The sequence below is a fragment of the Pseudomonas sp. TWR1-1-3 genome (assembly GCF_049896805.1).
Classification (GTDB): Bacteria; Pseudomonadota; Gammaproteobacteria; order Pseudomonadales; family Pseudomonadaceae; genus Aquipseudomonas; species Aquipseudomonas bubulae.
In genome coordinates this window covers 681060-738730 of sequence record NZ_JAFCUZ010000002.1, presented here as the reverse complement: position 1 = coordinate 738730, position 57671 = coordinate 681060, and the positions used below count along the sequence as shown (strand labels likewise).

Sequence of the window (57671 nt, the reverse complement as noted above, 5' to 3'; positions counted from 1 at the left end):
GGCGACCCGCACTTTCCAGGGCCTGCGCATTCATGTGAACAACGAACTGGGTGACCTTGAGGCTGGCCTTGAAGCTGCCCTTGAGTCCCTGGCTATCGGCGGCCGCTTGGTCGTTATCAGCTTCCACTCGCTGGAAGACCGCATCGTCAAACTGTTTATGCGCAAACTGGTCAAAGGCGAGCCCGACAACCTGCCGCGCGGCTTGCCCGTGCAGCACGTTGCCTTCGAACCGAAGATCAAGATTCATGGCAAGGCACAGACCGCGTCCGATGCCGAACTCAAAGCCAATCCGCGCTCGCGCAGCGCTGTCATGCGCGTCGCGGAGAAGCTTCGTTGAACAAGCTCTTCGCCAAACCACTTCCCGGCGGAAGTTTTTTCATGCTGCTGTTGTTTATTGGCGTGCTGGTTTCGGCTGTGGGCGTTTCGTATAGCGCCCACTGGAACCGCCAGTTGCTCAACACCCTGTACGGGGAGCTGAGCGTACGGGACAAGGCGCAGGCCGAATGGGGCCGCCTGATTCTCGAGCAGAGCACCTGGACTGCCCATAGCCGCATCGAAACCCTGGCCAGCGAACAACTGAAGATGCGCATTCCTGGCGCAGCAGAAGTTCGAATGGTGGCGCCATGATCAAACTCGAAGGCGCGCTCTATCCGTGGCGTTTTCGTGTGGTGCTGGCATTGCTGGCACTGCTGGTAGGTGCAATCGCGTGCCAGATCGTTTATCTGCAAGTTATCGACCATGACTTCCTCAAGGGCCAGGGCGATGCTCGCAGCTTGCGGCATATCCCTATCCCTGCACACCGTGGCCTGATTACCGACCGCAATGGCGAGCCTTTGGCCGTGAGCACGCCGGTGACCACCCTGTGGGCCAATGCCAAGGAAATGCAGGTTGCCAAAGACCGTTGGCCAGCCCTGGCACACGCGCTTGGGCAAGACCCCAAGGTGCTGACCGCACGCCTGGAACAGCAAGCCAACAAAGAATTTATCTATCTGGTGCGGGGCCTGACTCCCGAGCAGGGCCAGGTGGTGCTCGACCTCAAGGTGCCGGGTGTTTATGGCATTGAAGAGTTCCGTCGTTTCTACCCTGCGGGTGAGGTGACGGCGCATATGGTCGGCTTTACCGATATCGACGATAAAGGACGCGAAGGCGTCGAACTGGCCTATGACGAATGGCTGGCCGGGGTGCCGGGCAAGCGGCAAGTGATCAAGGACCGGCGCGGGCGTCTGATCAAAGACGTGCAAGTGACCAAAAACGCCAAGGCCGGCAAGACCTTGGCGTTGTCGATTGACCTGCGCCTGCAATACCTGGCCAACCGCGAACTGCGCAATGCGCTGGTCGAGAACGGCGCCAAGGCTGGCAGCCTGGTGATCATGGATGTGAAGACCGGCGAGATTCTGGCCATGGTCAACCAACCCACCTACAACCCGAATAACCGTCGCAACCTGCAACCGGCGATGATGCGTAACCGCGCCATGATCGACGTGTTCGAGCCGGGCTCGACGGTCAAACCGATCTCCATGAGTGCCGCCCTGGAAACCGGGCGCTGGAAACCCACCGACAAGGTTGAGGTGTACCCGGGCACCTTGCAGCTGGGCAAATACACCATTCGTGACGTATCGCGTACTGAAGGTCCGGTACTCGACCTGACCGGCATCCTGATTAACTCCAGTAACGTGGGGATGAGCAAGGTGGCCTTCGATATCGGCGGTGAAGCGATCTTCCGCCAGATGGCCAAGATGGGCCTGGGCCAGGACACCGGTCTGGGCTTCCCGGGCGAGCGTGTGGGCAACCTGCCCAACTACCGTGAATGGCGCAAGGCGGAAACCGCGACCCTGTCTTACGGCTACGGCGTGTCCGTGACCGCGATCCAGCTGGTGCATGCCTTCTCGGCCCTGGCCAACAACGGCAAGCTCGCTCCGCTGACCCTGCTCAAGACAGACAAGGACAAACCTGTTCAGGCCGCTCAGGTCATGCCGGAGCAAGTCGCCAAGACGCTGCAGGGAATGCTCCAGGAAGTAATCGAAAACCCGCGTGGTGTATGGCGTGCCAAGGTTCCGGCGTATCACGTCGGCGGCAAGTCGGGTACGGCGCGTAAAACCACTGGTGGTGGCGTAAAAGGCTACGCAGTGAACTCCTACCGTTCCCTGTTTGCCGGCTTTGGTCCCATGAGCGACCCGCGTTACGCGATCGTCGTGGTGATCGATGAGCCGAGCAAGGCGGGCTACTTCGGTGGTCTGGTTTCGGCACCGGTATTCAGCAAAGTCATGTCCGGCACGCTGCGTCTGATGAACGTGATCCCGGATAACCTGCCAACGGCAGCGGAGCAACAAGCAGCGGCAGCCGCTGCAGCAGCCAAAGGAGGGCGTGGCTAATGTCCCTGAGCCTGAACAAGATTTTCCCTCACGCCGGTCACGATCTGCTGATCCGTGAACTGACCCTCGACAGCCGCAATGTACGCGCAGGTGATCTGTTCCTTGCGGTGCCTGGCGGCAAGCTCGATGGTCGTGAACATATCGCTGACGCCCTTAAGCGCGGCGCTGCTGCCGTGGCCTATGAAGTGGACGGCGCTGATGTGCTGCCTATCTCTGCCGTGCCGCTAATTCCGGTCAAGGGCCTTGCGGCCCAGCTGTCGGATATCGCCGGGCGTTTTTATGGTGAGCCCAGCCGGCATCTGAATCTGGTAGGTGTCACTGGCACCAACGGCAAAACCAGCGTCACTCAGCTGGTGGCCCAGGCGCTTGACTTGCTGGGTCAGCACTGCGGCATCGTCGGCACCTTGGGCACCGGTTTTTATGGCGCGCTGCAAAGTGGTCGTCACACCACGCCAGACCCGATTGCCGTGCAGGCCATGCTGGCCGACCTGAAAAAGGCCGGGGCCAAAGCGGTAGCGATGGAGGTTTCTTCCCATGGCCTGGATCAGGGTCGCGTCAGTGCGTTGGCATTTGACGTCGCCGTGCTGACCAACCTGTCCCGCGACCATCTGGATTACCACGGCACGATGGAGGCTTACGCCGCCGCCAAGGCCAAGTTGTTTGCCTGGCCGGACCTGCGCTGCCGGGTGCTGAACCTGGACGATGAATTTGGCCGCCAACTGGCCGCTGAAAAGCATGAGTCGCGCCTGATCAGCTATAGCCTCGAAGACACCGGCGCCACCCTGTATTGCCGTGATGCGATCTTTGACGACGATGGCGTGCGCGCCACCGTCGTCACCGCACAAGGCGAGCATCTGTTGCGCAGCTCCCTGCTGGGGCGTTTCAACCTGAGCAACGTACTGGCTGCCGTTGGCGCCTTGCTTGGGCTGGACTACCCGCTGGACGAAATTCTCAAAGTGCTGCCCAAGCTGGAAGGCCCGGTCGGTCGCATGCAGCGTTTGGGTGGCGGCAACAAGCCGCTGGTGGTGGTCGACTACGCCCACACCCCGGATGCACTGGAAAAAGTACTGCTGGCCCTGCGCCCGCATGCCAAGGGTCAGTTGCTGTGCCTGTTTGGCTGCGGCGGCGACCGTGACCGCGGCAAGCGTCCGTTGATGGCGCAGGTGGTAGAGCGTTTGGCTGACGGTGTTCTGGTCACTGACGACAACCCGCGCACCGAAGCTGCAGGGCAGATCTTCGATGATATCCGTGGCGGTTTCGCTGCGCCGCAGAACGTCACCTTTGTCGCCGGTCGCGGCGATGCCATTGCCCGGATTATTGCCAATGCACAGGCAGAAGACGTGATCGTGCTGGCGGGTAAAGGTCATGAGGACTATCAGGAAATCAACGGCGAACGCCATGACTTCTCTGATCTGGTCGAAGCCGAAAAAGCCTTGAACACTTGGGAGGCTGCCCATGCTTAAGCCTCTGTTGCTCAGTGAAGTGGCTGCTGCCCTGCAGGGGCGAGTGGTTGAAGTCGACTGCCGTTTCAGTGGGGTCAGCATCGACAGCCGGGCGATCAGCAAGGGTCAGCTGTTTATTGCGCTGACCGGCCCGCGTTTCGATGGCCACGACTACCTCAATGAAGTGGCTGCCAAGGGCGCCGTTGCCGCGCTGGTTGAGCGCGAAGTGCCGGAGTCGGCGCTGCCACAACTGGTGGTCAAGGACACCCGCGAAGCTTTGGGTCGCCTGGGTGCGCTCAACCGTGCCGGCTACGACAAACCGGTGGCGGCGATTACCGGCTCAAGCGGCAAGACCACGGTCAAAGAAATGCTCGCCTGCATTCTGCGCACCCGTGGCCCGGTGCTGGCAACCAAAGGCAACCTGAACAACGATCTGGGCGTGCCGTTGACGCTGCTGGAACTGACAACTGAGCACACGGCTGCGGTTATTGAGCTGGGCGCTTCACGCCTCGGCGAAATTGCCTACACCGTGGCCATGACCCAGCCCCATGTCGCCGTGCTCAACAATGCCGGTACTGCCCACGTGGGCGAGTTCGGTGGCCCGGATAAAATCGTCGAAGCCAAGGGCGAAATCATCGAAGGGCTGAAGGCTGACGGAATCGCTGTCCTGAATCTGGATGACAAGGCATTCGCCATCTGGAATAACCGGGCAGCGGGGCGCAAGGTGCTGAGTTTTGCCTTGAACAACCCTCAAGCCGATTTTTATGCCAGCGATCTGAGCCGTGACGCTCGCGGTTGCCCGGGCTTCACCTTGCACAGCCCGCTGGGTAGCGAGCAGGTCCAACTTAACCTGTTGGGCACCCACAACGTGGCCAACGCACTGGCCGCTGCGGCAGCTGCTCACGCCCTCGGCGTGTCGCTGTTTGGTATCAAAACCGGCCTTGAAGCCGTGTTGCCGGTAAAAGGTCGCGCTGTCGCGCAATTGACCGCCGCAGGCCTGCGAATTATTGATGACACTTACAACGCAAACCCCACCTCAATGTGCGCTGCCGTTGATATACTCGCCGCCTTTTCCGGCCGCACCGTCCTGGTGCTCGGAGATATTGGCGAACTGGGTGAGTGGGCGGAGCAAGGACATCGTGAAGTAGGCGCTTATGCCGCCGACAAAGTTTCAGCGCTCTATGCGGTGGGACCCATGATGGCTCATGCCGTCACTGCTTTTGGACACCAGGCTCGTCACTTCGCCAATCAGGCTGACCTGATCAAGGCGCTTCGCGCTGAGCACGAAACAAACACCACTATTTTGATCAAGGGCTCGCGCAGCGCTGCGATGGAAAACGTCGTTGCGGCTTTGTGCGGTTCCAGCGGGGAGAAACATTAATGCTGCTGCTGCTAGCGGAGTATCTGCAACAGTTCCATAAAGGCTTCGCGGTCTTCCAGTACCTGTCCCTGCGCGGGATCCTCGGGGTGCTGACCGCGTTGACCTTGTCGCTGTGCCTGGGGCCGTGGATGATCCGCACCCTGCAAAACCGTCAGATCGGCCAGTCGGTACGTAATGACGGCCCACAATCGCACCTGTCCAAATCGGGCACTCCGACCATGGGCGGTGCGTTGATCCTGTCGGCCATCGCCATCAGCACCCTGTTGTGGGCTGACCTGAGCAACCGTTATGTGTGGGTCGTGCTGATCGTGACCCTGTTGTTCGGCGCCATCGGCTGGGTGGATGACTACCGCAAGGTAATCGAAAAAAACTCCCGTGGCTTGCCAAGCCGCTGGAAGTATTTCTGGCAGTCGGTGTTCGGTCTGGGCGCGGCGATCTTCTTGTACGTGACGGCGCCAAGCGCGGTGGAAACCACGCTGATCCTGCCCATCCTCAAGGACGCCAGCATTCCGCTGGGCATCGGCTTTGTTGTTCTCACCTACTTTGTGATCGTGGGTTCGAGCAATGCGGTCAACCTGACTGACGGCCTCGATGGCCTGGCGATCATGCCCACCGTGATGGTCGGCGGTGCGCTGGGTATCTTCTGCTACCTGTCGGGCAACGTGAAATTTGCCGACTACCTGCTGATCCCTTATGTACCGGGCGCGGGTGAGTTGATTGTGTTCTGCGGCGCATTGATTGGCGCCGGTCTCGGGTTCCTGTGGTTCAACACCTACCCGGCACAAGTCTTTATGGGTGATGTTGGCGCACTGGCGCTGGGCGCAGCTCTGGGCACTATCGCCGTGATCGTGCGCCAGGAAATCGTGTTGTTCATCATGGGCGGTGTGTTCGTGATGGAAACCCTGTCCGTGGTGATCCAGGTAGCGTCCTTCAAGTTGACCGGCAAGCGGGTGTTCCGCATGGCGCCGATTCATCACCACTTTGAACTCAAAGGCTGGCCTGAGCCACGTGTGATCGTCCGCTTCTGGATCATTACCGTGATTCTCGTACTGGTCGGCCTTGCCACACTGAAGCTGAGGTAGAACCTGTGTCTCTGATCGCTTCTGACCACTTCCGCATCGTTGTCGGCCTCGGCAAGAGCGGCATGTCCCTGGTGCGCTTCCTGGCGCAACGGGGCGTGTCGTTTGCCGTGGCAGATACGCGGGAAAACCCGCCGGAGCTTGCCACGCTGCGCCGTGACTACCCGCAAGTGGAAGTGCGTTGTGGCGAGCTGGATGTCGAATTCCTGTGCCGCGCCGACGAGCTTTACGTGAGCCCCGGCCTGGCCCTGGCGACTCCGGCGCTGCAAGCTGCTGCTGCCCGCGGCGTGAAACTGTCGGGCGACATCGACCTGTTCGCGCGTAACGCGAAAGCGCCTATCGTGGCAATCAGTGGTTCCAACGCCAAAAGCACCGTGACCACCCTGGTCGGTGAAATGGCTGCGGCAGCCGGCAAGCGCGTTGCGGTGGGTGGCAACCTTGGCACGCCGGCACTGGACCTGCTCTGCGATGATATCGAGCTGTACGTGATGGAGCTGTCGAGCTTCCAGCTGGAGACCACCAACCAGCTGGGTGCTGAAGTGGCCACAGTGCTCAATGTCAGCGAAGACCATATGGACCGCTACAGCGGCCTGCCTGCGTACCACCTGGCCAAGCACCGGATCTTCCGTGGCGCCCGGCAGGTGGTGGTCAATCGTCAGGATGCCCTGACCCGCCCGCTGATGAGCGAAGGTCAGCCGTGCTGGACTTTCGGCCTCAGCGCGCCGGACTTCAAGGCCTTCGGCCTGCGTGAAGAAAACGGCGAAAAATACCTCGCTTTCGAATTCCAGAACCTCATGCCCGTGCGCGAGCTGAAAGTGCGTGGCGCACATAATCAGGCCAATGCCCTGGCTGCCCTGGCGCTGGGTCACGCGGTTGGTCTGCCGTTCGACGCCATGCTCGCCAGCCTGCGCAATTTCACCGGTCTTGAGCATCGCTGTCAGTGGGTGCGCGAGCTGGATGGCGTGAGCTACTACAACGACTCCAAGGCCACCAACGTCGGCGCGGCACTGGCTGCTATCGAAGGGCTGGGGATGGACATGGATGGCAAGCTGATCCTTATCGCCGGCGGCGACGGCAAGGGCGCGGATTTCAGCGGCTTGCGTGATTCGGTTGCCAAGCACTGCCGCGCGGCAGTGTTGATAGGTCGTGATGCGGGGCTGATAGCCGACGCCCTTGGCGATGCCGTGCCGCAAGTGCGTGCCGGTTCGCTGGACGAAGCCATCGCACTGAGCCGCTCACTGGCGCAATCGGGTGATGCAGTCTTGCTGTCGCCAGCCTGCGCCAGTTTCGACATGTTCAAAAACTACGAAGAGCGCGGCCAGTTGTTCGCTCGCGCCGTGGAGGTGCTGGCATGATGTTCGGCATCCTCAAACCTTATCCTTCACCGCTGATTACGGGGCGTGGCATCGACCTCGACTTCCCGTTGCTCGCCGGTTGCCTGGCCTTGCTCGGTCTGGGGCTGGTGATGATCACTTCGGCTTCGTCCGAAGTGGCGGCGTTGCAGTCGGGCAACACCCTGTACCACATGATCCGCCACCTGTTTTACATCGTGCTCGGCCTGGGCGCATGCATCATGACCATGATGGTGCCGATCGCGACCTGGCAACGCATGGGCTTCATGTTGCTGATCGGTGCATTCGGTTTGCTGGTGGCCGTACTGATCCCGGGCATTGGCCGTGAGGTAAACGGCTCGATGCGCTGGATCGGTTTCAGCTTCTTCAACGTGCAGCCTTCGGAGATCGCCAAGGTCTTTGTGGTGATCTACCTGGCGGGCTACCTGGTGCGTCAGCAGAAGGAAGTGCGGGATAGCTGGATGGGCTTTTTCAAGCCATTTATCGTGCTGCTGCCAATGGCCGGCCTGCTGCTGATGGAGCCCGACTTCGGAGCCACGGTTGTGATGATGGGCGCCGCTGCTGCCATGCTGTTTCTCGGTGGTGTCGGCCTGTTCCGTTTCGCTCTGATGGTGGCGCTGGCTGTCGGCGCGGTGTTCGTGCTGGTACAGGCACAGCCTTACCGCATGGCGCGTTTGATTACCTTTACCGACCCGTGGTCCGACCAGTTCGGCTCCGGCTACCAGTTGACCCAGGCCCTGATCGCCTTCGGTCGCGGCGAGTGGTTTGGTGTCGGTCTGGGCAACAGTGTGCAGAAACAGTTCTACCTGCCTGAAGCACATACCGACTTCGTGTTTTCGGTACTGGCAGAAGAGCTGGGTGTTGTCGGCTCGCTGCTGACCGTGGCCCTGTTCGTATTTGTGTGTGTGCGCGGCATGTACATCGGCATGTGGGCCGAGCGCGCCAAACAGTATTTCTCGGCTTATATGGCCTATGGCTTGTCGTTCCTGTGGATCGGCCAGTTCCTGATCAATATCGGGGTAAACGTCGGCTTGCTGCCAACCAAGGGCCTGACCCTGCCGTTCCTCAGTTATGGCGGCAGCTCGCTGGTGATTTGCTGCGTGTGCATGGGACTGTTGCTGCGCATCGAGTGGGAGAGTCGAACCCACCTGGGCAGTGAAGAGACCGATTTCAAAGAAAGCGACTTTGCAGAGGAGCCGACCCATGGGCGCTAACGTGCTGATCATGGCGGGCGGCACCGGTGGCCACGTGTTCCCGGCGCTGGCTTGCGCCCGCGAATTCGAAGCCCGCGGCTACACCGTGCACTGGCTCGGTACGCCCCGTGGCATCGAGAATGAACTGGTCGAGCCTGCCGGTTTCAAACTGCACCTGATTAACGTGGCGGGCCTGCGTGGCAAGAGCAAGCTGTCGTTGCTCAAGGCCCCTTTTGTACTGCTCAAGGCGCTGTTTCAGGCGCGCAGGATCATTCGTCAACTCAAGCCGGTGTGTGTGCTGGGTTTTGGCGGTTACGTGACCGGGCCTGGCGGCCTGGCGGCGAAAACCTGCGGTGTACCGGTGATCATTCACGAGCAGAACGCGGTAGCCGGTACGGCCAACCGCCTGCTGGTGCCGATGACCAGTCGGGTGTGCGAAGCCTTTCCCGGCACCTTTGCAGCCTCGCAGACGCTGCGTAGCACCGGTAACCCGGTACGCCCCGAGCTGTTTACCCTGGCGCCTCGGGCTGCGCTCGAAGGGCGCAAGGCGCGCTTGCTGGTACTGGGCGGCAGCCTCGGCGCCGAGCCGTTGAACAAGTTGTTGCCTGAAGCGCTGGCCAAAGTCCCGGCTGACGTTCGCCCTGAAGTGTTTCACCAGGCCGGCAAGCAGCATGACCGGATTACCGCCGAGCGCTATGCCGCGGTCGGCGTCGAGGCTGACGTACAGCCTTTTATCAAGGATATGGCCCATGCCTATGGCTGGGCCGACCTGGTGGTTTGTCGCGCAGGCGCGCTGACCGTCAGTGAACTGGCTGCGGCCGGTCTGCCTTCGCTGCTGGTGCCATTGCCCCACGCGATCGATGACCATCAGAGCCGTAACGCCGACTTTTTGGCACGCGAGGGTGCAGCCTTCCTGATGCCGCAAGCGACAACTGGCGCAGCCGAACTGGCTGCACGCCTGACAGAGGTTTTGATGCAACCGGAACGACTCAACAGCATGGCGGCCAATGCCCGCCGCCTGGCCAAACCCGATGCGACCCGCAACGTTGTAGATATCTGCCTGGAGGTGGCCAATGGTTGAGAATCAAAAAGCTATGCCACAACCGGAAATGCGCCGTATCCGTCGCATCCACTTCGTCGGTATCGGCGGCGTGGGAATGTGCGGTATCGCCGAAGTGTTGCTGAACCTGGGCTATGAAGTGTCGGGCTCGGACCTGAACGCTTCGCCGGTGACCGAGCGGCTCGAGTCCTTCGGCGCACACATTTATATCGGCCACCGCGCCGAGAACGCCGCCAACGCCGATGTGCTGGTGGTATCGAGTGCCGTGAATACCTCCAACCCCGAGGTTGCGAGTGCACTTGAGCGCCGCATTCCGGTGGTGCCTCGTGCCGAGATGCTGGCCGAGCTGATGCGCTATCGCCACGGTATCGCTGTTGCCGGTACCCACGGCAAAACCACTACCACCAGCTTGCTGGCCTCGGTGTTCGCGGCCGGTGGCCTGGACCCGACGTTCGTGATCGGTGGCCGCCTGAATGCAGCCGGTACCAATGCACAACTGGGTACCAGCCGTTACCTGATTGCCGAAGCTGATGAAAGCGATGCCAGCTTCCTGCATCTGCAGCCGTTGGTGGCGGTGGTCACCAATATTGACGCCGACCATATGGCGACCTACGAAGGCGACTTCAACAAGCTGAAGAAGACCTTCGTCGAGTTCCTGCACAACCTGCCGTTCTACGGCTTGGCCGTGCTGTGCCTGGACGATCCGGTGGTGCGTGAAATCCTGCCGCTGGTCAAGCGTCCGACCGTGACCTACGGCTTCAGCGAAAACGCTGATGTACGCGCGATCAATGTGCGCCAGCAGGGCATGCAAACCTTCTTCACCGTGTTGCGCCCTGACCGCGAGCCGCTGGATGTGTCGGTGAACATGCCGGGCAACCACAACGTGCTCAATGCCCTGGCCACCATCTGCATAGCCTCTGATGAAGGCATCAGCGATGAAGCCATCGTTCAGGGCCTGTCGGGCTTTGAAGGGGTGGGGCGACGCTTCCAGGTTTATGGCGAGCTGCCAGTTGATGGCGGCAGCGTGATGCTGGTCGATGACTACGGTCACCACCCGACCGAAGTCGCCGCGGTGATCAAGGCCGTACGTGGTGGCTGGCCGGAACGTCGCCTGGTGATGGTGTACCAGCCGCACCGTTTCAGCCGCACCCGTGACCTGTACGACGATTTTGTCCAGGTACTGGCCGATGCCAACGTATTGCTGTTGATGGAAGTCTACCCGGCTGGCGAAGAGCCGATTCCCGGGGCTGACAGCCGCCAGCTGTGCCACAGCATCCGTCAGCGCGGCCAGCTGGACCCGATCTACATCGAGCGCGGCGTCGAGCTGGCGCCGATCGTCAAGCCGCTGCTGCGCGCTGGCGACATTCTGTTGTGCCAAGGGGCGGGCGATATCGGCCGTCTGGCACCGCAACTTATCAAGAGCCCGCTGTTCGCCGGCGCTGTTGCCGCTACCAGTGAAGGAAAGTTGAAATGACTGCTGCCTATGCCAATCTGTTCTCGACCATTGCCCCAGCCGATTTCGGCCGTGTGGCCGTGTTGTTCGGCGGCAAAAGCGCTGAGCGTGAAGTCTCGTTGAAGTCGGGCAATGCCGTGCTGGGCGCGCTGCAAAGCGCCGGTGTGGATGCCTTCGGTATCGATGTGGGCGATGACTTCATCACCCGTATCACCAGCGAAAAAATCGACCGCGCGTTCATCATCCTTCATGGTCGTGGCGGTGAAGACGGCAGCATGCAAGGCCTGCTGGAGTGCCTGGGCATTCCTTACACCGGCAGCGGCATCCTCGCGTCGGCCCTGGCCATGGACAAGCTGCGCACCAAACAGGTGTGGCACAGCCTGGGTATTCCAACGCCACGTCACGCAGTATTGAGCAGCGAAGCCGATTGTATTTCTGCGGCCAAGGAACTGAGCTTCCCTTTGATCGTCAAACCGGCTCATGAAGGTTCAAGTATCGGTATGGCCAAAGTGAGTAACGTGGACGAGTTGATCGTCGCGTGGGCCGATGCCAGCAAGTACGACTCGCAAGTGTTGGTTGAGCAGTGGATCACAGGTCCCGAGTTCACCATCGCCACCCTGCGTGACCAGGTGTTGCCACCGATTGCCCTGGGTACGCCCCACAGCTTTTACGACTACGACGCCAAGTACGTGGCCAACGATACCCAGTATCGGATCCCGTGCGGCCTCGACAGTGCCAAGGAACAGGAGCTCATGGACCTCACGGCGAAAGCCTGCGAGGCGATCGGCATTGCCGGTTGGGGGCGTCTGGACGTGATGCAGGACACCGCAGGCCAGTTCTGGCTGCTGGAAGTCAACACCGCGCCGGGCATGACCGATCACAGCCTGGTGCCGATGGCGGCCAAGGCGGCGGGTCTGGATTTCCAACAGCTGGTGCTGTCGATTCTGGCGGCAAGTTTAGAGGCGCGGGGTTAAGTCCATGCAAGGTGCATCGCTTCGTCATCAACCACCCGCTCCCGGCCGCAAGCCGGTGCCGCGTGGCGCCAGCCGGATGGTGGCGAAAGAGCCGATGTCGGTGCGTTTGCCAAAAGCCAATTTCGGCTTTTTGAAAGCGTTGTTCTGGCCGGTGCTGCTGGTGGCGTTGGGTTATGGCACCTATGAAGGTGCGCAGCGCCTGATGCCCTATGCCGACCGCCCGATCACCAATATCAACGTGCAGGGCGATTTGACCTATATCAGCCAGCAAGCCGTGCAGCAGCGCATTGCCCCTTATGTGGCAGCGAGCTTCTTTACGGTAGACCTGGAAGGCATGCGCACCGAGCTCGAGCAGATGCCCTGGATCGCCCACGCCGAAGTCCGTCGCGTGTGGCCCGACCAGGTGGTGATTCGCCTTGAAGAGCAACTGCCGGTTGCGCGTTGGGGGGATGAGGCACTGTTGAACAACCAGGGCCAGGCGTTCACCCCGCGTGAGCTGGCCAATTACGAACATTTGCCGCAGCTGTTTGGTCCACAACGGGCTCAGCAGCAGGTGATGCAGCAGTATCAGGTGTTGAGCCAGATGCTGCGTCCGATGGGCTTTTCCATAGCCCGGCTGGAGTTGCGTGAGCGCGGTAGCTGGTTCCTGACCACTGGAGCCGGTAGTGCAGGGCCCGGGATCGAGCTGTTGTTGGGGCGCGATCATCTGGTAGAAAAAATGCGTCGCTTCATAGCCATCTATGAAAAAACGCTGAAAGAACAGATTACAAACATAGCGCGCATCGATTTGCGTTATGCCAACGGATTGGCCGTCGGCTGGCGGGAACCTGTGGCACCCACGATAGCCCAACCCGCTGTCGCGAAGAATTAAGAAGAGGCAGGACCCATGGCAAATGTGCAAAGCGGCAAAATGATCGTCGGCCTCGATATCGGCACCTCCAAGGTGGTTGCGCTGGTAGGCGAGGTCGGTGAAGACGGCACGATCGAAATCGTCGGTATTGGCACGCACCCGTCCCGTGGCCTGAAGAAAGGCGTGGTGGTGAACATCGAGTCCACCGTGCAATCGATCCAGCGCGCCATCGAAGAAGCGCAGCTGATGGCCGGTTGCCGGATTCACTCGGCATTTGTCGGCGTGGCCGGCAATCACATCCGCAGCCTGAATTCCCACGGCATCGTGGCGATTCGTGATCGTGAAGTCAGCACCGCCGACCTTGAGCGCGTCCTCGACGCCGCCCAGGCTGTCGCGATCCCGGCTGACCAGCGTGTGCTGCACACCCTGGCGCAGGACTATGTGATCGATAACCAGGAAGGCGTACGTGAGCCACTGGGCATGTCGGGCGTACGTCTTGAAGCCAAGGTTCACGTCGTGACCTGCGCCGTGAATGCCGCGCAAAACATCGAGAAGTGTGTACGCCGCTGTGGCCTTGAGGTGGACGACATCATCCTTGAGCAGTTGGCATCGGCTTACTCGGTACTGACCGATGATGAAAAGGAACTGGGCGTTTGCCTGGTTGATATCGGCGGCGGCACCACCGACATCGCGATCTTCACCGAAGGCGCGATTCGCCATACGGCAGTGATACCGATTGCCGGTGACCAGGTGACCAACGACATCGCCATGGCGCTGCGTACACCAACGCAATATGCCGAAGAAATCAAGATTCGTTACGCCTGTGCACTGGCCAAACTGGCCGGTGCCGGCGAAACCATCAAGGTGCCAAGCGTGGGCGATCGCCCACCCCGTGAACTGTCCCGTCAGGCCCTGGCCGAAGTGGTCGAGCCGCGTTACGACGAGCTGTTCACCCTGATTCAGGCCGAGCTGCGTCGCAGCGGTTACGAAGACCTGATTCCGGCGGGCATCGTGTTGACCGGTGGTACTTCAAAGATGGAAGGCGCGGTCGAACTGGCCGAAGAGATCTTCCACATGCCGGTCCGTCTGGGTGTGCCGCACAGTTTCAAGGGCCTCACCGACGTTGTGCGCAATCCGATTTATTCCACCGCTGTGGGCTTGTTGTTGTACGGGCTGCAAAAGCAGTCAGACGGTATTTCGATATCGGGTATCAGCAACCGCGACAACTACAGCAGTGACGAACAAAAAGCCCCTGTGCTTGAGCGCCTCAAGCGCTGGGTACAGGGCAACTTTTAAAGCTTGAGCTGTAAACAGATTCAAAGCGGTAGAAGTAGGCGAAAAAAACTAGAGAAATGAAAGGAGAGGGACCATGTTCGAACTCGTAGACAACATCCCGCAAAGCCCGGTAATCAAAGTTATCGGTGTTGGTGGTGGCGGTGGCAATGCTGTTAACCACATGGTTAAGAGCAACATCGAAGGCGTGGAATTCATCTGCGCCAACACAGACGCACAAGCGCTCAAAAGCATTGGTGCGCGTACCATCCTGCAACTGGGCACTGGCGTGACCAAGGGCCTGGGTGCCGGCGCGAACCCTGAGGTCGGTCGTCAGGCTGCCCTGGAAGACCGCGAGCGTATTGCTGAAGTGTTGCAGGGCACCAACATGGTGTTCATCACCACGGGCATGGGCGGTGGTACCGGTACCGGTGCTGCGCCGATCATTGCCGAAGTGGCCAAGGAAATGGGCATCCTCACCGTTGCGGTGGTGACCCGTCCGTTCCCGTTCGAAGGTCGCAAGCGCATGCAGATCGCCGACGAAGGTATTCGTCTGCTGTCCGAAAGCGTCGATTCGTTGATTACGATTCCGAACGAAAAACTGCTCACCATCCTGGGTAAAGACGCAAGCCTGCTGTCTGCGTTCGCCAAGGCCGATGACGTACTGGCCGGTGCCGTTCGCGGTATCTCCGACATCATCAAGCGTCCGGGCATGATCAACGTCGACTTTGCCGACGTACGCACCGTGATGAGCGAAATGGGCATGGCGATGATGGGCACTGGCTGCGCCAGCGGTCCGAACCGTGCACGTGAGGCCACCGAAGCGGCCATTCGCAACCCGTTGCTCGAAGACGTGAACCTGGAAGGCGCTCGCGGCATCCTGGTAAACATCACCGCCGGCCCTGACCTGTCCCTGGGTGAGTACTCCGACGTGGGCAGCATCATCGAAGCCTTCGCTTCGGAACACGCAATGGTCAAGGTCGGTACTGTTATCGATCCGGACATGCGTGACGAGCTGCATGTCACCGTGGTTGCTACCGGTCTGGGTGCAAAAATCGAGAAGCCGGTCAAGGTTGTCGACAACACCCTGCAGGCTTCGTACGCAGCTTCGGCAGCACACAGCGCCCCTGTTCGTCAGGAAACCCGTACCGAGCGTCAGGAACAACCGGTGGTCAACTACCGTGATCTGGATCGCCCGACCGTGATGCGCAACCAGGCCCAGCAAGGCGCGACGACTGCTGCCAAGCTCAATCCGCAAGATGATCTGGATTACCTGGACATCCCGGCTTTCCTGCGTCGCCAGGCTGATTAATGAAATCAATCAGGGGTATTAAGGTGATTGGTGTTCAGCAAAGGCTCGGTCTGCTATTATCGCCAGCCTTTGTTGATACCAGTTCGCAATTTGCGCTGAAGCGGCCAATGCCATGATTAAACAACGCACCCTGAAAAATATTATCCGTGCCACAGGTGTCGGCCTGCACTCCGGTGAGAAGGTCTACCTGACCCTCAAGCCTGCGCCTGTGGACACCGGCATCGTGTTTTGTCGTGCAGACCTTGACCCTGTTGTGCAGATCCCTGCGCGCGCGGAAAACGTCGGCGAGACGACGATGTCGACCACGCTGGTCAACGGCGATGTAAAAGTAGACACGGTAGAGCACCTGCTCTCGGCCATGGCTGGCCTGGGGATCGATAACGCCTACGTCGAACTCTCCGCGTCTGAAGTCCCGATTATGGACGGTAGCGCCGGACCTTTCGTGTTCTTGATTCAATCTGCCGGCCTGGAAGAACAGGACGCGCCGAAGAAGTTCATCCGCATCCTGCGTGAAGTGACAGTGGAAGATGGCGACAAGCGCGCCACTTTCGTCCCTTTCGAAGGCTTCAAGGTGAGCTTCGAGATCGATTTCGATCACCCGGTTTTCCGTAACCGTACCCAAAGTGCAACCGTGGATTTTTCCAGCACTTCGTTTGTAAAAGAAGTCAGCCGCGCGCGTACCTTTGGTTTCATGAGTGATATCGAGTACCTGCGCAAGCACAACCTCGCACTCGGCGGTAGCGTGGAAAACGCCATCGTGGTCGACGCGGATGGTGTACTGAACGAAGACGGCCTTCGCTATGAAGACGAATTCGTGAAGCACAAGATCCTCGATGCAATTGGCGACCTTTACCTGTTGGGCAATAGCCTGATCGGTGAATTCAAGGGCTTCAAGTCTGGCCATGCACTGAACAACCAGCTGATTCGCAAGCTGCTTGAACAGACCGATGCGTGGGAAGTCGTGACCTTTGAAGATGCCAGCACTGCACCGATTTCGTATATGCGTCCGGTTGCGGCAGTTTAAGTAAAACTTCTTTCTCTAGTTTTTGAAGGCCACCCTCGGGTGGCCTTTTTTTATGTTTCGTTTTTAGGTTTCAGCGCATTCAGGCCGGTTTCATTGATATCCATCACCCGATTGCGCCCGCGTTTTTTGGCCTGATAAAGCGCTTTGTCGGCAGTGCTGAGCAGTTCTTCCCGGTCGTCGCCGGGTTTGGCGTAGCGGGTGCAGGCGCCCAGGCTCACAGTGAGTTTTTTGGTGGTGGGGTCGACCGGCTCCATTTGCTCAACCGCGGCGCGAATTTTTTCTGCCAGCAGGCGCGTGCCTGCCGCGTCGGTTTCGGTCAGTACTACCGCGAATTCTTCACCACCGTAGCGGGCCACCAGGTCGGCGGGGCGTCGCACATTGGCCTTGATGACCCGGGCGACCTGGCGCAGGGCCTCATCCCCTGCCTGATGACCATAAGCATCGTTGAAGGGCTTGAAGTGGTCGATATCAATCATGATCAGTGACAGCGGCGCGCCTGTACGTTGTGCGCGGCGCCATTCCAGATCCAGAGTCTTGTCCAGCATGCGCCGGTTGGCCAGTCCGGTCAGCGGGTCGGTGGCGGCCATGGCGGCGAGTTCGCCTTCGGCGCGCTGGCGCAGGCGCAATTCGCGTACCAGCAACCAGGTCAGCCACAGCAGGCCCAGGCACAGCAGCAGGGTTGCGCTGCCGATCAACAGGGCCGTGTGTCGCCAGTTGCTGAATATATGCTCGGTGGACAAAGCCACCACCACCAGCAAGGGTAACTCGCTGACCTGGGCGAAGTTGTAGAGGCGCTGCAGGTGATAGATACCGGACACGGCGGTAAAGCTGCCGTGGCGCTCGGTCAGAAAACGCAGGAAGATCGGCGTGTGCCCCAGGTCCTGGCCGGTATAGAACATGGTGGTGGCCGGGTACTGGATCAGCATGATGCCTTCGCTGCTGACCAGGCTGATATTGCCGGTGGGCCCCAGGTCCAGGCCGCGAAACAGGTTCTGAAAGTAGCTCATCTTCATCAGGGCCACGGCGACGCCGCCAAACCTGCCGTCCGGGGTAGTGATCCTGCGGCTGAGTACCAGGCTCCAGTCATTGGGGGCATCGCTGGCAGGCAAGGGGCGGCTGATAAAGATGCCTTCATTTTGCCCCTTGAGATGAACCTTGAACCAGGACTGTTGGCGAGCGTTGTTGAGCAGGGGCTCGACCGGGCGTGAGCCGGCAATCACCTTGCCGTCGGCATCCAGCACAAAAAAACCGGCATTGGACGGCGCCTCGGCCGCTCTGTCGAAAAGCAGGGGTTGTTGCGTCTGCGGCGAAAGCGAGGCCAGCGCCTGGCTTTGCACCAGGCTGACCAGGCTGTTGAGCGCCGAGTCATAGATGGAAATGGTATTGCGGATATCACGGCTGATCAACTGCACGATATTCAAGGCAGAGCGAGCCGCATCATCTTCGGTATTGCGGTATTCCCTGACCAGCAGGTAGCCGACGATGTTCACAATCGCAACCACCGACAGGGCGCTGGCCCAGACCAGCATGCGGCGGGTGATAACCGGTGTGCGCAGATGATATTTAATGGCTTGACCCTCTGAAGAAAAAACCATGTACAGCGGGCCTTTCATTCAAGGCTGGCACTCACTCAGGACAACTCTGCTGCACTGATTACGCAATTGCGCCCGGCCTTCTTGGCCTGATACAGGGCCTGATCGGCGCTGTTGATCAAGCCTGCTAGCTGGTCGCCCGGTTTAACCTGGCGGGTACTGACCCCCATGCTGGTGGTGAGCCGGCGATGGGAGGGCGTTAACGGTTCCAGTTGTTCGACGGCCTGGCGGATGCTCTGTGCCAGGTTGTACGCGCCACTGGCATCGGTATCGCTCAGCACCACTGCAAACTCTTCGCCACCATAACGGGCCGCCAGATCTGTGGAACGGTGCATGCACTGCTGGATAGTCCGTGCCACACGTTTCAAGGCCTCGTCACCGTCCTGATGGCCATAGGTGTCGTTGAAATTCTTGAAATGGTCAATGTCAAACATGATCAGCGACAGCGGCTTGCCTGAGCGCTGCGCCCGCCGCCATTCCTGTTCCAGGGTCTGGTCCAGCTTGCGGCGGTTGGCCAGCCCGGTCAGCGGGTCGGTGGTTGCCAGCGCTTCGAGCTGGCGCTCGGCGCGTTGACGCAAATGCAATTCACGGCCCAGCAACCAGGTGAGGACAAGCAGGGCGCTACATAACATGAGCGTACCGATACCGACCAAAATGGCGTTACGCCTCCAGGCGCTGAACACATCATCAGTGGCCAGTGAGACCACCACAATCAACGGCAGGTCACCGACCTCGGAGAAATTGTATAGCCGCTCTTCGCCATCAATGCTGGAGAGGGCGATAAAACTGCCTCTGTGTTCGTGCAGAAAACGGACAAACACGGGGTTGTTGCTCAGGTTGGTGTGCGCGTCGGCGGATGCCGGTTCCGGATGCTGGGTCAGTGGCGTGCCATCGGTACTGATCAGACGGATAAACCCATGGGGTTCCAGGTCGAGCCTCTGGAACAGGGTCTTGAAATAGTCCAGCTTCATCTGCGCCACCGCGACGCCGAGAAACCTGCCGTCTGGCCCGGAAATCCGCCGGCTGAAGCTGATGCAGCAAATGCCATCGTTTTCAGCTGAGTCAAAAGGGTGGGAGATAAACAGGTTGGGGCTGTTGGAGTCACGGTGCTCCACAAAACTTGGCCAGTGGCTGAAGTTTTCTTTGGGGCTGACTTCAGTGCGTGAGTCGGCGACCAGGTCGCCTTGGGCATTGAGCAGGTAAAAGCCGCCATTGGCCGGGGTCTGTTCGGCTTTATCGAACAACAGCATATGTTTCAGCGGCAGGGAGACACTGTTCAGGTCGCTGCGTTTTGATACGTCGATCAGTGCGTTGAGCGCTGAGTCGTAGAGATTTACCGTGTTTTGAACGTCACGCCCGACCAACTGCACGATATTGAGGGAAGTGCGGATGGCGGCCAGTTCTGCGGTGCGGTGTTCGCGTACCAGCAGGAAGCTGACGATGCTCAGAATGGCAATGATTGAAACGCTTGTGGCGCCGATCAGCAGGCGTAGGGTCAGCACGTTACTGCGCAAGATATGCTTGATGGCCATGCTCATTGTCGCCCTGGGTTCGGCCCCATAAAATGAACGCAATCATATGAAAAGGCCAGCTTTACGCTGGCCCTTTGTTCATGGATTAAAACACATCAATAGGATAGTCGATGATCACCCGATACTCATCCACATCGCTGTCCACGCTCTGGTAGGCCGTGTTGCCGCGGTTGGTGGCCCAGCGCAGGGTCACTGCCAGATCCTTGGCCTTGCCTTCCTGGATCACGTACTTGAGGCCCAGGTCGCGTTCCCAGTGATGGGCGTTCTTGCCTTCCGGGTTGTACCAGTTGCTGTAGCCGATGCTGTCGGGGGCGGCCTTGGTCAGGTCCAGCTCACCCCGTGAATACGACGCACTGGCGGTCAGGCCGGCGATACCGAGGCCGGCAAAGTCATACTCATATTGCAGCTTCCAGGAACGCTCGTTCGGGCCGTTGAAGTCCGAATATTGCTGCGAGTTGTCCAGGTAAACGCTGTCGCCCTGATAGATATAGTCGAAAGGCGTGTTGCCATTGACCCGCTGGTACACCGCGGTCACCTTGTGGCCGTCAATGCCGAGGGCCAGGTGCAGGCTGAAGGTGTTGTTGTCGATATCGCCCAGCAGGGCCTTGCCGGTGTCCTGGGTGTGATAGTAGTGCAGGCCGGGGTTGAGGGTGATGCCCTCGCTCAACTCCCAGGTGTAGTCAAAGTCGTAGTAGTACTGGTTCCAGATGTCCTGCAACTGGGCGGCGTAGAGGTTGCTGGTGATTTCTGGCACGCCGCTCCAGGACGCGCCGGCCCAGGTGATGTGCTTGCTGCTTTGATCGCCCAGGTCACCGTAGGTGGTGGTCAGGCGGCGCATGCCACTCTGGTTGTAAGGTTTTTCAAAACTGACCTGGCCGCCTTCGAACATCCAGCCTTCGAAGCTGGTGTTGGTCAGGCTGACACCGCGAAAGGTCTGCGGCAACATGCGGGTTTCACCGCCGGCTATTACCGGATTGGTGAGGAACATATCACCGGCTTTGAGCTCGGTATCGAAGGCGCGGATTTTCAGTGCGGCACCGGCAGACGAAAAGGCGGTAGGCGCTTTGCCGTTGCCATCACTGACTGGCAGGATGCTGCTGCCATCGGTGCCACCACCGCCATCGAGCTTGAGCCCGAGCAAGGCGTAGGCATCCAGGCCGAAGCCTACCGTACCCTGGGTGAAGCCCGACTCGAACTTGCCGACAAAACCCTGGCCCCATTCCTTGCTGTCATCAGCATGGGGGCTGCGGATATCGTGGTTCATATAGTAATTGCGGGCGTGGATCTTAAGGCTGGAACCTTCGATAAAACCGTCTTTGGTTGAGTCTTCGTCGGCGTGGGCGTAGGTGGGGATCGTTGCAGCCAGGGCAATGAATAACGGACTGAGTTTGTGTGAGTACTTCACCAGTTTGTTGCTCCTTGAAAGTGGCGGCAGTTTTTATTTTCTTTGCAAATTCTGTTCTTGTTCGAAGGGCTCCCAGTGTTGGCAGCGCTTTTTTTAAAACAAAAAAAAGCCGCTATGATAGCGGCTTTTGAAACAGTCAGTCACATGTGTGACAGATGACCGACTGGGTCGGGAAGTCTGCGAGTGAGCAATCAGCTGTCTTTGGCTTGATCGGAAACACTGGCTTTTGCCTGTGTAGGCTGCGGTTTTGCGTCGTTTTGATGGCGTGCTGTCAGCTCTGCCTGATGCTGTTCAAACGATGCCGCGCGGGCCGCATTTTGTGCGACGAATGCAGGGGACTCTTCCGCCATGGCCAAAGGCGACAACAACAAAGACGACAAAACGAAAACGCTAGCCATACCCATACTGCTGGACATTTCAAAGACCTTCTTGCTTAGCAAGTGCTGTGTGATGGGTTAAATCTATAGCGCCAGGCAGGGGCGAAAAAGCCTTGTTTTAGACAAGGACTTTTGCGTTTTGAGTAACAAATGCGAGGGCCGTGGACTAGAGCCTCGGCAGCTACAGGAAAACTGCAACTGTGGGAGCGAGCCTGCTCGCTCAGGTCGTTCGCGAGCAGGCTCGCTCCCACAATAGGGTTTGACCTGCAACAGAGTATCTACAGTGCTACAGGTCAAGCGGGCAGATCCAACCCGAATGTATTGCGCCCGCCGTCGCTGTGCACAAACACCTCGCCGCCATGCATCTGTGCAATCGCCTTGACGATGGCCAACCCCAGCCCGTGGTTGGCACCGCTGTTGTGGCGGGCCGCGTCCACCCGGTAGAAACGCTCGAACAAGCGCGGCAAGTGTTCTGCGGCAATCGGTAGGCCGGGGTTGCTGATGCTGATTATGGCCCGCCCGGAATTCTGCTCGATCGACACCTCGATCGCTTGCCCGGCTTCGGTGTGCTGCACGGCATTGTTCAGCAAGTTGATCAGCGCCCGGCGCAGGTGGGGTTTTTCGATATTGACCCGGGCATCGCCGCTGACCCGCACCACAACCCGGGCGTCTTCAAGAATAAACTCCAGATACTCCAGGGTGGTCGCCACTTCATCTGCCAGGGAGGCGCTCGACAGCTTGCTGGCCTTGCTGCCCTGATCGGCGCTGGCCAGGAACAGCATGTCGTTGATGATGCTGCGCAGGCGCTCAAGCTCTTCGAGGTTCGACTGCAGCACTTCAAAGTAATGCTCGGCCGAACGCCCCCGCGTCAGCGCCACCTGGGTCTGGCCAATCAGATTGGTCAGCGGCGAACGCAGTTCATGGGCCACATCCGCATTGAATGACTCCAGCCGGGTCCAGGCCTGCTCGACGCGGTCCAGGGTCGAATTGAAGGCACTGACCAGTTGGTCCAGCTCCGGAGCCAGCGGTGCCAGGTGCAAACGCCCCGACAGGCGCGGTGGAGCCAGCTTTTGCGCTTCTTCAGACAGCTTGATCAGCGGCTTGAGGCCGATGTGCGCCACCCAATAGCCGAGCAATGAGGCCAGCAGTACGCCAATCGTTGCCAGACTTATCAGGGCAAGCAGCAAGTGATGCTGGGTCTGGCGAAAGGTCTGGGTATCGATGGCAATCAAAAAGCGCAGCGCCGGGCGCTGCTCTTTGGCTGGAATTTCGCTGATCAATACTTTGAACGGGTAGGCCTGGCCGGGCAGGCGCAAATCCCGCACGCCCACGGGTCCTTGGGCAAATTTGCGCACGGCTGACTCGGGGTTGCCGTACTCATAGGCCGGGTCTGAACTGATCGCCCAAAACCGGATGCGTTTGTCCTCTTCGCTGAGCAGCTTGAGCTTGGTGCTCATCTTGGCCCAGTGCTCGGCGTTGCCGTAGCGGTTGATCGATGACTCAAGCACGCTGTAGCGGGCATCCAGCTCCGCTTCAGGCAGGCGGCCGATACTTTTGTCGACCTGCTGGTACAGCGCTCCACCAATCAGCACAAACACCAGCAACGCCACCAGGGCGAACATTGCGCTCAGGCGCATGGCGATGGAGTTCAGGACGGCGGGGCGCTTAAACACTGCGCCGCTCCAGCACGTAGCCCATGCCGCGAATGGTGTGCAGCAGCTTGTGTTCGAATGGCCCGTCGAGCTTGGCGCGCAAGCGCTTGATCGCCACTTCGACCACGTTGGCGTCACTGTCAAAGTTGATGTCCCAGACCATCTCGGCAATGGCGGTCTTGGACAGGATCTCGCCCTGACGACGGGCCAGCACGCTGAGCAATGAAAACTCCTTGGCGGTCAGGTCCAGGCGGGCTCCGGCGCGGCTGGCCTTGCGGCTGATCAGATCTATCCACAGGTCGTCGACGGTCACTTGCACCGGCTCGTGACCGCCGCTGCGGCGGGTCAGGGCTTGCAGGCGGGCCACCAGCTCCAGGAACGAGAACGGTTTGCCCAGGTAGTCGTCGGCGCCTTCGCGCAACCCGCGTATGCGGTCTTCCACCCGTTCGCGGGCGGTGAGCATGATCACCGGGGTTTGCTTGCGCGCGCGCAAGGCCCGCAGTACGCCAAAGCCATCGAGGCCAGGCAGCATCACATCGAGCACGATCACGGCGTAATCGCTCTCCATTGCCAGGTGCAGACCTTCGATGCCGTCGCGGGCCACATCCACTGTGTAACCCTGCTCGGTCAGGCCGCGGTGCAGGTAGTCGGCGGTTTTTTCTTCATCTTCAATAATCAGAACGCGCATGACCCGCCTCAGTGATTCGTCGCCAGCAAGCTGACGGGTTTGGAACGATGGAACAGTCGTTCAAGCCACAAGTATATGACCGGCGTGGTAAACAGCGTCAGCGCCTGGCTCACCAGCAGCCCGCCGACAACGGCAATCCCCAGTGGCTGGCGCAGTTCGGCGCCGGTGCCGTAGCCCAGCATCAGCGGCAGGGCGCCGAGCAGCGCGGCGAGGGTGGTCATGATGATCGGCCGAAACCGCGTGATACACGCCTGGTAGATAGCCTCTTCGGGGCTCAGGCCACGGGTGCGCTGGGCATCGAGGGCAAAGTCGATCATCAGGATGCCGTTTTTCTTGACGATACCGATCAGCAGCACCAATCCGATCAGCGCCATGATCGAGAAATCCTGGCCACATATCCACAGCATCAGCAGCGCGCCAAGCCCGGCCGAGGGCAGGGTGGAGATGATCGTCAGCGGGTGTACAAAGCTCTCGTACAGCACCCCCAGAATGATATACACCGCCACCAGCGCCGCGAGGATCAACCACGGCTGGCTGGCCAGCGAGCTTTGAAAGGCCTGGGCGGCGCCCTGGAAGTTGCCACTGATGGTGCCGGGCATGCCGATATCGTTTTTTGCCTGATCGAGCATCAGCACCGCATCGCCCAGGGCCACGCCGGGGGCGAGGTTGAACGACAGGTTGGCGGCCGGGAACATGCCGTCATGGCTGATGGACAACGGCCCGCTGATGGGCGCATCGACCCTGGCCACGGCCGACAGCGGCACCATTTCCCCGGTCAGCGGCGAGCGCAGGTAGAAGTAATTGAGGCTTTCGGCCTTGCCGCGCTGCTGCGCGTCGACTTCCAGAATCACGTTGTACTGGTTGGTCTCGGTCTGGAACTCATTGACCTGGCGCTGACCGAAGGCGTCGTACAGTGCTTCATCGACATCGGTGGCGGTCAGGCCAAAGCGCGCCGCCGCATTACGGTCAATGCTGATATGGGTGATGCTGCCGCCCAGTTGCAGGTCGTTGGACAGATCTCGAAAGGCCGGATTGGCGCGCAGTTTTTCGGTCAGGCGCTGGGTCCAGGTGGTGAGCGTCGGACCATCGTTGCTCTTGAGCACATATTGATACTGACTGCGACTGGGGCCCGAGCTGAGGTTGATATCCTGGCCGGCACGCAGGTACAGCACGATGCCAGGTACCTTGGCCAGTTGCGGGCGAATGCGGTCGATAAATTCGCTGGCCGACACGTCGCGCTGGCCGCGGTCCTTGAGGGCAATCCAGAAGCGGCCGTTGGCGATGGTCTGGTTGCTGCCGGTCACGCCCACGGCATGGGAGAACGCCTGCACGGCCGGGTCGTTGCCGATGATCTCGGCCAGCGCCAGATGCTTTTGCGTCATGTCCGGGAATGAAATGTCGGATGCCGCCTCGGTGGTGCCGAGTACAAAGCCGGTGTCCTGCACCGGAAAAAAGCCCTTGGGGATCAGCACATAGCCGGCGATAGCCATGGCCAGGGTCACGGCGAAAATCCCCAGCATCAATCGCTGATGCGCAAGGGCCCGCTTCAGGCCTTTTTCATAGAGGCCCAGCAGGCGCTCGCCAAAGCCCGGCCTGGCATCCGGCTTGTGTTCCGGTGTGCGCATAAACAGCGCGGCCAGTGTGGGCGCCAGGGTCAGCGATACCACCACGGAAATCATGATGGTCGAGGTCGCGGTCAGGGCGAACTCCTTGAACAACCGCCCGACCACCCCGCCCATAAACAGCAGCGGGATAAACGCGGCCACCAGTGAGACGCTGATGGATACCACGGTAAAGCCGATCTCGCTGGAGCCCTTGATCGCTGCGTCGCGCATGCTTTCTCCGGCTTCCAGATGGCGGTGGATGTTCTCCACCACCACAATCGCATCGTCCACCACAAAGCCCACCGCCACCACAATGGCCACCAGCGTCAGGTTGTTGAGGCTGAAGCCCAGCACATACATCAGCGCGAAACTGGCGATCAGCGACACGCCGAGTACCGCCGACACAATCAGCGTGGCCGACCACTGGCGCAAAAACAGCGCCATCACCGCAACCACCAGCAGCACGGCGATCAGCAGGGTGATTTCCACTTCATGCAGGGAGGCGCGAATGGTCTTGGTGCGATCGCTCAGCACCGTCACTTCGACCGAAGCCGGGAGCATGGCCTGCAGACCGGGCAGGGCGGCCTGGATGCGGTCTACCGTGTCGACGATATTGGCCCCCGGTTGGCGCGAAATCACCAGGTTGAGCCCCGGCTGGTGGCCCGACCAGGCCTGTACATAGTCGTTCTCGGAACCGTTGATAACCCGTGCCACATCCCGTAGCTGCACGGGGGCGCCATCCTTGTACGAGACGATCAATTGGCCGTATTCATCCGCGTCGAACAACTGGTCGTTGGTCGACAGCGTAGAAATGCTCGACGGGCCATACAACGCGCCCTTGGCCAGGTTGAGGCTGGTTTGCTGGATCGCCAGGCGGATATCGGCCAGGGTCAGGCCGATGGCCGCCAGCTTGTCGGCCGAGGCCTGGACGCGGATCGCCGGGCGTTGCTGACCGGTGATATTGATCAGGCCCACACCATCAATCTGGCTGATTTGCCGGGCCAGCAGGGTTTCGACGTAATCGCTCAGTTCAGTGCCGGGCATCTGCAGCGAACTGATGCTGAGGATCAGTACCGGGCTGTCGGCCGGGTTGACCTTCTTCCAGGTCGGCAGGGTCGGCATGTCCTTGGGCAGTTTGCCGGACGCGGTGTTGATCGCTGCCTGAACCTCTTGCGCGGCGGTGTCGATGCTTTTGTCGAGGGTGAATTGCAGGGTCAGGGTGGTCGAGCCCAGGGCGCTGCTGGAGGTCATCTGGGTCATGCCGGGGATGGCGCTGAATTGCACCTCCAGGGGCGTTGCCACCGAAGACGCCATGGTGTCCGGGCTGGCGCCGGGCAATTGCGCAGATACCTGGATGGTCGGGAATTCCGCCTCGGGCAAGGGCGCCACGGGCAACCGGGGAAAGGCAATCAGCCCCACCAGCACCAGGGCGAAGGTCAGCAATACCGTGGCGACCGGGTGATCGACACACCAGGCGGACACCGAGCGGCTGCGGGTCATGGCTGCACCCGGGCAGCCGTTGGCCCGCTCAGGACTTCAACCCGCGAGCCGGACTTGAGCCGCGACTGGCCATCGCTGACCAGTGTGTCGCCGGGGTTGACGCCGGTGATGATGCTCAGTTCGGTGTCCTGAAAAGTCAGCTGCACGGGAACGGTTTCGACCTTGTCGCCGCTGACCCGGTAGACGAAGTAATTATCCAGCCCGCGCTGCACCACTTGCGGTGGCACCACCAGCGCGTTGCGGTCCAGTCCGGTCTGGATCTCGACATTGACCAACTGGCCGGGCCACAAGCTTTGCGTGGAGTTGTCGAACTGAGCCTTGGCCTTGATTGTGCCGGTGGTTGCCGAGACCTGATTGTCGATCAGGCTAAGGCGGCCCTCGCCCAGTTGCGTGCCGCTGCTGCCGGTATTGCCGACAAAGGCTTTGACCCGGGCCGGTTGTTTGGCCGTGAGCAAGTCGTGGAGCAGGGGCAAGTGCTGCTGGGGCAGGGAAAACTCCACGGCAATGGGGGCGATCTGGGTCACGGAAAACAGCCCCTGGGCATCGCTGACCCTTAGAAAGTTACCCGCATCTACTGCGCGAATGCCCACGCGCCCGCTGACCGGGGACTGGATTTGCGTATAGGACAACTGCACCTGTGCCGCGGCAATCGCCGCCTGATCACCCTGGGCCGAAGCTTTGAGCTGATTGACCAGGGCTTGCTGCTGATCGAGGGTTTGCCGGGACACGCCATTGTCCACGCTCAACAACTGATAGCGCTTGAGGTCGGCCAATGCGACCTGCAGTTGCGCCTGGTTCTGTCCCAGTTGGGCCCTGGCCTGATCCAGGCTGGCCTTGATCGAGCGGTCATCGAGAGTAGCCAGCAGGTCGCCAGCCTTGACCGTCTGGCCTTCCTTGACCCGAATACCCGTGAGGATGCCGTCGATTTGCGGACGTATGATGACGCTGTGCAGCGACAGTACGGCGCCAATCCCGTTGATATAGCGCGGTACATCCTGTTGCAGGACTTGCACGACCCGCACCGGCACTGGCGCGCTACCTGCCGATTTGCCGGGCGCCGGGCGATTGAGCCACCAGACACTGCTACCCATCAGGGCAATCAGCAGCGTGCCCAGCAAGATTTTTTTGGTTTTATTGGGCATGCCGGATAGACGCCGTGTGCGTGGAATGGGGGCTTATAGAAAGGTTATAGCGTGTGGACCCGGTCATAACGGTGACGGCTAACTGACATTTGTGACAGCTTTAAGGTTTGTAGCAGCTGCCTCGTTCCTTCGGCAGCTGCTACGTCACGGGTTTTCACCGCGGCTTGGATTATTTTTACGACCAGCGAGTGCAACCTATACAGGGTGCGCAGGTATACTGGGCGGTCTTGCGCCATCCGGCCTGTTTATTTCCCGTATATCGGAGCTTTCATGACTTCTCCTACACCAACGACCGCTCCTGATGCCGTGAGCACCGAGAACCTCGATACCCCGGAAAAACCGGTCATTCCTGCGTTCACTTTTCCGTTCAAGCCATCGGAGTTTGCCAAGGCCAAGTCCCAGGGCAAGGCGTACTACCAAAAAAGCGGCCTCGGCGGTCATGATAAAACCCCTAACGCGCCCCCTCATGGCACCCGCAAAACCATGGGTAAACGCTAATTTTATGCCCTAAAAAGTGGCAATATGCCATTAGTGTTTGTTCAGGCCTGATTAACTCCTTTAGTCATGCGCCAGATCAGTATTTGCTTAATAGGTGCGCTTAGAGTCGACGACCCTGCCGACTCTTCTCTAATAATCCGAGCGCGCCCGTCATGAAAATCAATCTACCGATTACCGGCCGATCCGTTGATTTTGCCCCCGACGCCAACATCCTCTCCACCACTGATCTCGACAGCACCATCACCTACGCCAACCCTGACTTTATCGAGGTCAGCGGTTATGAACTGAGCGAGTTGCTGGGCACCCCGCACAACCTGCTGCGCCATCCCGACATGCCGCCCGCCGCTTTCAGCCATATGTGGCAGACCCTCAAGGCGGGGCGCTCGTGGATGGGGATGGTGAAAAACCGTTGCAGAAACGGTGATCACTATTGGGTCAGCGCCTATGTCACGCCGGTGATGAAAAATGGCGAGACCGTCGAGTACCAATCCGTACGGACCCACCCGACTCCTGAACGTGTCGCGGTCGCCGAGGCCCACTACGCCGCTCTCCGCTCGGGGCGCAAACCGCTGTTGCCGGCCGGCTTGCGCCTTGGCTTGGGGGGCAGGCTGGCATTGTTTGTCAGTGCCGTATTTGGCGCCGTTACAGCCGTGGGCACGCTGTGGCTGGCCAGCGTTGACGCACAGGCCGGGCTGTTGATCTGGCTGCTGGGCAGTCTGTTGAGTTCGCTGGCCATTGCCTGGTTACTGCGGCCTTTGCATGCATTGACCCGTCGCGCCAAAGGCGTTGGCGACAATCCGTTGAGCCAGCAGATTTATACCGGACGCCGTGATGAGTTCGGCCAGATCGAGTTTGCCCTGCATATGCTTGAGGCCCAGGTCGGCGCTGTGGTGGGGCGTATCGGTGATGCCTCGCAGCGATTGGCCGGGCACGCCAGCGAACTGGTTCAGCATCTGCAAAGCAGCCATGCCAGCACCTTGAATCAACAGTTGGAGACCGATCAGGTGGCCACTGCTATCAACGAAATGGCGGCGAGTGTGGCGCAGGTAGCGATCAACGCCCAGCAGGCGTCGCAAGCAGCCGATCGGGTGCAAAGTGAAACCCGTGAAGGCCATCAGCTGGTGACGCAAAGCCGCAGCACGGTGCAGCACCTGGCGACGGAGCTGGAGCGCGCCACCGAGGTGGTGCATCACCTGGAAAGTCACAGCAGCGATATTTCCTCGGTGCTGGAAGTGATCCGCAGTATTGCCGAACAAACCAATTTGCTGGCGCTCAACGCCGCTATCGAAGCGGCCCGCGCAGGTGATCAGGGCCGCGGCTTTGCCGTGGTGGCCGATGAGGTTCGTGGTCTGGCCCAGCGTACGAAGCAGTCGACCAGTGAAATCCAGGCCATGATCAGCGCCCTGCAAGAAGGTGCCCGGGCGGCGGTGCAGGTCATCCAGCAAAGCAGTGAATACGCTCAGAGCAGTGTCAATCAGACCCAACTGGCCAGTTGCGCGCTGGACGGGATCAGTGCACAAGTTCAGAGGATCACCGAGATGAGTGTGCAGATCGCCTCGGCGGTCGAAGAGCAAAGCGTGGTCAGTGAAGATATCAACCGCAATATCGCCGGGATTCGCAGTGCCTGTGACGTCACTGTGGATGCCGGGCAACAGAGCCATCGCCATTCAGGGGATGTCGCCGAGCTGGCCGCAGGTTTGCGCTCGCTTGCGCAAGAGTTCTGGCAAACCCGGCGCTAAAGCGCCTCGCGCCGGATCAGGGTCATGCCGTGCTTGTCGTACAGGCGCCGGGCGTTGTGGTTGTGCTCCATGACCTTGAGATCCAGGCAAGCCTCACGGCGCTGGCGGAAAACGGCAAAGACATGGTTGAGCAGTGCGCTGCCCAAGCCCCGGCCCCGGTGGTGCGGGTGTACCGCCAGATCCTTGAGGTAGGCGCTGGTCCAGGCCTGGGCAACCGCAACGGCCTGGCCCTCCAGGAGGATCACAAAACACAGTGCGGGATCGTACTCGGGGTCATGCTGCAGGCCGTGTTGCCAGTCCTGCAGGGTTTGCATGCTGCCGGTGCCGTCGGTATGGCTCAGGCTGATCAGGGCATGTACCGGTTGCAGCAGCTCCTCGGTGAGCGTTACCAGGGTGAAGCCCTGGGGCCAGTGGGCCGGTGGCAATGGCTGGCGCAAATCTTTGCGCAGCAACAGGCAATACTGGCTCATGCTACTCAGTAACCTTGCTCGGCAACCGTGCGCGCGGCGAGGATCAAGCACTGTGTAAGCTCCGGCGAAGAGAACTTGGTCAGCACCGCATTGGCCCCCGCCAGGCGCGCCTTTTCGCTGTTCATCGCACTGTTGAGCGAGGTGTGCAGCAGCACATACAGATGGGCAAAGTCCGGGGTGTCGCGCACGGTACGGGTAAAGGCGTAGCCATCCATTTCCGACATTTCGATATCCGACACCAGCACGTTGATCTGATCCGGCGTGCCTTGCAGCTCCAGTAACCGCTCGATGGCTTCCTTGGCGCTGCGTGCGGTGTGGCAATGCAGGCCCAGGTTGCGCAGGGTAATGACCGACTGTTGCAGGGCCACCTGACTGTCATCCACCACCAGAATGCGGGCATTGGCCAGCAGTTTTGACTCTTCTTTACTGAGGCTGTCGCTGGCGTCCTCGACCTTGGCCGGGGCGATGCCGTGGATCACTTTTTCGATATCCAGCACTTGCACCAGTACACCGTCGACCTGGGTCACACCGGTGATATACGAGCGCTTGCCAGAGCCGTAGGGCGGCGGACGGATATCGGTGCTCAGGCAGTGCACGATTTTGCTCACCGCCTGCACATGCAGCCCCTGTTTGGAGCGGCTGACATCGGTGACGATCAGGCAACCAGCATCCGGGTCGAGCAGCGGCTGCTCGCCGATGGCACGGCTCAGGTCGATTACCGACAGTGCCGCGCCGCGCAACACGGCGATGCCTTTAACATTGGGGTGGGACTCGGGCATTTTGGTCAGCGGCGGGCAGGGAATGATTTCACTGACCTTGAGCAGGTTGATCGCCAACAACTTGCCGCTGCGCAGAGTGAAGAGCAGAAGGGAGAGTGAGTCTGCGCGGGCATTGTTCGATGACATAAAAATCTTCTGTGCTGGGAGCGATACGGGGTTATCGACCTGAATGTTACGGGCTTTAACCGGCCGGCATAAATCCCCTTGTAGATACTCTGTTGCAGGTCAAGCCCTATTGTGGGAACGAGCCTGCTCGCGAACGACCTTCGCGAGCAGGCTCGCTCCCACAGTTGCAGTGTTCCTGCAGCTGTCGAGCCTGCGTTCCTCGGCAGCTGCTACGGGATCAGGGTTTCAGGCCCAACCGTTTGGCCATGCGGGCCAGGTTTGCCCGGTCAAGCCCCAGCTCCCGCGCCGCACTGGCCCAGTTGTGCTGATGGCGTTCCAGGCAGGTGCTGATCAGCTGGCGCTGGTAATTTTCAGTGGCCTGGCGCAAGTCGCCCACGGCATCCGGCAGGCTCTGGGGGGCGATCGGCGCAGCGCTGGCACCGGAGGTCGGCAAATCCAGATCCGCCGCCGTCAGGGTCAGGATGCGCGGCCGCGTGCTGCAATTACCCAAGGCTTTAAGGGCGCTGCGGCCAATCAGGTGTTCCAGTTCGCGCACATTGCCCGGCCAGGAATACTGCACCAGCGCCGCCTGCGCGTCGGGACTCAGGCGCAGGCTGCCCAGGCCCATGCGCGAGCGGTTTTGCTCCAGGAAAAAGCCGCTCAGCAGCAACACATCACGGCCGCGTTCGCGCAAGGCAGGCACCCTGAGCGGGTAAACGCTAAGGCGATGGTAAAAGTCGGCGCGGTAGCGACCGCTGCGCACTTCTTCGGCCAGGTCGCGGTTGGTGGCTGCGATCAGGCGTACGTCGACCCGATGCTCCTGATCCGAGCCCAGGCGTTGCAACTGCCCGCTTTGCAGCACCCGCAACAGCTTGGCCTGCACGGTCAGCGACAGCTCGCCCACTTCATCCAGAAACAACGTGCCACCGTTGGCAAGCTCGAACTTGCCGCGTCGGTCGTTGGTGGCACCGGTAAAGGCACCGCGCACATGGCCGAACAGTTCGCTTTCAACCAGCGTGTCGGGCAAGGCCGCGCAGTTAAGGCTGATCAACGGTTTGTCTGCCCGTGGCGAGGCTGCGTGAATGGCCTGGGCCACCAGCTCCTTGCCGACACCGGTTTCACCGGTTATCAGTACCGTCAGGTCGCTGCCGCCCACCAGGGCAATTTCTTCCAGCAAGCGTTTGTGCACCTTGCTCTGGCCAATCAGCTCCTTGTTGGGCGAGCCATTGGCTTGCCGATAGAGTTCGGCCTTGCGCTGCTCATCCTCGACCCGCAATGCCAGTCGTTCGATCCGTTGAGCCACATTGACCGTAGCGGCAGCCAGGCTGGCAAAGGCCTGCAGGTCATCCAGCGAGACCGGTTCGAAGCGTTTGGAATCCAGTGCGTCGAGGGTTAGCAGCCCCCATGGGCGCTCTTCGACAAACAGCGGGCAGCCCATGCAGTCGTGGACTTCCAGGTGTTCGGCCAGCCCGTCGACCAGGCCGTCGTAGGGGTCTGGCAGTTCGCAGTTGCTGGGGAAACGGGTGGGCCCTGGACTTGCGAGCAAAGCCTGAAAGCGCGGGTGCTCGCTGACTTTGAAGCGCCGCCCCAGGGTGTCCAGGCTCAAGCCATCAACAGCCAACGGCACCAGCCATTCGCCATCCAGTCGCAGCAGGGCTGCGGCATCGCAAGGCAGCAGGGTGCGCAGCGCGTGCAGCAAGCGGCGATAGCGTTCGCTCTCGGGCAGATCACGGGACAGATCGTCCACCAGCGGCAGCAGGGTGGTCAGTAGCAGTTTTGCAGTCATTTTGACCTCGCGTAGTCTTTATGACTATATATTAACTCGTGTCAAAATGACTATGTTTGTATTAACTTGCTGATTTTAAAGGGTTTAATTGTTGGCACGGAAACTGATAAGTAAAGGGTAATTGTTGAAGCCTACGTGCTCAGGAGTCACCCATATGCTTACTGCTCAGGATCGTGCCATCGTTAAATCTACCGTGCCACTGCTGGAAAGCGGCGGAGAAGGGCTGATTACACACTTCTATCGCATGATGCTTTCGGAATACCCGCAAGTGCGTTCGCTGTTCAACCCGGCCAACCAGGCCAGTGGCGACCAGCCGCGAGCACTGGCCAACGGCGTGCTGATGTATGCACGGCACATCGATCAGCTGGACCAGTTGGGCGATCTGGTGGCCCGGATCATCAACAAGCATGTTGCGTTGCAAATCCTCCCTGAGCACTACCCAATTGTTGGCAGCTGCCTGCTGCGGGCTATTGAAGAAGTGCTGGGCAGCGACATCGCGACCCCGCAAGTGCTCAGCGCCTGGGGAGCGGCCTACAACCAGTTGGCCGATATCCTGATCGGTGCCGAAGCTGCCATCTACGACGAAAAAGCTGCAGCACCCGGCGGCTGGCGCGGCGGGCGCGAGTTCAAACTGGCTGCCAAAATCCAGGAAAGTGCTGAAATCACTTCGTTTTACTTCCGCCCGGTAGACCAGCAACCGATCCTCGACTTTGCCCCGGGCCAGTATATCGGTCTGAAACTGATGATCGATGGCGAAGAAGTGCGTCGCAACTACTCACTGTCGGCGCTGGCTCAGGTCGGTCGCTACCGTATCAGCGTCAAGCGCGAGAAAGGTGGGGTGGTGTCAAACTTCCTGCACGATCGTCTGAATGTGGGCGATACCCTGGAACTGTTCCCGCCAGCGGGCGACTTCACCCTGGCCAATAGCGAAAAACCGCTGGTGCTGATCAGTGGCGGTGTGGGCATAACACCGACCCTGGCGATGCTTGAAGCGGCCCTGGCGACAAAACGCCCGATCCACTTTATCCACTGTGCCCGCAATGCCGATGTGCATGCCTTCCGCACATGGATCGATGAACTGGCAGACCAGCATCCGCAATTGAAGCGTTTCTACTGCTATGACGAGCAGGGCGAGTCTGCAGATCATGTAGGGCTTTTGACCGAAGAAGTACTGGCTCAGTGGTTACCGCAAGAGCGTGACCTGGATGCCTACTTCCTGGGGCCAAAAGGCTTTATGGGGGCGGTCAAGCGTCATCTCAAAGCCCTGGGTGTGCCGGAGCAGCAAAGCCGCTACGAGTTCTTCGGCCCGGCAGCCGAGCTGAAGTAGGGCGCGTGGCAGCTGCCGAGGAACGAAGGCTGCTACAAGAAGCAGGCAAGACCTTAATCCCCCATTAATCCCCTTGCGCCACTTTTCCTGCAACGTTCAGATACATCCAGGCCCGGGGTCTGGGTGTAAACTGTGCGGCTTACACATAATCAGGCAAAGGGACGCGGGATGACCAATGACATGTTGCAACTGGGCCGGGAGAAACGCTTCCTGGTCCTGCTCGGGGTGATCTGCCTGGCGCTGATCGGCGGCGCGCTGTACATGCAGATCGTGCTCGGCGAGGCACCTTGCCCGCTGTGTATCCTGCAACGCTATGCACTGCTGCTGATCGCGATCTTTGCCTTTATCGGTGCAGCCATGCCTGGCCGGCGCAGCCTCACCGTGTTTGAAGTGCTGGTGGTGCTCAGTGCCATCGGTGGTATTGCCGCCGCCGGGCGCCACGTCTATATCCTCGCTCACCCGGCCGTGAGCTGCGGTCTTGATGTGTTGCAGCCAATCGTCGATGGTCTGCCGCTGGCAGCCGTGTTCCCCCTGGGGTTTCAGGTCGACGGGTTTTGCTCCACCCCATACCCGCCGGTGCTTGGTCTGTCGCTGGCACAGTGGGCACTGGTGGCCTTTGTAATGACTGCGCTGCTGGTGCCACTGGGCATCTATCGCAACCGGAAACAATCGAGCTGAGCCAGCCACCAATTTTTGCTTGAGCAGCCTCGTGCTTCCTTCGGCAGTGCGGGGCGTTTTTTTGTCCCAGCGCAAATGTAAAGAAGGCGTGATCCTCACGTCGAAAAAGGCTGTGCGACACTGCGACATATTGTCACGCGCAGGGTGACGCAGGGCTGGTTTTGGTCTGACCAGTGGTCTTTTAAACGTATGACTTCGTGTAACCCAGCTGAGGCATTTTGACGCTGGCAAAGGGGTTGAAATCAGGGTTGCGAGACTCAACGCAAATCGGCTGTAGCCCTTTTTATTTGGGCGTTCAGGCGGGGTCAGGGGGGTGTGTTCATGCGCTAAAAAGGGGCATAAAAGTACAGGGCTAAAGACGTGCTACAACTCTGTTTCAAGGGGGGGCTTGAACGCTTGGCGTAATAATAGGCAGGGATTGTTACCGTACCCGATAAGAATTATTTCGGGATGAGACATGGTTTATAGAGAGCTACCTAACTACAATCGCCCGCACTGAACGTCCAGCCTGCTCATCCCTGAGCCCAAGCGGGAAGTTGAAGGCCGACTGGGTTGTTCAATACAGGCGTCCCATGCGACTCCCAGGTACTGGCAACCCTTCTAAGTTCCGCACCAAATGGAATTGGTCTGTGACAAGGCCATTGACCACGTATCGAATAAGAAATCACTGCTAACCCGGAATTTTGCCCGTTCGCCTGATGGTGATAGAGCAGGCTTTCATTCAATTCCGGAAAAGAGCCAACCCTTGGCAGGGCGAAGTGTTGGCGAAAAAAACCAACTGCATTGTGCAAGCTGTTTTAGAGGTCGTGAGATGACTAAAAAAAGGTACCCCAGACTCCTTGGCTTATTGCCACTTTTCGGCACGCTGCTGCTGGGAGGTTGCAACATGACATTGCTCGATCCGGTGGGGCAGGTCGGGATCGAAGAGCGGAATCTGATCATCACTGCAACACTGCTGATGCTTCTGGTCGTGGTGCCGGTCATCATTATGACCCTCGTCTTCGCGTGGAAATATCGCGCGTCGAACACCAGCGCTACCTATACACCTAAATGGTCGCACTCCACCAAGATCGAAGTCGTGATCTGGACTGTGCCAATTCTGATCATCATCGCCCTGGGCGTGATCACCTACAAGTCGACCCACGCGCTGGACCCTTATCGTCCGCTCGAGTCCGACGTCAAGCCGATTACCATCGAAGTGGTGGCAATGGACTGGAAGTGGATGTTCATCTATCCGGAACAGGGTATCGCTACCGTCAACAAGATCGTGTTCCCGGCCAACACCCCGGTCAATTTCCGTATCACCTCTGACACGGTCATGAACTCGTTCTTCATTCCAGGCCTGGGCGGTCAGATCTACGCCATGGCCGGGATGACGACCAAGCTGCACCTGATTGCCAACCGCAACGCTGAAATGGAAGGCATCTCTGCCAACTACAGCGGTGCCGGTTTCACGGGCATGAAATTCAAAGCGATCGCGACTACTCAGGCTGATTTCGATGCTTGGGTAAGTGAAGTCAAAGCATCACCTAAACAGCTTGACCAAGCTGAATACGAAGCCTTGAGCAAGCCAAGTCAGAACAACCCCGTTGAACTGTTCTCCTCGTACACACCGAACCTGTTTCAGAAAATCGTCGACAAGTACGAAGGTATGACGCCAGGCAAGCCGGTGAAGCACGAGAAGAAAGAAGTGGCCGGGACCGATGTGGTGGACATGAGTTCGCATTCAGCTGCCGGGGCAGAGGAGTAAACGATGTTTGGTAAATTAAGTTGGGAAGCGGTCCCGTTCCACGAGCCGATCGTGATGGTGACCATCGCCATGATCGCGCTGGGTGGTCTGGCACTGTTTGCAGCAATCACGTATTTCAAGAAGTGGACCTACCTGTGGACCGAATGGCTAACGTCAGTCGACCACAAGAAAATCGGCGTGATGTACATCATCGTCGCCATGGTCATGCTGCTGCGCGGCTTTGCCGACGCAATCATGATGCGTACCCAGCTGGCCATGGCCACCGAGGGTTCGCCTGGCTACCTGCCACCTGAACACTATGACCAGATCTTCACCGCTCACGGTGTGATCATGATCATCTTCATGGCGATGCCATTCTTCACCGGCCTGATGAACCTTGCAGTGCCGCTGCAGATCGGCGCCCGTGACGTGGCCTACCCGTTCCTCAACTCCCTGAGCTTCTGGCTGCTGGTGTCCGGCGTTGTGCTGGTCAACCTGTCGCTGGGCGTCGGCGAGTTCGCCAAGACCGGTTGGGTTGCCTATCCGCCGCTGTCGGGCTTGCAGTACAGTCCGGGCGTGGGGATGGATTACTACATCTGGGCTCTACAGCTATCGGGGTTAGGTACGACGTTAACCGGGGTTAACTTCCTGGCGACCGTACTGAAGATGCGTGCTCCAGGCATGAAACTGATGGACATGCCGATCTTCACCTGGACCTGCACCTGGGCAAACGTCCTGATCGTGGCTTCGTTCCCGATCCTGACCGCTACCCTGGCACTGCTGACACTTGACCGTTACATGGATTTCCACATTTTCACCAATGAACTTGGTGGCAATCCAATGATGTACGTCAACCTGTTCTGGGCGTGGGGTCACCCTGAGGTGTACATCCTCATTCTGCCGGCGTTCGGTATCTTCTCCGAAGTTATCTCCACGTTCACCGGCAAGCGTCTGTTCGGTCACCACTCGATGGTCTACGCCTCCGGCGCGATCTCGGTGCTGGGCTTCATGGTTTGGCTGCACCACTTCTTCACCATGGGTTCGGGTGCCAGCGTCAACGCCTTCTTCGGTCTGGCGACGATGCTGATTTCGATCCCGACGGGGGTGAAGCTATTCAACTGGCTGTTCACCATCTACCAGGGCCGTCTGCGCTTCACCAGCCAGGTTCTGTGGACCCTGGGCTTTATGGTGACCTTCGCCATCGGCGGCATGACTGGCGTACTGCTGGCCATCCCGGGTGCTGACTTCGTACTGCACAACAGCCTGTTCGTTATTGCTCACTTCCATAACGTGATCATCGGCGGCGCAGTATTCGGTTACATCGCAGGCTTCAGCTTCTACTTCCCGAAAGCGTTCGGCTTCAAGTTGAACGAAACCTGGGGCAAGCGCGCGTTCTGGTTCTGGATCGTCGGCTTCTTCATCGCCTTTATGCCGCTCTATGCACTGGGCTTCATGGGCATGACCCGTCGTCTGAATGCCAGCACCAACCCTGAGTGGGTGCCTTACCTGTACGTAGCCCTGTTCGGTGCAGTACTGATTGCCATGGGTATCGCCAGCCAGCTGATCCAGCTGTATGTCAGCGTCCGTGACCGCAACAAGCCAGAGAACGCCTGCGAATTCGGCGATCCATGGAATGCTCACACGCTGGAATGGTCGACTTCGTCGCCACCACCGTTCTACAACTTTGCTGTACTGCCAAAAGTCGACGGTATCGACCCGTTCACCGAAGCCAAGGAAAACGGCACTGCGTACCAGGTTCCGGCCAAGTACTCGCCTATCCACATGCCTAACAACACCGCTACCGGTGTGTACATGGGTGCTTTGCTGACCGTATTCGGTTTCGCGATGATCTGGCACATCTGGTGGCTGGCCATCGTGGGTCTGGTAGGTACGGTTGTTGTCTTCGTTGCTCACGCCGCCCGTGACGACCAAGGCTACATGGTGCCGGTCGAGACCATCGAGCGTATCGAGGCCGAGCAGCACAAGCGTCTGGTAGCCGCCAAAGCAATTCCGGCTACTCGTGTTGAAACCAAGTTGGAACAGGCTTAAACCATGTCGAACTTAGCGACCACTGCTGGACACGCTCATGGTCACGACCATGAGCATGAGGAACACCACGACGCGGGCGAGACAACCATTTTTGGTTTCTGGCTCTACCTGATGACCGACTGCATCTTGTTTGCATCGATCTTCGCGGTATACGCGGTATTGGTAAACAACGTTGCAGGTGGCCCGTCGGGCCACGACATCTTCGAACTGCCGTACGTACTGGGTGAAACTGCCCTGCTGCTGTTCAGTTCGATCACCTACGGCTTCGCCATGCTGGCGTTGTTCAAGGGCAAGAAACAGCAGGTGCTGTTCTGGCTGGCCATGACCTTCCTGCTCGGTGCAGGCTTCATCGCCATGGAAATCAACGAGTTCCACCTGTTGATCTCCGAGGGCTACGGCCCTAGCCGTTCGGGCTTCCTGTCTGGCTTCTTCACCCTGGTCGGTACCCACGGTCTGCACGTGACCAGCGGTCTGATCTGGATGGCGATCATGATGTACCAGGTGCAGAAAAACGGCCTGACCTCGACCAACAAGACCCGCCTGAGCTGCCTGAGCCTGTTCTGGCACTTCCTGGACGTGGTGTGGATCTGCGTATTCACCGTTGTTTACCTGATGGGGACTTTGTAATGGCTAACGCACATTCCGACGGCGCCAACCACGGCAGCGTGAAGTCCTACGCGATCGGCTTCATCCTGTCGGTGATCCTGACCGTTATTCCGTTCGGGCTGGTGATGTACCCATCGCTGCCCAAATTCACCACCCTGGCGATCGTACTGTTGTTCGCCGTGGTGCAAGTGGTTGTTCACCTGGTGTACTTCCTGCACCTGGACCGTTCGCCTGCACAACGCAACAACGTCACCGCGCTGGTATTTGCTGCGCTGGTAATTGTGCTGCTGGTGGGCTTGTCCCTGTGGATCATGTTCAGCATCCACACTGAAATGATGGCGAAGTGAGGTAAGACCCGATGTCCTTCAAGCACTTTATCCAAATCACCAAACCGGGGATCATTTTCGGTAACGTGCTTTCTGTGGCAGGCGGGTTCTTCCTGGCCTCGAAGGGGCATTTCGATCTTGCCCTGTTCCTGGCCGCGGTAATCGGCACCTCCCTGGTGGTAGCGTCCGGTTGTGTGTTCAACAACTGCATCGACCGCGACATTGACATCAAGATGGACCGCACCAAGAACCGCGTACTGGTTCAAGGCCTGATCTCCCTCAAGGTGGCGCTGGTTTACGCCACCCTGCTGGGGGGCGCCGGCCTGTACCTGTTGTATCGCGTAGCCAACCCGCTGGCAGCTCTGTTCGCCGCGATCGGTTTCGTGATCTACGTCGGTCTGTACAGCCTGTACTTCAAGCGCAAGTCGGTTCACGGCACGCTTATCGGCAGTCTGTCGGGTGCAATGCCTCCGGTCATCGGCTATGTAGCTGTGAGCAACAGCTTCGACATGGCTGCAATGACCTTGCTGGTGATGTTCAGCCTGTGGCAGATGCCGCATTCCTACGCCATCGCGATCTTCCGCTTCAACGATTACCTGGCTGCATCGATTCCGGTGTTGCCAGTGAAGCGCGGGATCAAGGTTGCCAAGAAGCACATCCTGCTCTACATCCTCGCGTTTCTGATCGCGACCCTGATGCTCACCCTCGGCGGTTACGCCGGCATGAGCTACATGGCCGTGGCTGCTGCGATGGGCATGTACTGGCTGTACATGGCGTGGACGGGCTACAAGGCCGTCGACGACAAGGTCTGGGCACGCAAGCTGTTCGTGTTCTCGATCTTCACCATCACCGCGCTGAGCGTCATGATGTCCCTGGATTTCAAAGCGCCTGCCGAGTTGTTACTGACTTACGCGCACTGATCTGTCCAGAGTGAAAAACCCCGCCTTCGAAAGAAGAGCGGGGTTTTTTTATGGCTTTTGTACAGGGTCGTTCGCTGTGTTGTGTGGCGTAATACCGTGAAAAACGGGCGGCGGGTTATGCGTTGTAGATGGGGTGAAACAGGGCAGCGGTGATAAACATAAACCAAGTAACTTTCGCAATTTCCTACGATGTGCGGATAACTCGCCTTATATTTTTTATTGTTTATCGGTGTTCGAATGTACCGGCCTGATTCAATAATTATTTAAGATGCAAGGAGGGTGCGGTGTTCCTGGTTTCCATAAAAAAAGCACTTGCTGTTGGTTTTCTTGTTTGTACTTTTGTCGAGCTCAGTGTTGCCAGGGATATCCCGGTTGGCATAGGTAAAAACCATGATTTCACGCTAACGTGCAAAGCGGGTAATTTTACAGGTGTTATTGAAGGGACAGCCGGTCGGCACTTTCAGACCGGTAAATGGGTACATACCAAGCGATACAAGATTACCCGTCTCAATGGCCAGAGTGGTGGTAACAAAGCCAACGTTAATCTGAGCGCCGGCAAAGCTCCGAACCTTGATCGTGGCAACATGGTGTACTCGCCGGACCGCATGATCCAGGACGGCAAATGGCACGATCTAAACCTTGTGCGTCAGAATCTGGCAGTGGGCAACGCCAGGGTCGAGGCTTTCTATGAATTTATTTTTGACAAGTCAGGCCCGGACCCGCGTTGCTGGACTGAAGCTATAAGGTTTTAAACCGGCTGCCTGAACCCTGTTTTAAATATGAGGGGTTTGCGCTCTTTCTTGTCGGTCGGCAGTCTGTAATAAAAAGAAGTTTATAGAGCAGAACTTGCTCATGATAAGCAGAGGTGCACGGAGTGGAAGTTGTGTAAGAAGCCCATGGCTTGCAGTTGATGCAGCTACTGCGGATGTTAAAAAATAATGGGTGTTTTGGCTGATGTGAAAATCATATCAATGAAAGGCGTTGGCAAGTGCTATTCACACAATGGAGCTTTGATTCCCGTAATCCGCAATGTCGACTTCGAACTTGGGGTTGGCGACACCTGTGCCATCATCGGCCCGTCTGGCTCCGGTAAAAGTACATTGCTCAATCTCATCGGCCTGCTGGATTTTGCCGACGAGGGTGAGTACCTGCTTATGGGGCTGCCCGTTTGTGCCATGCACAGTGATGAACTGGCAGCTCTTCGAAAGATGCAAATAGGTTTTGTCTTTCAGAACTTCAATTTGATCCCGCGCCTTAGCGTTATCAAAAACGTAGCCTTGCCGCTTCGTTATCGGGGCATCGACCGTAATCAGTCCATGGCTCAGGCGCTGCAGATGTTGCAGCGCGTGGGGATGGCTCAGCGGGCCCATTCTATGCCCGCCGACCTGTCCGGTGGGCAAAAGCAGCGCGTGGCTATTGCCCGTGCGCTGGTTGGGCAACCGTCGCTGATACTGGCCGATGAACCGACTGGCAGTCTCGACGGCCAGACCGCCAGTGCCATTCTGGAACTGCTGCTGTCGATCCAGCAGGAGCAGCGGGTCACCCTTGTGGTTGTTACCCATGACCATCAGGTTGCGCAACTTATGCACAGGCAGGTCATGGTGCACGGCGGCCGGGTTGAGGAGGTGCGCAAGTGCGAGCCCTGAGCACTTTGCTCCCCTCGGCACTGATACAGACACTAACCGAGGCTGTAGACAGCCTTCGTACACTGGGCAAACGTTCGGCCCTGGCGCTTCTGGGCATTGTGATCGGCAGCGCTTCAATCATTGCGGTCATTAATATCGGGCATAACGCACGGCATGATGTCGCCCTGATCTTTCAGGACATGGGCGTTGATAGCCTCTCGGTACTGCTCGCTGACAGGCCGGGCACTCAAGAGTCACGTCTCTCCTTTGACATTGAGGCACTCAACAAACTCGACCTGGCAGACCTGTTGATCGCACCTGCTGCGATCGTGTCGCTGGAGGCCGGGTTCAATCGCAAGACCGCCGATGTTCGTCTGGTCGGGACGCTGCCTTCGCTCTTTGGGGTAATGAAACTGTCGATGAGCGACGGGCGGTTTTTACACACCTTTGATCAGTCTGAAAATGCAGTGGTCCTCGGCCATAAGGTGGCCGTTTCGCTGAGCCAGGGGGGGACGCGGATTCGTGTGGGTGACTGGCTCAGGCTGAAGAATTACCTGTTCAAGGTTGTCGGTGTATTGCAGCCCAGACCCGAGTCGATGCTCAGTCCGATTTTCGTCGATGACTCGGTATTCGTACCGCTGCAGGGCCTTGCCCGTGTTGCCGCTGAGGCGAGGATCAATGACCTGATTGTGCGCATCCCGCCGCATAACAAAAGTGCCAGTGTTGTCCCAACGATGCAGGACAGGCTGACCCGGGCGTTCATGTCACGAACAATAGAGGTGATTACGCCCCAGCAAATGATTGAAGGCATGAACCGCCAGAGTCGCACGTTCCATTACCTTTTGATGGCCCTGGGCGGGATCACGCTGGTGGGAGGCGGTGTGGCGGTGATGAACATCATGTACATGAACGTTTATGAACGCCGCATCGAAATCGGACTGCGCATGGCTATTGGCGCCCGTCGCCATGACATCCGCAATCTGTTCCTGATTGAGGCAGTGGTGCTCAGCACTACCGGTGCTGTATTGGGGGCAGGCTTGGGGATGCTGCTGGCTTATGTCTATGCCCGGGTGTCGGGCTGGGCATTCGACATAGCCGCAAATGCCATCCCCCTGGGCGTGATCAGCACCGTTGCAGTGGGTGTGTTCTTTGGTTTGAAACCGGCCATCGCAGCCTCTCGCCTGCCCCCCGTGGAGGCCCTTCGTGATTATTAGACGCGCAGGGTTTATGGGCGCGGCATATGGCGTGTTGCTGCAGTCCGCGCTGGCGGTTGCACAACCAGGCTTGCCGAACCAAAACACGGCGCTGTTGAGCGAGCACGTTATCAACCTGTCGCTGGCCGAAGCCGTTGCACTGGGTATGCGCAGTAACTACAGCATTCGCAGCCTCAAGCTTCAACGCTTGCGCGAGAGGTTCGACCTGCGCGTGGCGCAAGACAGATTCAACCCGCAACTCAAGTTGAGCGCAACCCATATGCTTTCCAGAGGCAGTGCAGACCGGGGGCGGGCCAGTGAAGCCAAGCCCAGCGTCAGTGTGCTGGGCGAGTATGGAACCCGTCTGGAACTCGGCTGGAAGCAACAGCTCAATGCTTCAAAGAATACGGGGGAGCTGCAAAGTGAGGGTATGGAGCTGACGGTCATTCAACCGCTGCTCCGGGGCGCGGGCAAAGATGTCACGACTGCGCCTCTGCGCCTGGCCAGATTGACCGGGCAGATCAACCGGCTGACTGCCAAGGCCAGCGTGTCGCAGACCCTCTACGACATCATCTCGGCCTATCACGGCCTGCTCAAATCGCAGAGCCAGGCAGCCCTCGCCAGCAAGGCTTTGGCGCGGGCCGTTTCGTTGCTGGAGGTCAATACATTGCTGATTGCCTCGGGGCGTGTGGCCGAGTTTGAAACGGTCCAGATTGAAGCGGATATAGCGTCTCAGCAACTGGCGCTCGAAGAGGCCGGCAATCAGCTGGAAAGCAGCCGCTTATCGCTGCTCAAGCTATTGGCCCTCGACCTGTCGACGAGCATCCATGCCTCCGGAACTCTGGACGTTACCCGACCTGAAGTCGATCGGACCGCGGCGCTTGAACTGGCGCAGAGAAACCAGCCTCAGTTTTTGGCGACGCTGCTGCAGAGTGAAGTGGCCTCAATCAATCTGCTGGTTGCACAAGATCAGGCTCTTTGGGATCTGTCGTGGGTGGCAGGGGTCAATCAGTTACGCGAACAGGGTACCCGGGGTGGTGGCAGATCCTGGGACAGCTATACCGGCCTGAAGCTGGAAATCCCCATTGCAGATATGGCCCTGCGACAAGGCAAAGTACATGCGCGAACCCAGGTAGAGCAGCAAGCACTGATCCAGCAAGAGGCACGCATGGATCTTGAACGCCAGGTAACCGACTCGGTGCGGGGGTTGAACACCCAGTGGCGCCAGCTTGAAATCTCGCAGCGGCTCACGGACCTGTCCCGCCGCAAACTGGCCATCGAGACCGACAAATTGAATGTCGGGCGCTCGAGCAACTTCCAGATCATCAGCTTCGAGTCAGACCTGCGAGCGGCAGAGGAGGCGAATCTGAATGCGAGGATTTCATACCTGGATGCCAGGGCCCGACGCGATGTACTGCTGGGCGTGCTGCTGGAAAACTGGGAGATTTCTCTTGAGGATTTCTAAACCGTTCAGCGTCCTTATCCTTGTCCCGCTGCTTGCCGCAGGGTGGACCCTGTTCACTTCCTCAGTCCCTGAAGACACAGAGGTTTGGGTCGCCGTCAGCAGGCAGAAGCTGGAACATGAAATCGGCCTGGTGGGCAGGATAGAACCGGTTGAAACCAGCGTACTCAATGCCCCTTTTGAAGGGGTTTTGATGGCCCATGAGTTAAGCCCCGGCATGTCGGTCGAAGAGGGGCAGGCCCTTCTTTCTTTCGATACGGCGTTGCTTGAAATCAAGGTCAGGGATGCGCTGGCGAACAAGTTGAAGCAGCAGCAGGTAGTCGAAACGTTCAGAACCTGGACCAACGATCCGCAGGTGGTGCGGGCAAAGCGGTCACTCAGGGTGGCCGAGCTGGCCATGCAAAACCTTGAACTGGAGCTGTCGCAAGTCGAGGCGTTATATCAAAAAGGCATTGTTCCCCGTAATGAGCGCGACAGCTTGAAGCAACAGCGTGACCTGCAAGCGCTGGAGCTGGCGGCAGCTACTTCCGAACTCGACACTGTGCTGGCAACCGGCAGGGGGGAGGCCAGAACCATTGCCGAGATGGAGCTGCGCAACGCCAGTGTCATCCATGAACAGCTGAACGTATTGCTGGCGCACAAGACGCTCTACGCGCCGTACTCGGGTGTTGTGTTGTCACTGGGAGGCCCGCAGTCAACAGGGGGTGATGTCGTGACGTTGCACGAAGGTGCGCTTTTCAGCATGGGCCAGCAGATGATCAAACTGGCCAATATGAGCGGGCTCAAGGTCATCACCCAGGTGTCGGAGTCCGACGTCAGCAAGTTTTCTCTTAATCAGGAAGTCAGGATTACCGGAGAGGGTTTTTCGGCAGCCCTGAGTGGCTATATCAGTTCTATCAGTCAACTGGCCGTACAGGATCAAAATGAGGGCAGTGCAGCAAGGTTTCCGCTCACCATTACGGTTAACCAGCCTTCCGACGGTGATTTCAAGCGTGTGAGGCTGGGTATGAGCGCCCGGATGACCATCGTTACCTACCGCAACGACAACAGTTTCATCATCCCCCACGAAGCCGTCGAGAGGGACGGTGATACCCTGTCTGTCGAGTATCGCGACGGGCTGGACGCCCCGGTTGAGCGTCGAGCCATCACCATAGGCCAGTCCACTGTGGATGGGCTTGAAGTGTTCGGTGTGGAGTCCGGTTTCGTCCGGGTCAAGTGATTGGCTGCAACCCTCTGGAGAGCGGGCTGCCCGCGATACAGGCTGCGAAGCAAAGCCGGCCCCCATAGTGATTGTCAGGCCGTGCGCATTTTGGCCGTCGGCAACACCGGCAGTACATTGGCAAGACCGGCTGCGATCCCGTACGGCCGCAATACGCTGATCAACAACCCGCTCGCCAGCAGATAACCCCCGGAACAGATGACCAGCGACCAGCGCAGGGCATTGATGCCCATTAGCGGGGTCAGGTGATCACTCAGCACACCCACGGCCAATGGGCCGAAACCTGCACCGATGGCCATGATCCCGAAGTTGTAGAGGGCGATCATGGTTGCGCGGCGCTCAGGCGCCACCAGTTGGGCAATGGCGGTGTAGCTCGGTGCCATCCACCACATGCCGAACACCGACATGCCAAACATGAACACCGTTGCCTGGGGCACTTGCAGTGCACCCAGCGTCCAGGGATGACCGGCCGGGTACAGCGCGAAGGCAATCGACATCGGCAAGGCTAGCAGTGCCCCGACGATCGGCACGCCCAATTGCCAGCGGCTGTCGCGTTGGGCCAGGCAGGCGCTCAACCAGCCGCTGGACAGAGAGCCGATAATGGCCCCCGGCCCGGCCGCCAGGCCCATGATGATGCCTGCGTCCTTGAGCGTCAGCCCGTGGCTGCGTACCAGAAATGCAGTGCTCCAGATACTGAACGCATAACTGGCAAACGCCAGCAGCGCCCCGGCCAGGGCAATACGTACAAAGGTTTTCGACGCCCAGGCCACGCGCATCACTTGCATCACGCTTTCATGGGGCACGGCTGGGCGCGACTCACGGGCTTTCTCCCATAAGCCGCGCAATGGTTCGGCAGCCGTAAACCGCAGCAATACAGCGGCAGCGATACCAGGCAGCGCCATCCAGATAAAGGCTTCGCGCCAGCCGTGGTAGTACGCGATATAGGCGCCCAGGCTCATGCCCAGCAAGGCGCCGATGGGCGCTCCGAGCATAAATACGCTGATGGCCTTGGAGCGCTGATGGGGCGGGTAGAGGTCGGCGATCATCGACATCGATGCTGCGCCGCTGCCCGACTCGCCCACTGCCACGCCGATGCGTGCCAGGGCCAGGGTCCAGAAGTTACTGGCAAAGCCGCAAAGCATGGCCATCACGCTCCAGAACGCACAGCACCAGCCGATCAGGTTGCGCCGATGGCCACGGTCGGCAAAGCGCCCCAACGGGATCGCAAACAGGCAGTAGACCAGAGCAAAGGCCAGACCTGTAAGCAGGCCGATCTGGGTATCGGAAACGTGAAATTCGGCCTTGATCGGTTCAATCACAACGCCCATGACCTGACGGTCGATCAGGCTGACCGCCGAAATCAGGAACAACACAAACAAGGTGTAATGACGGCGAAATCCGGAGATTTGGTTATTCATCATTTCAATCCCATCGAGCAGTGTTCATCGGTTGAGTGGCTTACAGCGGTGCGCGTCGATCAGCCCAGGGGCTTGCCTGTTCGAGTTGCCCGGCCAATTGGAACAACAGGTCTTCGCGGCACCAGCCTGCACTGAACATCATGCCGATGGGCAAGCCGCTGCTGCTGGTGCCCAGCGGCACCGACATGGACGGCTGGCCACTGACATTGGCCAGTACGCTGTAGCCGATGCTGCCGATGATGCCCTGGATGTAGTGCGGGTAATCCTGATCCAGACTGGCCACTTTCAGTTCGGGAGTGATCTGCGAGGTGACCGGACTGAGCAGCAGGTCATAGTCGTCGAACAGGTGTTCCATGCGGCTGCCGATCAATTCGAAACTGCGTCGGGCACGGTACAGGTTTTCGGCGGTGGCCGAAGTGGCATTGTTGACCAGATAACGGCTGACGGGCTCCAGCTCGTCAGCGTGCAACGGGCGGCCGAGGACGGTTTCGCGGTCACGCACGGCGGCCAGCAGTGCGGCTGCACCCACGGCGCCGTGAGCGCCGTATACCTGCTGCGGGTCGACGGGCAGGGTCACCGGGTCTACCCGATGTCCGAGGCCCAACAGCAGATCAACAGTAGTGTTCAAAACGCTGCGGATATCGGCGTCCAGTTCCAGGCCGGTCATGGCCTGATCGACCACGCCGATGCGCAACGAACCGGGGCTGCGTCGCACTGCCTCGCTGTAGCTTATAGCCTGTGGCGCGAGCCAGTAGGGACTGCCTTTTTCATGACCGTGGCTGACGTCCAGCAACAGTGCCGAGTCGCGCACGCTGCGTGATACCACATGACCGCAACTGGCACCGAACCAGCCTTCGAAGGTGTCCGGGCCCTGAGGGGTGCGATAGCGCGTGGGCTTGAGGCCAAACAGGCCGCAATACGACGCCGGGATGCGAATCGAGCCGCCACCGTCGGTGGCGTGGGCCACGGGCACGATGCCTGCGGCCACGGCTGCCGCCGCACCGCCGGATGAGCCGCCTGCGCTGTGGGCCAGGCTCCAAGGGTTGCGCGTCTGGCCCCACAGTGAGGATTCGGTGGTGGTGGTCAGGCCGTACTCGGGACTGGTGGTCTTGCCGAAGATCAGCATCCCCGCGGCCTCGTAGCGCTGCACGATGGTGCTGTTGCGCGTTGCCGGCGGCGTGTCGGCCAGCATTCTTGAGCCGTTGGTGGTCAGGGTGCCAGTCAGGTAAGTGTTCAAGTCCTTGAGCAGCATCGGCACCCCGGCCAATGCTCCCAGCAGCTCGCTGCCGGCGTGGTGACGGGCCCTGAGCACGCTGTTGGCATGCTCGTCGTGGCGCATGTTGACCGCATTGACCAGCGGGTTTACCGCATCGCAGCGCGCCTGGGCGGCGCTGAGCAGCATCCGGGGGGTCAGTTCGCCGGTTTTGACCGCAGCGGCCATGGCTGTGGCGTCCAGCGCCAGATAGTCGCCGGTGGACAGTTGATAACGTTCATCGCTCATGTTCTACGACCTCGCATTAGCACCTGGGCCTGCGCTGCAAAGGGCCAGGTGACGGGTATATACGGCTGGGGGCTGGCGCTTTAAAACAGGAAGTTCAGCGATTCCTGGAGCAACAGGGCATCGGAATGGATCGGCGTGAATACCGGGTTCTTGGTGTAGGTCAGACCGCTGATCAAATACACGCCGGGGATCAGGCGGGCCGCATAGGAAGCGGTTACCGCCAGGGTGTAGGGCGCCGCTTCCATGCCATAGCTCCTGGTCACGTCGCGCAGATCCTTGCTGTAGTAGCTCTTGGTCAGGCCTACGGCGGCCATGTCGGCAGGGCGGCTGGCGAACGGGCCGACATTGAAGGCACTGACCTGGAATGCCTTGTTGATGGCGTTGACCGAGTCAGGCGAGTAATCGAGTTTGCTGTCCAGATACCAGCCGCGGGCATCGCCGTAGGGCTTGGTCACCTGCACCGTCTCGGCCAGGTATACGCCGTAGTTGTTGTCCGACTTTTCACCGGTGGTGAACTCGGTGTAATGGCTGGTGTTGTACATGGCCCCTGCGCGCAGCCACATGGCGTTGGAACTGGCCGACGGCGCCTGCTTGTAGCCGAACTCATTGATCAGCATGGCGCGGGCATCCGGCACCTTGAGGCGCAATCCGCTGGGGTTGAGGTCGACATCCTTCTGGATGCCTTCGGGGCTGACGCTGCGGGTCAGCGCGGTGCTGTTGTAGAAGCGCAGCGACGGGTCACGCACGATCACGTTGACGGTTGGGGTCGGCTCGGTAGCCGACATGCCGACCTGAAATGGCACCACGCTGCTTGGCCCCAGGGCGGCGGTCGAGGCACTGCCCCCCAGCGCCATGCCATAGAACAGGCGCACGCCGGGTATGAAGCCGTATTCCAGTTCCAGCTGGTGATTGAAAAAGGACTGGTTGATGGCAAATACCGAGACGGTTTTGACCCGCGGGTTGGCCGGGGTGTAGGTCGAGTCCACCCAGTTGCCGGCCAGTGTCAGCTGCGCGTCATTGGCAAAACCGATGCGGGTCAGATCGTATGTCAGGTACAGGTTGAGCGACGTGTTGTAGCTGGGGTTCTGGCCGTTATACACCTGCTTTTTCGCGTTGTTGCCCAATACGTCATAGGTGTAACCGTTATACGAGGTGGCGGTAAAACCGATGCCATGCTCGGCCAGCTCCTTGCGCAGCCCCCACAGGTCAGGCTTGATCCGCGCGCAAATAGGCACGTTCTTGAATGCCAGTTCGGCGCGGGTCAGCAGCTTTTCATACTGGGCACATTCGGGGGCAGCGGACGTGTCGGCTGCCAGCGCATGCTGGGTAAAAGCGAAGGCGGCAAGGCTGACGGCTAACGGATACTTTGCGTAAAACATAGTGAGAGTTTCCCATCCTTAACGTTTTGTTTTCAGGACGACGCCAAGTGCTTTGGTGGTCAGCAGTAGTACTGCATATCCGTGACCAGCGAATGGGGCCAGCGGGGACTATCGATAGGGCCAGGGGCTGGTAGTGCGACTACCGTGCGGGAGCCGGGGTTGTGGGAGCCGGGCTTGCCCGCGATGGGGGCACTGCGGTGGGCCAGATGCACCGTGTTGCCTGCATCGCGGGCAAGCCCGCTCCCACAGGAAGAGATGGCCCTGGGGTTGTGGGAGCCGGGCTTGCCCGCGATGGGATCACTGCGGTTTGCCAGATGCAGCGCGTTGCCTGCATCGCGAGCAAGCCCGCTCCCATAGGGAGAGATGGCCCTGGGGTTGTGGGAGCTGGGCTTGGCCGCGATGGGAGCACTGCGGTTTGCCAGATGCAGCGCGTTGCCTGCATCGCGAGCAAGCCCGCTCCCACAGGAAGAGATGGCCCTGGGGTTGTGGGAGCTGGGCTTGGCCGCGATGGGGGCATTGCGGTTTGCCAGATGCACCGTGTTGCCTGCATCGCGAGCAAGCCCGCTCCCACAGGGAGAGATGGCCCTGGGGTTGTGGGAGCCGGGCTTGGCCGCGATGGGGGCACTGCGGTGGGCCAGATGCAGCGCGTTGCCTGCATCGCGAGCAAGCCCGCTCCCATAGGGAGAGATGGCCCTGGGGTTGTGGGAGCCGGGCTTGCCCGCGATGGGATCACTGCGGTTTGCCAGATGCACCGTGTTGCCTGCATCGCGAGCAAGCTCGCTCCCACAGGGATAGATGGCCCTGGGGTTGTGGGAGCCGGGCTTGGCCGCGATGGGGGCACTGCGGTGGGCCAGATGCACCGTGTTGCCTGCATCGCGAGCAAGTCCGCTCCCACAGGGGCAACGCAGGCGCTGTTGTGGGGCAAATGGCTCAGCCGCGCACAACTGCAGGTCGTTTCGCGTGGGCGTTGATCACCAGTCCCAGCTCGCGAATGCCGGGAGCAATCAGCTCCTGGGCGATGGAGCCAAAGCCCAGGCGCAGGCAAGGCCGGGGCAGGGTGTCGGGCTCGACGCAAAACGCACTGCTCGGGTCAAACAGCACGCCCTTGGCCAACCCTGCGTAATACAAGCTCAGCAAGTCGTGCTCGCCGGCCAGCTTGAGCCATAGCGTGGCACCGCCGCTGGGCATGACAAAATCCGCATCCGGCAGCACTTCACGCAATGCGGTGGCCATTGCCCCGGCCCGCAGTTGCAGTTTTTCCCGGGCCTGTTGCAGCAACCGATCGTAGTGGCCTTGTTGAATAAACAGCGCGGCGGTGATCTGGTTGTTGCCCGGGATCTGGCGGATCATCAGCCGTTGCAGCTGGCGCAGTTGCTCGATCACCGGTGCCGGGGCAACGATGTAACCGATGCCCAGCCCCGGGGACAGCAACTTTGACAAACTGCTGAGGTAGATCACTCGCTCCGCCGGGTCGGTGGCCTTGAGCGCTGGCAGGGCGCGGCCGTCGTATTCGGTCTCGGGGTCATCATCGTCTTCGAAGATCACCTGATCGTGCATCTGCGCATGTTCAAGCAAGGCCTGGCGCCGGCCCAGGCTCATGGTCACACCGGTCGGGCACTGGTAGCCGGGTGTGCAATACAGATAGTCGCAGGCTGCCAGTGCCGGGGATATCTGCAATCCGTGTTCGTCGATGGGCAGCGAGACCATGTGCGCGCCATCGTGGGCAAAGGCATTGCGCGGATCGCGAAAGCCCGGTTCCTCGACCCCGACTACGCTGCCGGGGCGGGCAAACAGACGCGCGAGCAGGTAAAAACTTTGCTGGCGGCCCAGGGTCAACAACACTTGATCATGGGTGGCGGCAATTCCGCGGCGCGGCAACACGCGGCGGATCAGTTGATCGATCAGCTGGCTGGCGCCGACGTTCTCGCCTTCCTGCCACCAACGATCCACGGCCTTCAATTCCAGTGCCTGACGGCTGCACTGGCGCCACTGGGTGAGCGGGAATTGCCGGGGATCGAACTGGCCGTAGATAAAGGGGTAGCGCACTTCGCGCCAGGTGGGCGGGCGGTCCATAAACGCCAGCGGGTTGCGCGCCAGGTGCATGCGCGAGGCCCAGTCAGGTGGTTGCGCAGCCTGTTCGGGCAGAGGCCGGGTGGTCTGTGTCGGAGTGATGGCGCCGCATACAAAAAAACCGTCACGGGGCCGCGAATCGACATAACCCTCGGCTACCAGGCGTTCGTAGACCAGTACTGCGGTATTGCGCGAAACCCCGGTCAGCATGGCCAGATCACGGCTCGACGGCAGCCGTGTACCGCCAGGCAAACGCCCGTCGAGCATGGCCGTGACAAACGCGGTGCACAGCTGCACCTGCAGCGGCTCATCGTGCCTGCGCACTTTGGGCAGCAACTGGCGCCACATCAAATCGTGCTGACTGGAGCGCATGGTCTATCCGGAAATCAGGTCGGGGAGCGCCACCCTAACCCAAGACTCTTTTGCAGGGCTATGTAGTCCTTGATCAACTGACCGTCACTGTGAACCCGGTCCTGTTCGGCGCGGTAGCGGGTGCGTTCGGCGTCCAGCCAGTCGAGCACGCTGCTGGTACCGGCGCGGTATCGCTGTTCGGTGAGGGTGGATGCGCGTACGGCGCTGGTTTCGACCCGGCCCAGGGTGCCCCTGCGCTGGCGTTCGTTACCGTAGCGGGCCAGTGCCACATCGGCATCGCGCAGGGCACCGAGCACGCTGCTGCGGTACCTGGCCAGGGCCTCGTCGCGTCCGGCTTCGGCCTGTTTGACCTGGGCCTGCACGCGGCCAAAGTCCAGCCAGTTCCACTGCAGATAGGGGACACCCAGGGCGCTGAGGTTGTCCTTGCGCAACAGATGGCCCGGCGCGCTGGCGCTGAAACTCAGGGAGCCGAACAGGCTGACCCTGGGAAATGCCGCCGCCTTGTGTTCTCCGATCTGCGCGGTGCTGGAAGCCAGCCGGCGTTCTGCAGCGCGGATGTCGGGGCGCTGTTGCAGCAACTGCGCCGGGTCACCGATATTGACCATGGCGGGCAGTGCCGGCAGCGCGGCTTCGGTGCCCAAACGGGTGTCCAGGGCGCCGGGCTCGAGACCGCTGAGCAAGGCCAGTTCGTCGAGGGATTCAATCACTTCCAGCTCCAGGGCGATGGACGCGGCACGGGTGGTTTCGACCTGGGTGGCGATGCGTTCACGGTCCAGTTCCGAGGCGGTTCCCTGGGCCAGGCGCTGCCCGGTAAAGTCCAGCAACTGGCGCTCAAGCTGTTCGGACTGGCGGGCGATGCGCAGCCGCTGTTGCTGGTCGCGCAGGCCGATATAGGCCTGGCCCACTTCAGCGGCCAGTTGCACATGAGCGTCGGCCAGATCCGCCTGTACGGCATCGGCTTCGGCACTGGCTGCTTCTACCGCGCGGCGGCTGGCGCCGAAAATATCCAGCTCCCAGCTGGCATCAAAACCGCTCAGGTACAGGTGGGTGGCGTCGGTCTGGCTGTCACCCGAGCCGGTGTAAAGCGCCGCTGCCGTGGCCGAGCTTTTGGGCATCTGGTTGCTGCGTTTTTCCGCCAGTCCGGCGCGGGCCTGGCGTAACCGCGCGGCGGCCGCTTGCAGGTCGGGGCTGTGGCCCAGTGCACTGTCGATCAACTGGTTGAGCACCGGGTCATTGAGGTCGCGCCACCATTCGGCAACCTGTGCTGTTTGCGCCTGGGTGCCAGCCACCTGACGGGCAAAGTCCCTGTCTTGCAGGTGGCTGTCGGGTGCCGCGTGATAGTCCGGGCCCAAGGTGCAGCCCACCAGCAACAACGGACCCAACAGGCTCAAGGGTTTGCAAGCGATCATGGTCAGTGTCCTGTGTTCAATGGCGTACCGGCAGGCGGTTTTTTTAGAAAGAGGGCGAGGGGCAGACACAAAAGCAAGGCGATGCCGAGCACGTAGAAGGTTTCGCTGTAGGTCAGCACTTGCGCCTGAACCTGGATCTGCCCGGCCAGTTGACCCAGTGCCTGGAGCTGGGCATGGGCGAGATCGCCGTGATCAGCGAAAAAGCCCTGAGCGGACGCTGCAAGCTGAGTGTGAGCTTCGACCGACTGTACGCTTACGGCATCGCGCAAGGTGGCGTCATGGAAGCTGCTGCGCCGTTCGATAAACGTCCCCAGCAGCGCCAGCCCCACCGAGCCGCCGAGGTTGCGCGCCATGTTGTAGATACCCGCAGCCTCACCCGCCTCGTGGGCCGGCACGCAGCTCATGGAGGCCTGATTGAGCGGCATCATCGCCATTACCTGGCCCAGGCCCAGCAGCAGTTGGGTGCGAGTGAAATTCTCGCCCACGCTGTCGGCGGTCAGCCCCATGGCCAACAGGCAACTGCTGGCCAGGCAACCGAGGCCAAGCATGACCATGATGCGGGTATCCACGCGGCCAAGCAGGCGCGGCAAAACAGGCATCATCAAAAACGCCGGCAAACCCGACATCAGCATCACCGCTCCGGATTGCTGAGCGTTGAAACCGGCAATATTGCTCAGAAATTGCGGCAGTACAAAGGCCACGCAATACAGTCCGCAGCCCACCACAAATACAATCGCGATCACGCTGGCAAAGCGCGGATTGAGCAGGAGTTTCAAACGCACAATCGGCGTCTTCGACAGCCTCTGGGCAATCAGCAGCAAGGCGATCCCGGACACCGCCAGCAGGCTCAGGCCGATGATGTGCGAAGACTCGAACCAGCGCTCGCGATTGCCTTCTTCGAGTACCACGGTCATGGCGCTAAGGCCCACGGTCAGGCCGATAATCCCCAGCCAGTCGGCCTTGATAAACGCTTGCCAGTTGCTCGGGCTTTTTTTCAGACCCTGACTGAGCATCACCAGCAGCAAGGCGCACACCGGAATGTTCAGAAAGAAACACCAGCGCCAGCTGAAATTTTCGGTCAGGGTGCCGCCCAATACCGGGCCCAGCAGTGGCCCGAGCAGTACGATCAGGCCGAACATTGTCATGCCGATGGGCATTTGATGGCGCGGTAAGCGGGTGGCCACCAACACCTGCGCCGTGGGAATCATGGCCCCCCCCGGCAAAGCCCTGGCCGAGCCGGCCAATGACCATCTGCGGCAAGGTTTCGCTAATGCCGCACAGGATCGAAAACAGACTGAACAGAATCGCGTTGCCGATCAGGAAATTGCGCAGCCCGAACACCCGTGTCAACCAGGCGGTTAACGGGATCATGACAATTTCAGCCATCAGGTAGCCGGTCGAGATCCATGTGCCTTCGGTGCCAGAGGCGCCAATCTGGCCCTGAATCTGAGGCAGGGCGGCGTTGGTGATGGAGATGTCCAGCGTGGCCATCAACGCGCCCAATGCGCCAGCAAAGACCACAATCCAGTCGCTGGTACTGGCGTTTGCCCGGGGCGGTTGCAGCGCTGCGGATGCAGCAACAGCACTAGCCACGATGGGTGTCGACGTCGACAGTGGCCGACAGCCCCGGCATCCACTCAATGCCTTTATCGGCAGAGGGGTTCAGGCGAATGCGCACCGGCACCCGCTGTACGATCTTGGTGAAGTTGCCGGTGGCGTTGTTGGACGGCAGCAGGGCGAACTGTGAGCCGGTACCGGGCGACAGGCTTTCAACCACACCCTCAAATTTTATCCCCGGCCAGGCATCGATATGCACCGCCACGGTCTGGCCGGGGTGCATGCGCTCGATCTGGGTTTCCTTGAAGTTGGCGGTCAGGTAGACCTCATCGAGGGGCACTATGGTCATCAGGCGCGTTCCGGGTTGCAGGTATTGGCCCACCCGCACCGAGCGGCTGCCGACGCGGCCGGCCAGGGAGCTGTAAACCACGGTGTCCTGTTCATCAAGCTTGCTTTGGCGGGTGCTGGCCTGGGCGCTGGCCAGTTGTGCACGGGCTTGTTCAATGGCGGCGCGCTGGGTGTGCAATTGGCGCTGGGCAACGTTCAGTGCCGCCGCCTGGGCAGCCCGCCTTGCGCTGGCCTGACGCAGGGCGTTGCGCAGCTCGGCCATGCGCTCCTGCGTCTCGGCGCCACTTTCGGCCAGGGGCGCGTAGCGTTTGACCTGTGCGGCGGCGTACTGCTCGTTGGCGCTTTCACCATCCAGCTGCGCCTGCACCTGAGCAATGGACGCGCCCTGCTGCTCAAGCTCGGCTTCGCCCCGGGCAATATCGGCCTCGGCTGCGCGAATGGCCGCTTCGGATTTTTCCCGCGCAGCCTGATAAGTCCGCACATCGAGGCGCACCAGCGGCTGGCCGACGCTGACGGTCTGGTTGTCGCTGACATACACCTCGCTCACCGTGCCTGCGATCTTGGCGGCTACGCTCAGGCTGTCGGCCTGCAGGTAGGCGTCGTTGGTGCTTTCGATAAAACGCCCCACATTCCACCAGTGTGCACCCCATATGGCAGCACCCAGCAGCGCGCCCAGGCCGAGAGCACCCAGCGCCAGGGTTTTACCAGGCTGGCGTTTGGGCCTGATCTTGATCGATGGGTCTAGGGCCTGATGTGCGGTCATGGTGTTCTCAATTGTTATCGGTTGTAACAATTATTACGATCGGTAAAATTATGTCAATCGATATAAATTCAGGCACACTCCCGTCTT

At 59.7% G+C, this 57671-nt stretch carries 47 protein-coding genes and 2 pseudogenes (1 of these 49 only partly in view); 30 read left to right on the top strand and 19 right to left on the bottom strand.

Annotated features, from left to right (window positions below):
* From rsmH to lpxC, 15 genes are all read left to right on the top strand, one after another.
* Nucleotides 1-337 carry the end of a 16S rRNA (cytosine(1402)-N(4))-methyltransferase RsmH gene (gene rsmH / locus ACP7BE_RS10885; protein WP_165446504.1) on the top strand. Its footprint begins 611 nt before the window's first position, so 337 of the gene's 948 nt are visible here — the last part of the coding sequence; the start codon falls outside the window, past its left edge; its stop codon occupies nt 335-337.
* Nucleotides 334-627 (top strand): cell division protein FtsL, encoded by a 294-nt coding sequence (gene ftsL, locus ACP7BE_RS10880; RefSeq protein WP_019823808.1) that lies wholly within the window; start codon nt 334-336, stop codon nt 625-627. Before rsmH ends, ftsL begins: the two co-directional genes overlap by 4 nt.
* Nucleotides 624-2372: a peptidoglycan D,D-transpeptidase FtsI family protein gene (locus ACP7BE_RS10875; RefSeq protein WP_095018295.1), complete on the top strand. Its 1749-nt coding sequence runs from the start codon at nt 624-626 to the stop codon at nt 2370-2372. Before ftsL ends, ACP7BE_RS10875 begins: the two co-directional genes overlap by 4 nt.
* The gene (locus tag ACP7BE_RS10870) at nt 2372-3835 is read left to right on the top strand and encodes a UDP-N-acetylmuramoyl-L-alanyl-D-glutamate--2,6-diaminopimelate ligase (protein WP_095001539.1); all 1464 of its coding nucleotides are present in this window, start codon (nt 2372-2374) and stop codon (nt 3833-3835) included. Before ACP7BE_RS10875 ends, ACP7BE_RS10870 begins: the two co-directional genes overlap by 1 nt.
* Nucleotides 3828-5195 carry a UDP-N-acetylmuramoyl-tripeptide--D-alanyl-D-alanine ligase gene (locus ACP7BE_RS10865; protein ID WP_095024045.1) on the top strand — a complete coding sequence of 456 codons (1368 nt, stop codon included), beginning with the start codon at nt 3828-3830 and terminating at the stop codon, nt 5193-5195. Before ACP7BE_RS10870 ends, ACP7BE_RS10865 begins: the two co-directional genes overlap by 8 nt.
* Entirely contained in the window at nt 5195-6277 is a 1083-nt protein-coding gene (mraY, locus tag ACP7BE_RS10860; protein ID WP_095001537.1) for a phospho-N-acetylmuramoyl-pentapeptide-transferase, read from the top strand. The genes ACP7BE_RS10865 and mraY overlap by 1 nt, the downstream gene beginning before the upstream one ends.
* Before the next feature lie 5 nt (nt 6278-6282).
* Nucleotides 6283-7629: a UDP-N-acetylmuramoyl-L-alanine--D-glutamate ligase gene (gene murD / locus ACP7BE_RS10855; RefSeq protein WP_426105813.1), complete on the top strand. Its 1347-nt coding sequence runs from the start codon at nt 6283-6285 to the stop codon at nt 7627-7629.
* Nucleotides 7626-8840 (top strand): putative lipid II flippase FtsW, encoded by a 1215-nt coding sequence (gene ftsW, locus ACP7BE_RS10850; protein ID WP_095001535.1) that lies wholly within the window; start codon nt 7626-7628, stop codon nt 8838-8840. The genes murD and ftsW overlap by 4 nt, the downstream gene beginning before the upstream one ends.
* Nucleotides 8830-9900 carry an undecaprenyldiphospho-muramoylpentapeptide beta-N-acetylglucosaminyltransferase gene (murG, locus tag ACP7BE_RS10845; protein ID WP_095001534.1) on the top strand — a complete coding sequence of 357 codons (1071 nt, stop codon included), beginning with the start codon at nt 8830-8832 and terminating at the stop codon, nt 9898-9900. Before ftsW ends, murG begins: the two co-directional genes overlap by 11 nt.
* Complete coding sequence (gene murC / locus ACP7BE_RS10840; protein ID WP_095001533.1) at nt 9893-11353, top strand: UDP-N-acetylmuramate--L-alanine ligase; 1461 nt, start codon at nt 9893-9895, stop codon at nt 11351-11353. Before murG ends, murC begins: the two co-directional genes overlap by 8 nt.
* Nucleotides 11350-12306: a D-alanine--D-alanine ligase gene (locus tag ACP7BE_RS10835; protein ID WP_088379010.1), complete on the top strand. Its 957-nt coding sequence runs from the start codon at nt 11350-11352 to the stop codon at nt 12304-12306. The genes murC and ACP7BE_RS10835 overlap by 4 nt, the downstream gene beginning before the upstream one ends.
* A gap of 4 nt (nt 12307-12310) precedes the next feature.
* Nucleotides 12311-13177: a cell division protein FtsQ/DivIB gene (locus ACP7BE_RS10830; protein ID WP_095001532.1), complete on the top strand. Its 867-nt coding sequence runs from the start codon at nt 12311-12313 to the stop codon at nt 13175-13177.
* Nucleotides 13178-13192: 15 nt separating this feature from the next.
* Nucleotides 13193-14452, top strand: coding sequence for a cell division protein FtsA (ftsA, locus tag ACP7BE_RS10825; RefSeq protein ID WP_016779533.1), 1260 nt, complete (start codon nt 13193-13195; stop codon nt 14450-14452).
* Nucleotides 14453-14525: 73 nt separating this feature from the next.
* Nucleotides 14526-15740 carry a cell division protein FtsZ gene (ftsZ, locus tag ACP7BE_RS10820; protein ID WP_095001531.1) on the top strand — a complete coding sequence of 405 codons (1215 nt, stop codon included), beginning with the start codon at nt 14526-14528 and terminating at the stop codon, nt 15738-15740.
* Nucleotides 15741-15852: 112 nt separating this feature from the next.
* Nucleotides 15853-16764, top strand: coding sequence for a UDP-3-O-acyl-N-acetylglucosamine deacetylase (lpxC, locus tag ACP7BE_RS10815; RefSeq protein ID WP_019823785.1), 912 nt, complete (start codon nt 15853-15855; stop codon nt 16762-16764).
* Nucleotides 16765-16814: 50 nt separating this feature from the next.
* Here lpxC and ACP7BE_RS10810 read toward each other — a convergent pair whose 3' ends face one another.
* From ACP7BE_RS10810 to ACP7BE_RS10775, 8 genes are all read right to left on the bottom strand, one after another.
* Nucleotides 16815-18359: a GGDEF domain-containing protein gene (locus tag ACP7BE_RS10810; RefSeq protein WP_306452942.1), complete on the bottom strand. Its 1545-nt coding sequence runs from the start codon at nt 18357-18359 to the stop codon at nt 16815-16817.
* Between the two features lie 35 nt (nt 18360-18394).
* Nucleotides 18395-19888, bottom strand: coding sequence for a sensor domain-containing diguanylate cyclase (locus ACP7BE_RS10805; protein ID WP_426105807.1), 1494 nt, complete (start codon nt 19886-19888; stop codon nt 18395-18397).
* An 85-nt stretch (nt 19889-19973) separates the two neighbouring features.
* A complete protein-coding gene (locus tag ACP7BE_RS10800) occupies nt 19974-21293 on the bottom strand; it encodes an OprD family porin (protein ID WP_095025447.1) in 1320 nt (439 codons plus the stop codon).
* A gap of 191 nt (nt 21294-21484) precedes the next feature.
* On the bottom strand, nt 21485-21709 hold the full coding sequence (locus tag ACP7BE_RS10795) for a hypothetical protein (protein ID WP_095001528.1): 225 nt from the start codon (nt 21707-21709) through the stop codon (nt 21485-21487).
* A gap of 254 nt (nt 21710-21963) precedes the next feature.
* A complete protein-coding gene (locus ACP7BE_RS10790) occupies nt 21964-23307 on the bottom strand; it encodes a heavy metal sensor histidine kinase (protein WP_095025471.1) in 1344 nt (447 codons plus the stop codon).
* 28 nt (nt 23308-23335) lie between these two features.
* Complete coding sequence (locus tag ACP7BE_RS10785) at nt 23336-24010, bottom strand: heavy metal response regulator transcription factor (RefSeq protein WP_095001527.1); 675 nt, start codon at nt 24008-24010, stop codon at nt 23336-23338.
* 8 nt (nt 24011-24018) lie between these two features.
* Nucleotides 24019-27114 carry a multidrug efflux RND transporter permease subunit gene (locus tag ACP7BE_RS10780; RefSeq protein ID WP_150629211.1) on the bottom strand — a complete coding sequence of 1032 codons (3096 nt, stop codon included), beginning with the start codon at nt 27112-27114 and terminating at the stop codon, nt 24019-24021.
* Nucleotides 27111-28256 (bottom strand): efflux RND transporter periplasmic adaptor subunit, encoded by a 1146-nt coding sequence (locus tag ACP7BE_RS10775; protein WP_095018301.1) that lies wholly within the window; start codon nt 28254-28256, stop codon nt 27111-27113. Before ACP7BE_RS10775 ends, ACP7BE_RS10780 begins: the two co-directional genes overlap by 4 nt.
* Before the next feature lie 270 nt (nt 28257-28526).
* On the opposite strand from ACP7BE_RS10775, the gene ACP7BE_RS10770 reads away from it, so the two are divergent.
* The 3 genes and pseudogenes from ACP7BE_RS10770 (at nt 28527) to ACP7BE_RS10760 (ending at nt 30493) form a co-directional block, all read left to right on the top strand.
* Complete coding sequence (locus tag ACP7BE_RS10770; protein ID WP_095001524.1) at nt 28527-28754, top strand: hypothetical protein; 228 nt, start codon at nt 28527-28529, stop codon at nt 28752-28754.
* Between the two features lie 152 nt (nt 28755-28906).
* Nucleotides 28907-29188, top strand: a pseudogene (locus tag ACP7BE_RS10765) (PAS domain-containing protein); the annotation flags it as partial.
* 258 nt (nt 29189-29446) lie between these two features.
* Nucleotides 29447-30493 carry a methyl-accepting chemotaxis protein gene (locus ACP7BE_RS10760; protein WP_426106076.1) on the top strand — a complete coding sequence of 349 codons (1047 nt, stop codon included), beginning with the start codon at nt 29447-29449 and terminating at the stop codon, nt 30491-30493.
* Here the strand turns inward: ACP7BE_RS10760 and ACP7BE_RS10755 are convergent.
* The 3 genes from ACP7BE_RS10755 to norR form a co-directional block, all read right to left on the bottom strand.
* Nucleotides 30490-30963: a GNAT family N-acetyltransferase gene (locus tag ACP7BE_RS10755; RefSeq protein WP_095026398.1), complete on the bottom strand. Its 474-nt coding sequence runs from the start codon at nt 30961-30963 to the stop codon at nt 30490-30492. The two genes, ACP7BE_RS10760 and ACP7BE_RS10755, sit on opposite strands and share 4 nt — an antisense overlap.
* A gap of 5 nt (nt 30964-30968) precedes the next feature.
* On the bottom strand, nt 30969-31868 hold the full coding sequence (locus ACP7BE_RS10750; RefSeq protein ID WP_095001521.1) for a chemotaxis protein: 900 nt from the start codon (nt 31866-31868) through the stop codon (nt 30969-30971).
* A 217-nt stretch (nt 31869-32085) separates the two neighbouring features.
* Nucleotides 32086-33633 (bottom strand): nitric oxide reductase transcriptional regulator NorR, encoded by a 1548-nt coding sequence (gene norR, locus ACP7BE_RS10745; RefSeq protein ID WP_095020350.1) that lies wholly within the window; start codon nt 33631-33633, stop codon nt 32086-32088.
* A gap of 154 nt (nt 33634-33787) precedes the next feature.
* On the opposite strand from norR, the gene hmpA reads away from it, so the two are divergent.
* The 12 genes from hmpA to ACP7BE_RS10685 all read left to right on the top strand — a co-directional run bounded on the left by hmpA (nt 33788) and on the right by ACP7BE_RS10685 (nt 46767).
* On the top strand, nt 33788-34960 hold the full coding sequence (gene hmpA, locus ACP7BE_RS10740) for an NO-inducible flavohemoprotein (protein WP_095018305.1): 1173 nt from the start codon (nt 33788-33790) through the stop codon (nt 34958-34960).
* Between the two features lie 168 nt (nt 34961-35128).
* The gene (locus tag ACP7BE_RS10735; protein WP_426105801.1) at nt 35129-35638 is read left to right on the top strand and encodes a disulfide bond formation protein B; all 510 of its coding nucleotides are present in this window, start codon (nt 35129-35131) and stop codon (nt 35636-35638) included.
* Between the two features lie 811 nt (nt 35639-36449).
* A complete protein-coding gene (cyoA, locus tag ACP7BE_RS10730; protein WP_095001517.1) occupies nt 36450-37388 on the top strand; it encodes a ubiquinol oxidase subunit II in 939 nt (312 codons plus the stop codon).
* Between the two features lie 3 nt (nt 37389-37391).
* A complete protein-coding gene (gene cyoB / locus ACP7BE_RS10725; RefSeq protein WP_095001516.1) occupies nt 37392-39416 on the top strand; it encodes a cytochrome o ubiquinol oxidase subunit I in 2025 nt (674 codons plus the stop codon).
* 3 nt (nt 39417-39419) lie between these two features.
* Nucleotides 39420-40043, top strand: coding sequence for a cytochrome o ubiquinol oxidase subunit III (locus ACP7BE_RS10720; protein ID WP_095001515.1), 624 nt, complete (start codon nt 39420-39422; stop codon nt 40041-40043).
* On the top strand, nt 40043-40369 hold the full coding sequence (cyoD, locus tag ACP7BE_RS10715; RefSeq protein ID WP_016779556.1) for a cytochrome o ubiquinol oxidase subunit IV: 327 nt from the start codon (nt 40043-40045) through the stop codon (nt 40367-40369). The genes ACP7BE_RS10720 and cyoD overlap by 1 nt, the downstream gene beginning before the upstream one ends.
* A gap of 11 nt (nt 40370-40380) precedes the next feature.
* Nucleotides 40381-41268, top strand: coding sequence for a heme o synthase (cyoE, locus tag ACP7BE_RS10710; protein ID WP_095001514.1), 888 nt, complete (start codon nt 40381-40383; stop codon nt 41266-41268).
* Nucleotides 41269-41552: 284 nt separating this feature from the next.
* On the top strand, nt 41553-42020 hold the full coding sequence (locus tag ACP7BE_RS10705; RefSeq protein ID WP_218722759.1) for a hypothetical protein: 468 nt from the start codon (nt 41553-41555) through the stop codon (nt 42018-42020).
* A gap of 186 nt (nt 42021-42206) precedes the next feature.
* The gene (locus tag ACP7BE_RS10700; protein ID WP_426105798.1) at nt 42207-42914 is read left to right on the top strand and encodes an ABC transporter ATP-binding protein; all 708 of its coding nucleotides are present in this window, start codon (nt 42207-42209) and stop codon (nt 42912-42914) included.
* Nucleotides 42911-44107, top strand: coding sequence for an ABC transporter permease (locus tag ACP7BE_RS10695; protein ID WP_426106073.1), 1197 nt, complete (start codon nt 42911-42913; stop codon nt 44105-44107). Before ACP7BE_RS10700 ends, ACP7BE_RS10695 begins: the two co-directional genes overlap by 4 nt.
* 13 nt (nt 44108-44120) lie before the next feature.
* Complete coding sequence (locus ACP7BE_RS10690; protein ID WP_426106071.1) at nt 44121-45551, top strand: TolC family protein; 1431 nt, start codon at nt 44121-44123, stop codon at nt 45549-45551.
* Entirely contained in the window at nt 45538-46767 is a 1230-nt protein-coding gene (locus ACP7BE_RS10685; protein WP_252342297.1) for an efflux RND transporter periplasmic adaptor subunit, read from the top strand. Before ACP7BE_RS10690 ends, ACP7BE_RS10685 begins: the two co-directional genes overlap by 14 nt.
* 74 nt (nt 46768-46841) lie before the next feature.
* Here the strand turns inward: ACP7BE_RS10685 and ACP7BE_RS10680 are convergent, their stop codons facing one another.
* From ACP7BE_RS10680 to ACP7BE_RS10645, 8 genes and pseudogenes are all read right to left on the bottom strand, one after another.
* The gene (locus tag ACP7BE_RS10680) at nt 46842-48185 is read right to left on the bottom strand and encodes a spinster family MFS transporter (protein ID WP_095001631.1); all 1344 of its coding nucleotides are present in this window, start codon (nt 48183-48185) and stop codon (nt 46842-46844) included.
* A 40-nt stretch (nt 48186-48225) separates the two neighbouring features.
* On the bottom strand, nt 48226-49686 hold the full coding sequence (locus tag ACP7BE_RS10675) for an amidase (protein WP_138738124.1): 1461 nt from the start codon (nt 49684-49686) through the stop codon (nt 48226-48228).
* A gap of 80 nt (nt 49687-49766) precedes the next feature.
* Nucleotides 49767-51065: a carbohydrate porin gene (locus tag ACP7BE_RS10670; RefSeq protein ID WP_095001509.1), complete on the bottom strand. Its 1299-nt coding sequence runs from the start codon at nt 51063-51065 to the stop codon at nt 49767-49769.
* Nucleotides 51066-51995: 930 nt separating this feature from the next.
* Nucleotides 51996-53507 (bottom strand): PLP-dependent aminotransferase family protein, encoded by a 1512-nt coding sequence (locus ACP7BE_RS10665; protein WP_426105794.1) that lies wholly within the window; start codon nt 53505-53507, stop codon nt 51996-51998.
* A gap of 14 nt (nt 53508-53521) precedes the next feature.
* Nucleotides 53522-54916, bottom strand: coding sequence for an efflux transporter outer membrane subunit (locus tag ACP7BE_RS10660; protein ID WP_095025439.1), 1395 nt, complete (start codon nt 54914-54916; stop codon nt 53522-53524).
* Between the two features lie 2 nt (nt 54917-54918).
* Complete coding sequence (locus tag ACP7BE_RS10655; RefSeq protein ID WP_426105792.1) at nt 54919-56124, bottom strand: DHA2 family efflux MFS transporter permease subunit; 1206 nt, start codon at nt 56122-56124, stop codon at nt 54919-54921.
* 76 nt (nt 56125-56200) lie between these two features.
* Nucleotides 56201-56407 (bottom strand): annotated as a pseudogene (locus ACP7BE_RS10650) (MFS transporter); the annotation flags it as partial.
* A 94-nt stretch (nt 56408-56501) separates the two neighbouring features.
* Nucleotides 56502-57584: an HlyD family secretion protein gene (locus ACP7BE_RS10645; RefSeq protein ID WP_095001504.1), complete on the bottom strand. Its 1083-nt coding sequence runs from the start codon at nt 57582-57584 to the stop codon at nt 56502-56504.
* Nucleotides 57585-57671 lie beyond the last annotated feature (87 nt).

What these genes read in the sequence shown, in the direction of transcription:
- ACP7BE_RS10875 (WP_095018295.1), top strand. Translation starts at nt 624, where the DNA reads ATGATCAAACTCGAAGGCGCGCTCTATCCGTGGCGTTTTCGTGTGGTG.
- ACP7BE_RS10870 (WP_095001539.1), top strand. Translation starts at nt 2,372, where the DNA reads ATGTCCCTGAGCCTGAACAAGATTTTCCCTCACGCCGGTCACGATCTG.
- ACP7BE_RS10865 (WP_095024045.1), top strand. Translation starts at nt 3,828, where the DNA reads ATGCTTAAGCCTCTGTTGCTCAGTGAAGTGGCTGCTGCCCTGCAGGGG.
- mraY (WP_095001537.1), top strand. Translation starts at nt 5,195, where the DNA reads ATGCTGCTGCTGCTAGCGGAGTATCTGCAACAGTTCCATAAAGGCTTC.
- ftsW (WP_095001535.1), top strand. Translation starts at nt 7,626, where the DNA reads ATGATGTTCGGCATCCTCAAACCTTATCCTTCACCGCTGATTACGGGG.
- murG (WP_095001534.1), top strand. Translation starts at nt 8,830, where the DNA reads ATGGGCGCTAACGTGCTGATCATGGCGGGCGGCACCGGTGGCCACGTG.
- murC (WP_095001533.1), top strand. Translation starts at nt 9,893, where the DNA reads ATGGTTGAGAATCAAAAAGCTATGCCACAACCGGAAATGCGCCGTATC.
- ACP7BE_RS10835 (WP_088379010.1), top strand. Translation starts at nt 11,350, where the DNA reads ATGACTGCTGCCTATGCCAATCTGTTCTCGACCATTGCCCCAGCCGAT.
- ACP7BE_RS10830 (WP_095001532.1), top strand. Translation starts at nt 12,311, where the DNA reads ATGCAAGGTGCATCGCTTCGTCATCAACCACCCGCTCCCGGCCGCAAG.
- ftsA (WP_016779533.1), top strand. Translation starts at nt 13,193, where the DNA reads ATGGCAAATGTGCAAAGCGGCAAAATGATCGTCGGCCTCGATATCGGC.
- ftsZ (WP_095001531.1), top strand. Translation starts at nt 14,526, where the DNA reads ATGTTCGAACTCGTAGACAACATCCCGCAAAGCCCGGTAATCAAAGTT.
- lpxC (WP_019823785.1), top strand. Translation starts at nt 15,853, where the DNA reads ATGATTAAACAACGCACCCTGAAAAATATTATCCGTGCCACAGGTGTC.
- ACP7BE_RS10810 (WP_306452942.1), bottom strand. Translation starts at nt 18,359, where the DNA reads ATGGTTTTTTCTTCAGAGGGTCAAGCCATTAAATATCATCTGCGCACA.
- ACP7BE_RS10805 (WP_426105807.1), bottom strand. Translation starts at nt 19,888, where the DNA reads ATGGCCATCAAGCATATCTTGCGCAGTAACGTGCTGACCCTACGCCTG.
- ACP7BE_RS10795 (WP_095001528.1), bottom strand. Translation starts at nt 21,709, where the DNA reads ATGTCCAGCAGTATGGGTATGGCTAGCGTTTTCGTTTTGTCGTCTTTG.
- ACP7BE_RS10790 (WP_095025471.1), bottom strand. Translation starts at nt 23,307, where the DNA reads ATGCGCCTGAGCGCAATGTTCGCCCTGGTGGCGTTGCTGGTGTTTGTG.
- ACP7BE_RS10785 (WP_095001527.1), bottom strand. Translation starts at nt 24,010, where the DNA reads ATGCGCGTTCTGATTATTGAAGATGAAGAAAAAACCGCCGACTACCTG.
- ACP7BE_RS10780 (WP_150629211.1), bottom strand. Translation starts at nt 27,114, where the DNA reads ATGACCCGCAGCCGCTCGGTGTCCGCCTGGTGTGTCGATCACCCGGTC.
- ACP7BE_RS10775 (WP_095018301.1), bottom strand. Translation starts at nt 28,256, where the DNA reads ATGCCCAATAAAACCAAAAAAATCTTGCTGGGCACGCTGCTGATTGCC.
- ACP7BE_RS10770 (WP_095001524.1), top strand. Translation starts at nt 28,527, where the DNA reads ATGACTTCTCCTACACCAACGACCGCTCCTGATGCCGTGAGCACCGAG.
- ACP7BE_RS10755 (WP_095026398.1), bottom strand. Translation starts at nt 30,963, where the DNA reads ATGAGCCAGTATTGCCTGTTGCTGCGCAAAGATTTGCGCCAGCCATTG.
- ACP7BE_RS10750 (WP_095001521.1), bottom strand. Translation starts at nt 31,868, where the DNA reads ATGTCATCGAACAATGCCCGCGCAGACTCACTCTCCCTTCTGCTCTTC.
- norR (WP_095020350.1), bottom strand. Translation starts at nt 33,633, where the DNA reads ATGACTGCAAAACTGCTACTGACCACCCTGCTGCCGCTGGTGGACGAT.
- hmpA (WP_095018305.1), top strand. Translation starts at nt 33,788, where the DNA reads ATGCTTACTGCTCAGGATCGTGCCATCGTTAAATCTACCGTGCCACTG.
- ACP7BE_RS10735 (WP_426105801.1), top strand. Translation starts at nt 35,129, where the DNA reads ATGACCAATGACATGTTGCAACTGGGCCGGGAGAAACGCTTCCTGGTC.
- cyoA (WP_095001517.1), top strand. Translation starts at nt 36,450, where the DNA reads ATGACTAAAAAAAGGTACCCCAGACTCCTTGGCTTATTGCCACTTTTC.
- cyoB (WP_095001516.1), top strand. Translation starts at nt 37,392, where the DNA reads ATGTTTGGTAAATTAAGTTGGGAAGCGGTCCCGTTCCACGAGCCGATC.
- ACP7BE_RS10720 (WP_095001515.1), top strand. Translation starts at nt 39,420, where the DNA reads ATGTCGAACTTAGCGACCACTGCTGGACACGCTCATGGTCACGACCAT.
- cyoD (WP_016779556.1), top strand. Translation starts at nt 40,043, where the DNA reads ATGGCTAACGCACATTCCGACGGCGCCAACCACGGCAGCGTGAAGTCC.
- cyoE (WP_095001514.1), top strand. Translation starts at nt 40,381, where the DNA reads ATGTCCTTCAAGCACTTTATCCAAATCACCAAACCGGGGATCATTTTC.
- ACP7BE_RS10700 (WP_426105798.1), top strand. Translation starts at nt 42,207, where the DNA reads ATGGGTGTTTTGGCTGATGTGAAAATCATATCAATGAAAGGCGTTGGC.
- ACP7BE_RS10690 (WP_426106071.1), top strand. Translation starts at nt 44,121, where the DNA reads ATGGGCGCGGCATATGGCGTGTTGCTGCAGTCCGCGCTGGCGGTTGCA.
- ACP7BE_RS10680 (WP_095001631.1), bottom strand. Translation starts at nt 48,185, where the DNA reads ATGAATAACCAAATCTCCGGATTTCGCCGTCATTACACCTTGTTTGTG.
- ACP7BE_RS10675 (WP_138738124.1), bottom strand. Translation starts at nt 49,686, where the DNA reads ATGAGCGATGAACGTTATCAACTGTCCACCGGCGACTATCTGGCGCTG.
- ACP7BE_RS10670 (WP_095001509.1), bottom strand. Translation starts at nt 51,065, where the DNA reads ATGTTTTACGCAAAGTATCCGTTAGCCGTCAGCCTTGCCGCCTTCGCT.
- ACP7BE_RS10665 (WP_426105794.1), bottom strand. Translation starts at nt 53,507, where the DNA reads ATGCGCTCCAGTCAGCACGATTTGATGTGGCGCCAGTTGCTGCCCAAA.
- ACP7BE_RS10660 (WP_095025439.1), bottom strand. Translation starts at nt 54,916, where the DNA reads ATGATCGCTTGCAAACCCTTGAGCCTGTTGGGTCCGTTGTTGCTGGTG.
- ACP7BE_RS10655 (WP_426105792.1), bottom strand. Translation starts at nt 56,124, where the DNA reads ATGATTCCCACGGCGCAGGTGTTGGTGGCCACCCGCTTACCGCGCCAT.
- ACP7BE_RS10645 (WP_095001504.1), bottom strand. Translation starts at nt 57,584, where the DNA reads ATGACCGCACATCAGGCCCTAGACCCATCGATCAAGATCAGGCCCAAA.